Source organism: Alteromonas lipotrueae (genome assembly GCF_019249255.1).
GTDB classification, from domain to species: Bacteria; Pseudomonadota; Gammaproteobacteria; order Enterobacterales; family Alteromonadaceae; genus Alteromonas; species Alteromonas lipotrueae.
This window is the reverse complement of the sequence record NZ_JAESDJ010000004.1, coordinates 288357-346027: the sequence shown is the minus strand read 5'-3', so window position 1 is coordinate 346027 and position 57671 is coordinate 288357. Positions and strand designations below refer to the sequence as shown.

The 57671-nt window shown below is 44.0% G+C and carries 48 protein-coding genes (2 of these 48 cut by a window edge); 34 read left to right on the top strand and 14 right to left on the bottom strand.

The genetic code is table 11. The annotated features are described in order from the left end of the window. The 4 genes in view from KYS23_RS08415 to atpD are tightly spaced (at most 14 nt apart) and all read right to left on the bottom strand, a layout consistent with a single transcriptional unit that may run on beyond the window. A protein-coding gene (locus KYS23_RS08415; RefSeq protein WP_159530051.1) for an ATP synthase subunit I crosses the window boundary here: on the bottom strand, nt 1–267 show its 5' portion. Its footprint begins 60 nt before the window's first position; only the first 267 of its 327 coding nucleotides appear in the window; the start codon lies at nt 265–267; its stop codon lies off the left edge, out of view. Nucleotides 268–281: 14 nt separating this feature from the next. Beyond that, nucleotides 282–704 (bottom strand): AtpZ/AtpI family protein, encoded by a 423-nt coding sequence (locus KYS23_RS08410; RefSeq protein WP_218418376.1) that lies wholly within the window; start codon nt 702–704, stop codon nt 282–284. 4 nt (nt 705–708) lie between these two features. After that, nucleotides 709–1098 carry a F0F1 ATP synthase subunit epsilon gene (locus tag KYS23_RS08405; RefSeq protein ID WP_159530055.1) on the bottom strand — a complete coding sequence of 130 codons (390 nt, stop codon included), beginning with the start codon at nt 1096–1098 and terminating at the stop codon, nt 709–711. Then, nucleotides 1088–2497, bottom strand: a complete 1410-nt coding sequence (gene atpD / locus KYS23_RS08400; RefSeq protein WP_159534469.1) for a F0F1 ATP synthase subunit beta — start codon at nt 2495–2497, stop codon at nt 1088–1090. Before atpD ends, KYS23_RS08405 begins: the two co-directional genes overlap by 11 nt. Nucleotides 2498–2893: 396 nt before the next feature. Here atpD and KYS23_RS08395 point away from each other — a divergent pair, with 396 nt between their 5' ends. From KYS23_RS08395 to KYS23_RS08380, 4 genes are all read left to right on the top strand, one after another. Next, nucleotides 2894–3220, top strand: coding sequence for a YceK/YidQ family lipoprotein (locus KYS23_RS08395; RefSeq protein ID WP_218418375.1), 327 nt, complete (start codon nt 2894–2896; stop codon nt 3218–3220). A 135-nt stretch (nt 3221–3355) separates the two neighbouring features. Then, complete coding sequence (locus KYS23_RS08390; RefSeq protein WP_218396418.1) at nt 3356–3565, top strand: hypothetical protein; 210 nt, start codon at nt 3356–3358, stop codon at nt 3563–3565. Nucleotides 3566–3837: 272 nt separating this feature from the next. After that, nucleotides 3838–4140 (top strand): hypothetical protein, encoded by a 303-nt coding sequence (locus tag KYS23_RS08385; protein WP_013783896.1) that lies wholly within the window; start codon nt 3838–3840, stop codon nt 4138–4140. A 117-nt stretch (nt 4141–4257) separates the two neighbouring features. Continuing rightward, nucleotides 4258–4542: a hypothetical protein gene (locus KYS23_RS08380; protein ID WP_013783897.1), complete on the top strand. Its 285-nt coding sequence runs from the start codon at nt 4258–4260 to the stop codon at nt 4540–4542. A 128-nt stretch (nt 4543–4670) separates the two neighbouring features. Here the strand turns inward: KYS23_RS08380 and KYS23_RS08375 are convergent, their stop codons facing one another. Next, nucleotides 4671–5864 carry an MFS transporter gene (locus KYS23_RS08375; RefSeq protein ID WP_159530061.1) on the bottom strand — a complete coding sequence of 398 codons (1194 nt, stop codon included), beginning with the start codon at nt 5862–5864 and terminating at the stop codon, nt 4671–4673. 215 nt (nt 5865–6079) lie between these two features. Further along, on the bottom strand, nt 6080–7183 hold the full coding sequence (locus KYS23_RS08370) for an NADH:flavin oxidoreductase (protein ID WP_013783899.1): 1104 nt from the start codon (nt 7181–7183) through the stop codon (nt 6080–6082). A gap of 391 nt (nt 7184–7574) precedes the next feature. On the opposite strand from KYS23_RS08370, the gene KYS23_RS08365 reads away from it, so the two are divergent. From KYS23_RS08365 to KYS23_RS08355, 3 genes are read left to right on the top strand one after another with little or no spacing between them, the layout of a single operon-like run. Continuing rightward, nucleotides 7575–8225, top strand: a complete 651-nt coding sequence (locus KYS23_RS08365; protein ID WP_218396425.1) for an energy transducer TonB — start codon at nt 7575–7577, stop codon at nt 8223–8225. 52 nt (nt 8226–8277) lie between these two features. Next, entirely contained in the window at nt 8278–8844 is a 567-nt protein-coding gene (locus tag KYS23_RS08360; RefSeq protein WP_232370602.1) for a sigma-70 family RNA polymerase sigma factor, read from the top strand. Beyond that, nucleotides 8841–9455 carry a hypothetical protein gene (locus KYS23_RS08355; protein WP_218418374.1) on the top strand — a complete coding sequence of 205 codons (615 nt, stop codon included), beginning with the start codon at nt 8841–8843 and terminating at the stop codon, nt 9453–9455. Before KYS23_RS08360 ends, KYS23_RS08355 begins: the two co-directional genes overlap by 4 nt. Nucleotides 9456–9632: 177 nt before the next feature. Here the strand turns inward: KYS23_RS08355 and cdd are convergent, their stop codons facing one another. Further along, entirely contained in the window at nt 9633–10040 is a 408-nt protein-coding gene (gene cdd / locus KYS23_RS08350) for a cytidine deaminase (RefSeq protein ID WP_159530069.1), read from the bottom strand. A gap of 129 nt (nt 10041–10169) precedes the next feature. On the opposite strand from cdd, the gene nlpI reads away from it, so the two are divergent. After that, nucleotides 10170–11063: a lipoprotein NlpI gene (nlpI, locus tag KYS23_RS08345; protein WP_159530071.1), complete on the top strand. Its 894-nt coding sequence runs from the start codon at nt 10170–10172 to the stop codon at nt 11061–11063. A 13-nt stretch (nt 11064–11076) separates the two neighbouring features. After that, entirely contained in the window at nt 11077–12837 is a 1761-nt protein-coding gene (locus KYS23_RS08340; RefSeq protein ID WP_246604331.1) for a tetratricopeptide repeat protein, read from the top strand. A gap of 4 nt (nt 12838–12841) precedes the next feature. Here KYS23_RS08340 and cysZ read toward each other — a convergent pair whose 3' ends face one another. Beyond that, nucleotides 12842–13591, bottom strand: a complete 750-nt coding sequence (gene cysZ / locus KYS23_RS08335) for a sulfate transporter CysZ (protein WP_126872387.1) — start codon at nt 13589–13591, stop codon at nt 12842–12844. A 269-nt stretch (nt 13592–13860) separates the two neighbouring features. Here cysZ and smc point away from each other — a divergent pair, with 269 nt between their 5' ends. From smc to ligA, 3 genes are all read left to right on the top strand, one after another. Then, nucleotides 13861–17328 carry a chromosome segregation protein SMC gene (gene smc, locus KYS23_RS08330; protein ID WP_218418373.1) on the top strand — a complete coding sequence of 1156 codons (3468 nt, stop codon included), beginning with the start codon at nt 13861–13863 and terminating at the stop codon, nt 17326–17328. A gap of 19 nt (nt 17329–17347) precedes the next feature. Further along, nucleotides 17348–18925 carry a cell division protein ZipA gene (zipA, locus tag KYS23_RS08325; protein WP_218418372.1) on the top strand — a complete coding sequence of 526 codons (1578 nt, stop codon included), beginning with the start codon at nt 17348–17350 and terminating at the stop codon, nt 18923–18925. Nucleotides 18926–19118: 193 nt separating this feature from the next. Further along, entirely contained in the window at nt 19119–21152 is a 2034-nt protein-coding gene (ligA, locus tag KYS23_RS08320) for an NAD-dependent DNA ligase LigA (protein ID WP_159530077.1), read from the top strand. Between the two features lie 136 nt (nt 21153–21288). On the opposite strand, the gene KYS23_RS08315 is transcribed toward ligA, so the two are convergent. After that, nucleotides 21289–21825 (bottom strand): DUF2062 domain-containing protein, encoded by a 537-nt coding sequence (locus KYS23_RS08315; protein ID WP_159530079.1) that lies wholly within the window; start codon nt 21823–21825, stop codon nt 21289–21291. 69 nt (nt 21826–21894) lie between these two features. Between KYS23_RS08315 and KYS23_RS08310 the strand changes: the two genes are divergently transcribed. The 6 genes from KYS23_RS08310 to KYS23_RS08285 all read left to right on the top strand — a co-directional run bounded on the left by KYS23_RS08310 (nt 21895) and on the right by KYS23_RS08285 (nt 29184). Further along, a complete protein-coding gene (locus KYS23_RS08310; RefSeq protein ID WP_218418371.1) occupies nt 21895–24477 on the top strand; it encodes a DNA internalization-related competence protein ComEC/Rec2 in 2583 nt (860 codons plus the stop codon). Between the two features lie 92 nt (nt 24478–24569). Next, entirely contained in the window at nt 24570–26315 is a 1746-nt protein-coding gene (gene msbA / locus KYS23_RS08305; protein WP_218418370.1) for a lipid A export permease/ATP-binding protein MsbA, read from the top strand. 9 nt (nt 26316–26324) lie between these two features. Continuing rightward, on the top strand, nt 26325–27326 hold the full coding sequence (gene lpxK, locus KYS23_RS08300; protein WP_218418392.1) for a tetraacyldisaccharide 4'-kinase: 1002 nt from the start codon (nt 26325–26327) through the stop codon (nt 27324–27326). A 16-nt stretch (nt 27327–27342) separates the two neighbouring features. After that, nucleotides 27343–27537, top strand: a complete 195-nt coding sequence (locus tag KYS23_RS08295) for a Trm112 family protein (RefSeq protein ID WP_013783967.1) — start codon at nt 27343–27345, stop codon at nt 27535–27537. Nucleotides 27538–27544: 7 nt separating this feature from the next. After that, a complete protein-coding gene (gene kdsB, locus KYS23_RS08290) occupies nt 27545–28294 on the top strand; it encodes a 3-deoxy-manno-octulosonate cytidylyltransferase (protein ID WP_218418369.1) in 750 nt (249 codons plus the stop codon). Nucleotides 28295–28524: 230 nt separating this feature from the next. After that, on the top strand, nt 28525–29184 hold the full coding sequence (locus KYS23_RS08285; protein WP_159530089.1) for an SDR family oxidoreductase: 660 nt from the start codon (nt 28525–28527) through the stop codon (nt 29182–29184). A gap of 148 nt (nt 29185–29332) precedes the next feature. On the opposite strand, the gene rimO is transcribed toward KYS23_RS08285, so the two are convergent. Next, nucleotides 29333–30775, bottom strand: coding sequence for a 30S ribosomal protein S12 methylthiotransferase RimO (gene rimO, locus KYS23_RS08280; RefSeq protein WP_126872340.1), 1443 nt, complete (start codon nt 30773–30775; stop codon nt 29333–29335). Nucleotides 30776–30968: 193 nt separating this feature from the next. On the opposite strand from rimO, the gene KYS23_RS08275 reads away from it, so the two are divergent. Both KYS23_RS08275 and KYS23_RS08270 read left to right on the top strand, forming a co-directional pair. Further along, the gene (locus tag KYS23_RS08275; RefSeq protein WP_218418368.1) at nt 30969–32603 is read left to right on the top strand and encodes an esterase/lipase family protein; all 1635 of its coding nucleotides are present in this window, start codon (nt 30969–30971) and stop codon (nt 32601–32603) included. 107 nt (nt 32604–32710) lie between these two features. After that, a complete protein-coding gene (locus KYS23_RS08270; protein WP_218418367.1) occupies nt 32711–33184 on the top strand; it encodes a DUF2919 family protein in 474 nt (157 codons plus the stop codon). A 151-nt stretch (nt 33185–33335) separates the two neighbouring features. On the opposite strand, the gene KYS23_RS08265 is transcribed toward KYS23_RS08270, so the two are convergent. Both KYS23_RS08265 and tcdA read right to left on the bottom strand, forming a co-directional pair. Continuing rightward, the gene (locus KYS23_RS08265; protein WP_218418366.1) at nt 33336–33743 is read right to left on the bottom strand and encodes a hypothetical protein; all 408 of its coding nucleotides are present in this window, start codon (nt 33741–33743) and stop codon (nt 33336–33338) included. Nucleotides 33744–33844: 101 nt separating this feature from the next. Then, complete coding sequence (gene tcdA, locus KYS23_RS08260; RefSeq protein ID WP_420838751.1) at nt 33845–34627, bottom strand: tRNA cyclic N6-threonylcarbamoyladenosine(37) synthase TcdA; 783 nt, start codon at nt 34625–34627, stop codon at nt 33845–33847. A gap of 192 nt (nt 34628–34819) precedes the next feature. Between tcdA and lhgO the strand changes: the two genes are divergently transcribed. The 3 genes from lhgO (at nt 34820) to KYS23_RS08245 (ending at nt 38710) form a co-directional block, all read left to right on the top strand. After that, nucleotides 34820–36028 (top strand): L-2-hydroxyglutarate oxidase, encoded by a 1209-nt coding sequence (gene lhgO / locus KYS23_RS08255; protein WP_218418365.1) that lies wholly within the window; start codon nt 34820–34822, stop codon nt 36026–36028. A gap of 117 nt (nt 36029–36145) precedes the next feature. Next, nucleotides 36146–37108 (top strand): glutathione S-transferase family protein, encoded by a 963-nt coding sequence (locus tag KYS23_RS08250; protein ID WP_218418364.1) that lies wholly within the window; start codon nt 36146–36148, stop codon nt 37106–37108. Nucleotides 37109–37249: 141 nt separating this feature from the next. Next, the gene (locus KYS23_RS08245) at nt 37250–38710 is read left to right on the top strand and encodes a phosphohexomutase domain-containing protein (RefSeq protein WP_218396457.1); all 1461 of its coding nucleotides are present in this window, start codon (nt 37250–37252) and stop codon (nt 38708–38710) included. Nucleotides 38711–38902: 192 nt separating this feature from the next. Here KYS23_RS08245 and KYS23_RS08240 read toward each other — a convergent pair whose 3' ends face one another. Next, complete coding sequence (locus tag KYS23_RS08240) at nt 38903–39325, bottom strand: DUF3429 domain-containing protein (RefSeq protein ID WP_159530103.1); 423 nt, start codon at nt 39323–39325, stop codon at nt 38903–38905. Between the two features lie 125 nt (nt 39326–39450). Then, nucleotides 39451–40728, bottom strand: coding sequence for a citrate synthase (locus KYS23_RS08235; RefSeq protein WP_057791619.1), 1278 nt, complete (start codon nt 40726–40728; stop codon nt 39451–39453). Between the two features lie 701 nt (nt 40729–41429). Between KYS23_RS08235 and sdhC the strand changes: the two genes are divergently transcribed. The 11 genes from sdhC to KYS23_RS08180 all read left to right on the top strand — a co-directional run. Continuing rightward, complete coding sequence (gene sdhC / locus KYS23_RS08230; protein WP_013783979.1) at nt 41430–41804, top strand: succinate dehydrogenase, cytochrome b556 subunit; 375 nt, start codon at nt 41430–41432, stop codon at nt 41802–41804. Continuing rightward, a complete protein-coding gene (sdhD, locus tag KYS23_RS08225; protein ID WP_126872334.1) occupies nt 41798–42145 on the top strand; it encodes a succinate dehydrogenase, hydrophobic membrane anchor protein in 348 nt (115 codons plus the stop codon). The genes sdhC and sdhD overlap by 7 nt, the downstream gene beginning before the upstream one ends. A 1-nt stretch (nt 42146) precedes the next feature. Further along, on the top strand, nt 42147–43919 hold the full coding sequence (sdhA, locus tag KYS23_RS08220; protein WP_159530105.1) for a succinate dehydrogenase flavoprotein subunit: 1773 nt from the start codon (nt 42147–42149) through the stop codon (nt 43917–43919). A gap of 14 nt (nt 43920–43933) precedes the next feature. Further along, entirely contained in the window at nt 43934–44644 is a 711-nt protein-coding gene (locus KYS23_RS08215) for a succinate dehydrogenase iron-sulfur subunit (RefSeq protein ID WP_057791623.1), read from the top strand. A 174-nt stretch (nt 44645–44818) separates the two neighbouring features. Next, entirely contained in the window at nt 44819–47638 is a 2820-nt protein-coding gene (sucA, locus tag KYS23_RS08210) for a 2-oxoglutarate dehydrogenase E1 component (protein ID WP_159530107.1), read from the top strand. Nucleotides 47639–47647: 9 nt separating this feature from the next. Next, nucleotides 47648–49144 carry a 2-oxoglutarate dehydrogenase complex dihydrolipoyllysine-residue succinyltransferase gene (gene odhB / locus KYS23_RS08205; RefSeq protein WP_159530109.1) on the top strand — a complete coding sequence of 499 codons (1497 nt, stop codon included), beginning with the start codon at nt 47648–47650 and terminating at the stop codon, nt 49142–49144. A 152-nt stretch (nt 49145–49296) separates the two neighbouring features. Next, complete coding sequence (sucC, locus tag KYS23_RS08200; protein ID WP_159530111.1) at nt 49297–50463, top strand: ADP-forming succinate--CoA ligase subunit beta; 1167 nt, start codon at nt 49297–49299, stop codon at nt 50461–50463. Continuing rightward, nucleotides 50463–51335, top strand: coding sequence for a succinate--CoA ligase subunit alpha (gene sucD, locus KYS23_RS08195; protein WP_013783986.1), 873 nt, complete (start codon nt 50463–50465; stop codon nt 51333–51335). The genes sucC and sucD overlap by 1 nt, the downstream gene beginning before the upstream one ends. Before the next feature lie 411 nt (nt 51336–51746). Next, nucleotides 51747–54551 carry a TonB-dependent receptor gene (locus KYS23_RS08190; protein WP_218418363.1) on the top strand — a complete coding sequence of 935 codons (2805 nt, stop codon included), beginning with the start codon at nt 51747–51749 and terminating at the stop codon, nt 54549–54551. Nucleotides 54552–54707: 156 nt separating this feature from the next. Continuing rightward, nucleotides 54708–56294: a tryptophan halogenase family protein gene (locus KYS23_RS08185; RefSeq protein ID WP_218418362.1), complete on the top strand. Its 1587-nt coding sequence runs from the start codon at nt 54708–54710 to the stop codon at nt 56292–56294. A 342-nt stretch (nt 56295–56636) separates the two neighbouring features. Next, a protein-coding gene (locus KYS23_RS08180; protein WP_218396461.1) for a TonB-dependent receptor crosses the window boundary here: on the top strand, nt 56637–57671 show its start. 2082 nt of this gene lie beyond the right edge of the window; the window shows 1035 of its 3117 coding nt (coding positions 1–1035); the start codon lies at nt 56637–56639; the stop codon falls past the right edge of the window.

Here is a 57671-nt window from a genome sequence, read left to right as displayed (position 1 = left end):
TTTAGTCATTAATATTCTGCCTATCACAAAACCTGCCAAGCAGGCTGATAGACGCCAAATATCATTATTACCCACCCAGTAAAAAACACTGATTGCCGTCCCCATGCGTAGCAATAAGCTACTTAAGAACCATAGCGCTGGCTGCGTGGCATTCATGCCTTTTTTCACGGTAAACCACAGGGCATAGAAAAAACAGCAACCTAGCATTGTGCCTATTAGAAAAGGCAAAATAAGTGAGGTTAAACTTAAATTTTCGATGGGTATCATTGCTAAGTAGCTCCTTATTCGTTTTCTTTACTTGTTTTCGTTTTGGGCACAGTGTTTGCCTTAGTGGGAGCCTTAGTGGGAGCCTTAGTGTTGGCCTTCATCGTGACGGTAGGGCTATGCATTGCTGCATACTCTTTGCTAACCCAATTCCACGCAATAAAACAGCCCAACGTTAACCCTGCCAGCAAAAATATAAGCGTATAAGCGCGAGAATCACTAATACTGGCCTCAAGCCAAATGCCTAATGCAATACCCAAAAGTGTGGGAAGTGCTACAGACCAACCCACAATACCCATTAACCCTAATCCAAACCACACGCCTGGGTGTTTATGGCGCTTAGCATATAACTTTAATGCCACTTTCTTTTCTACTTGATGAGACATGTTCTGTGAGCGTGGCGTTTTATTGTTTTTAGCTTTAATGGGTGGTTTATCCATAAAGCTACTGCTGAGACAGTGATGAAAATTGTTTGAGAAACCCGGTTTCCAACTTAGCTAACACAGCCCGCAGGGCTTGTTGCTCTTCATCCAGATGAATAAATTCTTGGGTAACTGCTTGTTGCAAGGTTTCAAGGGATTTCCCACTTATTGCTCTTCTAACGGAAATAGAGACTTGCTTTCCCGTTTTCACTAACACCCCTTGGTCAATAGCAATAAACTGCGGGGATTGGTTATTACATTGATAAGTTAAAATTCCTGGTACCAAGGGGGTGATACAATCTAAACGGTGAGGCAGAATGCCAAAACTTCCTGAAGGGGTTTCAACAATCAGATTGCTGATGCCTGAAAGCTGGGCAAATATTTGATTGGGTAAAAGAATATTAACCTGCATGATGTGCCTCATCTGATGCTGTTTTAGGTGCTTTATGACCGCTAATCGCGTCATTAATATCGCCAATCATGTACAACGCGCTTTCGGGATGCTCGTCAAATTCACCGCTTAAAATGCGTTCGCAACCTTCTAATGCTTGTTCGATAGTCACGAACTTTCCTTTCATGCCAGTAAATTGCTCGGTAGTGAAAAATGGTTGAGTAAAAAAGCGCTCTAATCGACGGGCTCTTGCCACAACATTTCGATCTCTTTTAGATAACTGTTCTAACCCCAACATGGCAATGATGTCTTTTAATTCATTGTATTGGGCAAGAATATGACGAACCTGTTGTGCTATTTGATAATGTCTATCACCAACCACATTAGGCGTAGCTAGTTTTGAACTTGACTGCAACGGATCGACGGCAGGATAAAAGCCTTCACTAGCGCGTTTGCGTGATAGTACTAAGGTTGCTGATAGGTGAGAAAAAGTATGCACCGCTGCTGGATCGGTAAAGTCATCAGCAGGTACATAGACTGCTTGAATAGACGTAATGGCACCGTTTTGTGTATTGGCGATACGTTCTTCTAAACTTGATAATTCAGTGCCGAGGGTGGGTTGGTAACCCATTCGTGATGGCATTTGGCCCATTAGGCCAGACACTTCAGAACCCGCTTGAATAAATCGAAATATGTTGTCGATGAGTAATAGCACATCTTTCTTTTCGTCATCACGAAAGTACTCAGCCATGGTTAGCGCGCTGTGACCTATTCTAAAGCGGCTTCCAGGAGGTTCGTTCATTTGCCCGAATAGCATAACCATGTTGTCTAACACTCCAGCCTGTTTCATCTCGCGATAAAGCTCTTCACCTTCTCTGCAGCGTTCGCCTATACCGCAAAATATACTTACGCCTTGTTGGTGGCTTACCATGTTGTGGATCATTTCGGTGAGCAAAACGGTTTTGCCCACGCCAGCGCCACCAAATAGGCCCGCTTTTCCGCCTCGCTCAAGCGGACACAGAACATCAACGATTTTTATGCCGGTTTCAAATATCTGTAGCTGGCTGGAAATACTAACAAGGGGAGGAGGGGATTGATGAACGCTGCGCCGCTCTGTGTTATTAATAAAGGGTTTGCCATCAATAGCTTCACCAAACACATTGAACATTCTGGTGAGTATTGAAGGACCAACGGGCACTTTTAGCGGGCCTTGTGAACTTTTTACTAACATACCGCGAGCTAAGCCCTGGGTAGGCGTTAGCGCAATAGTGCGTACCTTTTCTGCCGAGAGTTGAGAAACCACTTCTAACGTTATTTTACCGTCATTAGCGTAAATGATGGTGTGGATGTCTGGCAGTTGATTAGTAAAACGGATATCAACAATACTCCCTCTTACCGCCACAATAACGCCAACATGCATCGCATCTATTTGTTCTTTGGTTGAATGTGTCACTTGATGCTCGCTCAATAAAAGATGCTATCACACCAATAGAATACGCCGTTTATTTATTGAACAATTTGACCTTTATCAAACATTTTGAATGTTTGATTTAAATACATAACAGTTTAATGATTAAACTGCATCGGATTTGAATATGAACTCCAGGCAGTGATAACATTAAAAAATGAATATGACTCATGCCTTTGTCGTGAATTTTAGTCGGGTATCTTAATCGGGTATTGGGCCGGGCAATGATACCCCTCATTGCCGTTCGCTAAGGTGACCGGTGATTAATGGTGCCGGTGATTAATGGAACGTTTGATGAAATCAGCATTAGTTTGATAATGCTTACTTAATAAATGGAATTAGTACTATATGAAAGTTTTACCTCTCGCCATCTTATCTTTAGCATGTTGCTCTTGTGCCACTGTGAAAACAATTTCTCCTGACAACAACCATGTTCAAATTGAACATCAAGGTAAGAAAAGTTACTGCGAAGAAATACCTCGTGTATATAGCGGTTTTTCATACAATGTATGTTTGTTAAACGGTGAACCAAGCCGACGTGAAAATATCGGTTCTACGTTTGGGAATGTCCCTTTCTTTGTTATTGATGCCGCGTTTTCTATTGTGGCTGACACTATTGTTATTCCATACACCGCAGTACAACAGATAGACAAAGGCAGCATTAACGTTAACTAAACTACACTTTCACTCGCTTCTTTATCATTTAGCTCCTCGTGTAAAAATACTCAACTTTACGTAAAGGCGATGGTAAGACGACCATCGCCTCCGCTAAGGTTGATTTTACTAAGATGATAAAATGGAACGCTTGTTATGAATATTAATGTGACATTGTTAGGGCAAGTTATTGTTGCCTTTGCTTTACTCATGGCTGCGCTTGGCTATTACTTAGGAAAACGAAAAACCCAATCGCCTATTCTTACCGCTGTCGTAGCTTTCTTTGCTGCACTCGTGCCGCCGTTAGCAATTATATTGCTAATCGTACTGGTACTAAAAAACGATGTGCAAACGTCAAAAACATAACCTTGGATTAACGAAGCATGCCCGCTAAAGCTTTCGTTTAGCGCATTTTTGTAGCATCAACTTATACGTTCATTTCTGAGCTTCTAGGTTACGCCTAGAAAGACTACACCTAGAAAGACACGCAACATATCTCGTTACACCTCACTCTTTGTCAGCAAAGCAGTTATTGCTTATGCTGCTCTTAAGCTAAATGCAGCGGGCGTGTCGCTTTCAATTCACCTAGAAGCATCTATAAGCGGCTCAAACTGCGTCACATACACGTGGGAATGATGATGGAAGAAGTTATTGTAGGGGAAGTAGCCAAAGGTCTCTTCAGGGCAGCTGGTTACCTAATTATTGAATTGTTTTTTTGGACAGTTTGCTATTGGGTAGGTTGGCCTATTTGCAAAGCGGTCACGTTTGGCGGATACCCAAAACAAAATAATCTACGGCGCTCAGAAAGTGAGAACGGACGGGAAAGTGAAGGCCGAAATTTTGGTGGCCGTAGTAGTAATCAGCACAGTAATGCATGGTGTGCATTGGTGGGTCTTGCCGTCGTTGTATCAGCTTTCTTGTTCATAATAACCCACTTTTAATAGCCAACAGTTATGCCAGTTACCGTGAATTAGGTATTTATTAGTAAATAACCTGCGACATTGAACAGGTTACATGTAATGCTTTGAACATTAGAACAATGACCTACCAGAGCTATTATGAATTTAGATAAATCGACAAAACGCATTGCTAAAAGGGTAAAGAAAGGATTTCAAGGCTACCCACAAATTACTTTAACGTATTATGGCGAAACGCCTGATTGTGCAAACGAAGTAGTGATGGGATTTATTGCCGAAGAAGGCGTTGCGCCACAAGAGCAGAAGTTTGCCAGCAAGACTGACGCAAGAACCGATGAAACTATTCAAACTACATTACTTAAAGTTATTGAACGGGCCGACGCAAAAACGGTAACAGAAGCCGAAGAGATTGTGGTCAGAAAATAGCGCATGTTTAGCAGCGCTGTTGTTTATCAAGAGCCTTACATAGACGTTAGTAAAACGATTTAAGTAGAAAGTTACCAATAGAAGTGACCAGTAGAAAGTAGTGAGCCCAGTTAATGCCATAGCCTGTTTTAATGGCGTGTTTTAAATTTTAGCGTGAAGAAAAACACCAACAAATAACAGCTGAACGAAAACCAGTAGGGCAGCGAGGCATCTATAGCGTAAAGATATGAGCCTAAAAGCGGGCCTACTGCGAACCCCAAAGGTGGGCAGGCGCCAGCGATGCCTGCTACAGCACCTTGTTCATCTGATGATACCGCTACCGATACCCCAGCCATAAAACCCGGCCCCGCTATGCCTAACCCCAAACCCAATACGCACATGGCTGACATAAATTGAAGTTTAGTTTCACCAGAAGCTAAGATAGCAAACGCTATCATCATGATGGGCATTGAGAGCCGTAATAAGGTGAAAGGGCGAAGCTTTAATCGAGGAATAACCAGCATTTGAACCAACAACGCAGATGCGGCAGAAATCATTAAACTGAAGCCTACAATTTTGGCGGTATGGGTGCTGTTTAGTCCGAAGGTGTCTTGAAACCGAAAGGCTATAGTTTGCTGAACGATGGCAAAGCCCATAAACAACAATACGCCTGCTACTATTAATGGAAATATTCTAGGATCAGTGTATTTAAGCTTCTTGGGTGCTGAAGTATGTGTAGGCTTAGGCAATACGGGCAAAGAGAACATGGCTAATACCGCGACGGCAACGGTTACACCCACAGAAAAGTAAAGCGGCGTAAGTAAACTTATACTGGCCAACAACCCACCAATGGCAGGCCCCAAAATTGAGCCAATATTGGTTGCAGCACCTAGCGCGCCCATCCCCTTTACTCGCTCTTCTACCGTAGTGATATCTGCCATGTAGGCACTTGCTGAAGGCGATACAGCAGCCATTACCGTGGCATTGCCCACTCGCGTAATGATAAGTAAGACAAGCGCTGCTAAAGGAGCTAGAAGGCCTAATAGTGCAGCTTGGAATACACCCGCGAAAACCAAAGTACCCGCAGAATAACCAAACAATCCTATTAAGAGTACTTTCCGTCTACCCCAGCGATCGCTAGCACGCCCCCACAAAGGGCTGATTAAAAATAATGTGAGAGATGAGCAAGAAATAATGGCGCCAATTTGCACTTCTATTAGGCCAATTTCTCTACCCAGCGGTGCTAAAATTGCGAACAGAACGGTTTGCGCAAAACCAATGGCAGCTGCGGCTAATAGCAGTGTATTTTTAGCTAACTTATTAGACGGCATGGGTTGTGTCATAGTGAAGATTACTGCTTGGTTAAACGGTCAATGATGAGTGTAGTGTTGTCAGCCATTCTGGATGTTGCCACTTAAACAATCCTATGTACGTGCACGTATGTTAGCGAGCAAGTCAGCCAGAACATTAGCGAATTTATTGAGTGAACGTGCAAAGGTTCCACAAACATTAATATAAATGCTTATGGAACTGCCTATGCACGAGCTTGTATAACTGCTTATGTAAGCGACGCGAGGGCTTTCCCTGAGAATTCCTCTAGTTCATCAAGCTGGTTGTTTTTGATTTTATTTGCCCAATTGGCATCTTGGAGTAGGGCGCGGCCTACGGCTACCAAATCAAACTCGCCTTTTTCTAAACGTTCAATCAAATCATCGATAGCACGCGTGTTAGAACCTTTACCCGTAAACGCACCAAAGAAATCATCGTTAAGACCTACTGAACCTACGGTAATCGTTGGCTTACCGGTAAGCTTTTTGGTCCATCCTGCTAGGTTTAAATCACTACCTTCGAATTCATTTTCCCAGTAACGGCGCTGTGAACAATGGAAAATGTCTACACCTGCATCGCTAAGCGGCGCTAAAAATTCTTCAAGTAATTGTGGTGTTTCCGCTAGGCGCGCTGTGTAATCTTGTTGTTTCCATTGTGAATAACGCAGCACAATGGGGAAGTCAGGTGAGGTTGCGGCGCGGATCGCTTTAATAATTTCTACCGCAAAGCGACCACGGTTCGCCATGCTGCCACCCCAATCATCGGTGCGCTCGTTAGTGCCGCTCCAGAAAAACTGGTCAATCAAATAGCCGTGTGCGCCGTGAATTTCAATACCATCAAAACCAATGCGTTTAGCATCTGCCGCAGCGGTTGCGAAAGCACCGATTACAGACTCAATATGTTGTTGAGTCATTGGCTCTGCGCCTTGCTTACCAGGCTTAAATAAGCCTGAAGGCCCTGCACTAGGCAGTTCCGGGAAAGGGGCTTTTTCAGCAACACGAGCCATTCCTACGTGCCAAAGCTGAGGCATAATTTTACCACCAACACTGTGCACGGCCTTTACCGTTTCTTCCCAACCGGCAAGTGCCTTGTCACCATGAAAGACCGGAATCCGATGGCTCATATTAGCTACTGGATCGTTTACCGTAGTGCCTTCTGTGATAATTAATCCTGTTCCACCTTCAGCGCGGCGGCGATAGTAATCAGCAACCTCTGTGGTAGGAATCCCTTCAGGAGAAAATTCACGAGTCATCGGTGCCATTACAATTCTGTTGTCTACCGAAAGCCCTTTATGTTCGAAAGGGGTAAATAAGGCTTGAGTTTTAGTGGTCATGGGTAGTTATATTCCATATATAGTACGCAAAATGTGCTTAAAAACGCGTTAGTCTTTTAAACGAACATTCAACGCAACAAAATTCATTTGGGGAAACGTTAGTAGGCCGCTTTATCGTTTTCGTATTTTTTTAGCTGAGCTTGTCGATACTGGCTCATCGATACAGCCTCATTAATACGTGCTTATTAAAACGAACTCTATGATAAGCGTACGCTGCTTAGGTTTCACCGGTCTACGAGACTGAATATAGTATTAGCAGATGACGAAGAGTCAATTTATCAATCTGAATGGTCATACCAGTGGTTGCCCGCATGCAGTTTTACTCTAGCCGTAAAAATAAATCACCCCTATTGCCATTTTGTTTCGTTATGTAAGAAAACAGGAGAGCAATATGAACGCATTTACAGAACATGATGTACTTCGCCCCTTCAGCGTTAAGCCACTTATTTACATAGCAATGAGTGTAGTTATCACCTTTGCTTTGTTTGCCGTTATGGCTAAATTGATAGAGAACGAACAGGTTGGGGGTAAAGTTACGGAATATCAGACTGTTGGGCCGATTGTACTGACGTTGGACGATCCTAAAGTGATTGTACGTACGCCTATAAAACCCATGGAGAAGCCTGTAGCTCAGCCGCCTATGGAAATACCTAAAGCAGATCCTACGCCCAATGATACTGATACAACGTTTAAGTTTACCCCTCAATTTACCAACAATACGGTGAATATAAATCCTAATTTTCAAAGTGGACAAAAGGATATGCAAGCTTCACCGCAATTTCGAGTAGATCCCTCTTTTCCCCAAGAGGCGTTGCGAGATGGTATAGAAGGATGGGTGAAATTAGGTTTTACGGTAGCGTCAAATGGTACGGTACAAGATATTCATATTATTAGCGCCGAGCCCAAGCGTGTGTTCGACCGTGCAGCCCGCAGAGCCTTGTCAAAATGGAAATATAAACCAAAAATAGAAAATGGTGTGCCAGTGGCTCAACATGATATGTTTGTTGTATTAGATTTTCGTTTTGAATCCGCTCGTCAATAGCATGTTTTGATTGGTTTTTACTTAGTTCTTCAAGGTGAATAAGGGAGCGCGTATGAGTTATGCCAGAGCAGGGCTGCTGATATCGGTAAAAGATTGGTTCAGTGCACCCTTAAGCGATGAAAGCTTAATGGAACGATATGCGCGTACGGGGGAACCTAAAGCGTTATCTCGTTTATACGATCAACATAGCAATGCATTGTATTACTATTTGCTGGTGTTGAGTAACGCAGATATGGCGGCAGATATAACTCAAAAAACGTGGCTAAAGGTAATAGAAAAAAAGCACTTGTATCGCCAGGAAGGAAAATTTCTGGGCTGGCTTTTCACCCTTGGCCGCAACACCCTGCTAGATGAACGTAGAAAGCAATATCAACAAAGTAACCATTGTAATCAGGTTGAAAGCTTGGTGTCTGATAGTAATCCGTTAGATGAGGTACCTGACTTTCACCAACTGTTAAAGCGGTTACCCTTCGAGCAGAAAGAAGCATTTTCCTTACAGCAAGAAGGGTTTAGCGTACACGAGATAAGTACAATTTGTTGTGTCCCTCATGAGACAGTGAAAACACGTCTTCGTTATGCAAGGGAAAAGCTTAAAAAAGCATTGGAGTCACAATCATGAACGACGAAAATGAACACTTCCGTCAGGCATATCAGCACAGTAAAAACCAACGCAAAGTGCCAGGTCGCATTAAACGTAAGGTAATAAATAATGCAAAACACCATGAATACTCACGTTTTGGGCAAGGTTCACGCTTTTGGCAACTTGTAGGAAGTGGGCATAAGGACTGGTTTGCATTTGGTGCGGCTGCTTTTGTATTGGTTATATTGGTAGGTATTTATGATTTTAAAAGCCAGGTAAGCAATACTGTAGATATTGCCACTATAGATGTTGAACTTGAAGTACACGGTTTTAGCGATGAAATAGCCGATGTAGATAGTAACGATTACAGCAAACAATATAAGGCTTATAGTAGAGCTTACGAACAACAGCTAGCCACATTGAATGCAGTAAGAACAAGTGTAGCGACACTGACGAACATCAATAATCAATGGACGTTAGTAGATTGCTCGTCAAAGCAAATAACCCTATCTGATAATCTTGTCGCGAGTATGAGAGCGCATCAGCGTATTGCCACAGGCATTGAAATTGGTGACCAAGTAGCATTAGCATTCAATCAAAATGGATTGATCTTAAATATTACTCGTTCTGCTGCGCCGAAAATGTGCTGACAAGATCTAGTCATTAAAAAAGCACTTGGGTTGAGCGTGAATTAAGCAATGCATAAAAATAAAAAGGGGGAAAGAAACATAGAATATCGCGGGTGAAAAGCGTAAGCCTTACGCGGCTTTATAAAATTTAAAATAACCGCGTAAGACCTTATACCTAAATATCAAGCCTAAACCTAACTACTTGCCTAAATCGTGCGCTCTAAACGCATTAGGCAGTAGTTCACCAATGGTGGTTTCGTGGGTTTTACCCGATTTAGTGACCATCACCACAGGGGTATCGTCTGGGGCAAATTCTGCAATTTTTTGTCGACAGCCTCCACAAGGAAAGCAAAATTCATCGTTCTGACTTGCCACAACAATAGATTGAATGCGTTTGTGGCCGTGGCTAACCATATTTCCAATGGCGCTAGCCTCAGCACATTGCCCAAGAGGGTAAGCGGCACTTTCTACGTTGCAGCCTGCAAAAATATCACCCGACTCAGTAAGTACAGCTGCACCCACTTTGAAATTAGAATAGGGGGAGTGCGAGTGTTGTTGTACTTCTTGTGCTTGTTCTATTAGTTTTTTTATCTTTTTATTATCCATAACTACCTACATTCTCCCGACTTATAACTTTACTTTTTACACTAAATGCGAGAAGGTTGGCGGCATATAAAGCCGCTTACGCATCTGTAACGCGGGATGTTTTTTCTTACTTAAGAATGCTTTTTTACCATGCGTCGAAACGTTAGTCTCATCTTTTTTTTCATACTTGTTGGTATTTTAGGCGGTTGTGCACAAACTCCAGAAGTTTCTCGCCAGCCACAAATGGGTAATTTACTGTTAGCAGAGCCAGCGCCAGTTAATCCTCGCTCTGAAATGGCTATTGCCCGTTACAATCAAATTTTGGGTAGCAGCGCCTTGTCTGATGAAGACAAAGCAGAACTTCACCTACAACGCGGAATGCTATACGACAGCGTTGGGTTAGGTGGGTTAGCACAGTTTGATTACAGTCAGGCTATCAACCTTAAGCCCGATTTTGCAGAAGCCTATAACTCTATGGGCATTCACTACATTCAGCAAAGTGACTTTATACAAGCCTACGATTCTTTCGATTCTACGCTAGAAATTAACCCTGAATATGATTTCGCTTTTTTGAACCGTGGCATTGCCTTGTATTACGGCGGTAGATCGGAATTGGCTATAGAAGACTTAGGCCGGTTTTTACAAAAGGATAATTCTGACCCGTTTCGTGCCTTGTGGGCGTATTTTGCCCATTACGATTTATCGCCAGAAGAAGGTCAGGCTTATTTAGCGGCTATTCGCCCAGAATTAAATAATGAACATTGGGCCACCACACTAACCGATTTATTTTTAGGCGTGGTTGATGAAAACGCAGTGCTTAATTCGCTACTCGACGGTGTAAAGAGTCAAAAAGCATTAACTGATAGGCTGTGTGAAGCGTACTTTTATTTAGGTAAGTACCATAGCCAAGATGGCAACAATGGTATCGCTTCTAACTATTTTAAGTTGGCGCTGAGCACCAACGTCTTTGATTATGTTGAACATCGTTACGCTCGAATGGAGCTTAACCGTCTTCGTCAACGTTCGTCAGACGCTGAAGAGTAACAGCGTCTAGACAATGCGTGGATTAACATTAGCGATAATAGCGCTGTTGCTGATAGCGGGTGACAGCGGCCGTTACACGCAGCAGTTAGTGCGTAATGCTACCTCGGCAATACACGCTTATGATAAGCAATTTCTCTTAGCCGAACCTATTACAACCGAGCCTAAGTTATCTGATGCATTGGCACCCGAACAAGCCGGTTCTGATCCACTTAGCTCTAATTCAGCCAGCGCTGATTCAACTGCTAGCGCTCCCGCGAGTAACTCACTTTCATCAAATAAAGCTCGGCCGTTAAAGCAAAGCGTTTACGCGCTGCTATGGCTTGCGGCGCAAAATCATGAACAATCTGGTACAAGTCAGGGCAACGACAATGCCAGCGAAGAAGCACAACACCTTCTTATCAATGTAGCAACTAAAAATAATGCCCAATATTGGCTTGAGCAGTTAGCCTCAATTAATAATGCTGACGCAGCATGGGCGTTATACCAATTACTAGGTGAGGAGGCCGCTTCAGATCGGCTGGTTCGTTTAGCTGCCCTTGGTAATGTCGCCGAAGCGCAACTCGCCTTTGCCATGGCGACTGAGAACCCAGAAAAACGAGAGAAATGGTTAATTAGAGCGGCTGAACAAGGCTATATGCCTGCTCAAGCTGCACTCGCTGATTGGTATCTGTTACACGCTCAACCAGAATTGGCAAAACCTTGGCTTCAAAAAACGGCCATGGATGATATGCAAAGTGCTTTTAAGTACGGCAGGTTATTGTGGGATGAAAATAATCGTGACGACGCAAAGGTATTTATTCAGCGCGCCGCTAAGGAAGGTCATAAATTAGCGCAGCAGATGGCGTCTGTCATCAAGCGCTATAGTCCAACAACACCTTCAAATGTACCTCAATATTTATGGCAAACGAATACGGCGTGTCACCAGCGAATACAACTTGTGGCCACTTCTTTGGCCACAATTGCTCGTGCTGATAAGTTATATAAAGACTATGTGAACGATGAACGGTTGAGTGAACTGCCACTATGTATCGCGCCGCCTTTATGGCTTGAAAATAATGTGCTTGATTGTAACGCTAATTTTCAAGGGCAAGGTAATCTTGCCTGCAACGTGAAGCCACTGGCGCCAATTGTTAAGGCTCGGGATGTTACCCATGCCATCGTGGTATCGGAGCAGGGCAAAGCCAATGTTCAAAATGGGGTGATGTACTTAGATATAAGCGATGCTTACTCGGTGATGGTACACGAACTGGCGCACTTCGCTGGTTTTATTGATGAATATGCGTTGTCACGCAACGCCGCAAGGCGTTACTGCACCAAAGAAGGGTTAAACACGTTTGCACCGCCTAATCTTACCATGGACGGCGCCATTGCTTATTATCCTCAAAACACGGTGAATCGCTGGGAAACAAAAGCCAAAGAAAAATTTTTACCTTTACGGGTAGGTACCGCTAAAACCTGTGGTGCAATTAATGTCACTAGTTACAAGCCTAGCCGTGTGATCACATTTATGGAGCACCATGATAGTGGTGTCATACCCGATTTGTATTTGTCGTTGTGGCAAGGGCAATTGGCAAACCCTGCGGCGCAGCGGCCTATTTCAATGAACTTATTTCAGGCTTTTCATAAAAGCGGACAACCCCAAGAGGCCGGGCAATGGCTTGCAGCCTACGAAAGCCACAAGGCGAGTGGTGAAATGAATGCGGGGGAGGCAGCAGCCGATGCTGCTACCACTACCAATGCGAATACAGACGCTAAAACCAATACCGAAGAATAGAGTGTTAAACCCGATTTCTTAATGCTTCATCACGTAGTTCACTGACCCACATTGATGTAGCACCGCAGATGGCGACTGGCATTACAATAAAGTTCACCACGGGAATAAGTGAAAAGATATTCACCATAATGCCAAAGGACATCGATTTGCCTTTATGCTGCGATAGATGATTTTGCATGCGCTTGAAATCAATTTTGTGGTTATCGTAAGGGTAATCGCAGTATTGAATTGCCATCATCCAGGCTGAAAATAAGAACCACAGAATTTGTCCGAACACAGGCACAAATATAAACAGTATTAAGAAGCCTATAGCACGAGGGATATACCAAAAGAGTTTTGTGAATTCTCGGCCCAAGGTGCGAGGAATGTCTTTTACAAGGTCGAGTAATCCATCGTCACCCATCGCTTGCCCAGTTAAGTGGCGCTCAACTTTTTCTGATAATACACCATTAAAAGGCGCAGCAATCCAGTTTGCAAGTGTGCCAAATATCAGGGCAAATATAAGCAGTACACTTAACACCGCTAACGGCCATAAAAAGAAATTCACTGCTGTTTTAATCCAGCCCAGCCATTCAGGCACTAGGTTGATCACATAGCTTATGCCGTATTCAATTTGACCAAATAGAAAATAGAATGCGGCGGAAAAAAGCAGAATGTTGATAGCCAAAGGAACAAAAACAAAGCGTTTTAAGCCTTTAGTTTTGATTAATGAAAACCCTTCAAAAAAATAATGTATACCACTTCGCGAACTCATCATTACTCCAGTGCTCGGTTTTACTAAGACGGTTTTACTAAAGCTTTTACTAAAACATAGTTATTTACACATTATACGTAACACCCTAACGCAAACGAAATGGTAATTGTTACAAGCTGTTAGATTTGGTAAAGTCCAAGCATAATAAAAACCATAAAAATGTGCTTCCTAATGCACTTAGCCAATACGCTAAATATTTCTTTTATAACATTTAACCCATATCAACGGGGCGCATCTTGTTACGTAGCTTTAGTGCGTAAGGTATTGTTGTGCGTTTAAAAAAGATCAAACTAGCGGGCTTTAAGTCCTTTGTAGACCCAACCACAATTCCTTTTCCTAGTGAAATGACCGCTGTTGTCGGCCCAAATGGGTGCGGAAAGTCGAATGTAATCGATGCCGTACGATGGGTGTTAGGGGAAAGTTCTGCTAAGAATTTACGTGGCGATGCCATGACCGACGTTATCTTCAACGGCTCTACCGCACGCAAACCTGTGGGGCAGTGCAGTGTTGAGTTATTTTTTGATAACAGTGCAGGGCGAATTGGCGGCGAATATGCGACCTACAGTGAATTGTCGGTAAAACGATTAGTTACCCGCGATGCCCAATCTACCTATTTTCTAAACGGCACTAAATGTCGTCGTCGTGATGTGACCGATTTGTTTTTGGGCACAGGGTTAGGGCCTCGCTCTTACGCCATTATTGAACAAGGTATGATTTCTCGGCTAATAGAATCTAAGCCGCAAGAGCTGCGAATTTTCATCGAAGAAGCGGCCGGTATTTCCAAGTACAAAGAAAGAAGGCGGGAAACTGAAAATCGTATTCGCCACACCCAAGATAATCTAGCGCGGTTAAATGATGTGCGTGATGAACTTGGTCAACAACTTGAAAAGCTTCAGCGCCAAGCCGCGACTGCAACCCGTTATAAAATGTTGCGTGAGAAAGTGCGTGAACTGAAGGGGCAATTAGCGGGTATTCGCTTTTTAAAAAATAGCGAACAAACTGAAAACTTAAAGCAGGCGCTGCAAGGTCACCAGCAAGCACTTGATGCATTAGTGTTACGGCAACATGGCGATGAAGCGGGCATGCTCACCTACAAAGAGCAACTGGCGCAAAACAAACAAGCTGCCGATGATGTACAGCAGCAGCTATTTACCACCAGTAACGCTATTACTCGCATTGAACAAACCGAATTGCATAGTCAGCAGCGCAAACAGCAAATTGAGGCCGAACTTGTCACGTTGAATGAGCAAACAAACTTGTTAGTCACTGGGTTAGATGAAGCTAACCAAGCATTGGCCACGTCTAAATCGGGTTTAGACAACTTGGTGCCCCAGCAAGAGTTAAATGATGAAGCCTTGGCGCAAGCCAAAGACATGTTTGAAAATGCCGAGCAAGAACGCCGTGATTTCAGTGCACAAAGTCGCGAGCACGAACAAATTTATCATCGTTTAAAGCAAGAAGTGCAAACCTGTCATAGTCAAATTCAGTCGACAATGAACATGCAGCTTCGTACTTCGCAGCGTATCAGTGAACTGAACGATGAGCTTAGCCAGCTTGATACCGATGATATTGCCGATCGCATTGCCATGTTGTCCGCGCAAATTGATGAAGCCGAAGTTCAGGTAAGCGAGGCGTTGGAACAATACAACGACACCAAAGAAGCCCTTAAAAGCAGTCAACAAGCCTTAGCACAAGCTGACACATTGCATAGACAGCGAGACGGCGAACGACAATCTGTACAATCTACAATTGCGGCACTGTCTGCACTACAAGACGATGCAGCTACCAGTAATTCAGACATTCATAGCGACTTACAATTGTTGTGGCAGCAGCTGAATGTGCCAGAACATTTGAATGACTGTGTGGAAACCGTATTGCGCTATTGGCATCAACCTTATATTGCCGGTTCTCTTGAAATAAACGACTTAGTTAATCATATACCGCTTTTGCCCATGGGGGGGCGGGTGTTTGCCCAATCAGCTTTCACCGATGTAAAACAACCCAACACCTTGGCTGCCGTTTTACCAAACGAACGGGTGCCAGAAGCGTTCAATCATATTCTATTGTGTGAAACCAACGCTGATGCAGTGAATATGGTCAGCACCCTTCAAAACACAATGTCCGTACTTTCAGAAGAAGGTCTGTGGTGTGCTAAAGATTGGGTAGTGCGGGGCGGTGAAGTTGAAAACAGCGTGTTACATAGAGCATCAAAGCTGGCTGAATTAAGTGAAAAGCTTAACCGTATTGAAAACGATAAATTATCAGCCCTGACAAAAGTAGAAGAGGCCACTGTGCTGGTTAGTCGTAATACTGAGCAAAGTGACCATGCCAAACTCACTTATGAGAACCTTAAAAATACCCTAGTTCAGCATACCAATGCCATGTCTGTCTTGGTGATGCAAAACGAGCAGTTAGCGGCGCAAAGCGTAAAACTTAAAGACGAATTAAGCAAGCAAAACGTCATGTTGAGTAAAGAAGATGCGCAGCTTATAACATTATCTGAACAGCTTGAAATTCATGAAGCGCAGTTATCGGAATACGAAGAGCGCGTTAGCGAAGCGCAAAATAACCGAGAACAATTTGATAATAAGGTGGCGCAACTTCGTAGTAAGGTAGAGTCGTTAACACATCAGGCTCATGAAATGGCATTAAAAGTACAGCAATTGGAAAGTCATCAGAACTTATACGCCCAACAGGTAACGCGTAACCAACAACAGCTAACCGACTATCAATCAAGACGAGATACGCTAAGCAAAGAGCTTACAGATTTGTCGGCGCCACAAGCGGTTCAAAAAGTCCAACTACAAGAACTGCTTACACAAAAAAGTGAACTTGAAAACAAGCGTTCCGAATACCAATCTAAGCATGATGAAATAGAACAAATGCTGCGTGAGTCAGAAAAAGGTCAACAGGCGTTAGCCAAAGACATTCAAGAGCGCACGAGTAGCATTGAAAAGCTCAATATTGAGATTGAGGGCTTTAAAGTGCGTGCTTCCGCTATTTTGGAACAGCTAGAAGACAGCAAGCAGTCGCTCAAATCTATACTTGAAACACTGCCTGACGCGGCAGATGAAACAAAGTGTCAGAAGGAACTTGAAAGCACGCAGGGCAGTTTGTCACGGTTAGGGGCGGTGAACCTAGCAGCAGTAGAAGAATTTGATACCCAATCGGAACGAAAGTTACACCTTGATACTCAATATCATGACTTAACCGATGCGTTAGACACATTGCAAAGCGCAATACGTAAAATAGATAAAGAAACCCGTACCCGTTTTTCTACTACGTTTGAGCAAGTGAACCAAGATTTGAAAACCCTGTTTCCTAAAGTGTTTGGAGGAGGCTCTGCTTATTTAGCGTTAACCGACGATGACTTGCTAGAAACTGGGGTGACTATCATGGCGCGCCCTCCTGGTAAGAAAAATAGTACAATTCACCTTTTAAGCGGTGGAGAAAAAGCGTTAACCGCTTTATCATTGGTATTTGCGATATTTAGGCTTAATCCAGCACCATTTTGTTTGCTGGATGAAGTTGATGCACCATTGGATGATGCTAACGTTGGGCGTTTTTGTAACTTGGTTTCAGAAATGTCGCAAACGGTACAGTTTATTTATATCACCCACAATAAAATTGCGATGGAAATGGCAAGTCATTTAACCGGTGTTACCATGGCAGAGCCTGGTGTGTCTAGGATGGTAGCGGTTGATGTTGAACAAGCAATGGCTTTCGCAGAAGCATAACAAAGGGCGACGAAGCTAAATGGAAGATGAATTACGTCTATCACTATTGTTTGCAGGTACCTGCTTTATAATTGCAGTGCTTGCGCACGGTATTTGGAAAATTCGCAAAAACGGTAAGCCGAGCAGTAAACCTCGGGTTGAACCTCGTCAGTGGGCAGATACTGGCGAGGAAGAGAGTTCGCAATCAAAAGGTTTTGACGAGTTAGGTATTGGCCAAGTTCGCGTGGTTAGCGCCGGCAGTGCTGAAGGAAATTCACAAGACAGCTTTCATACAAGCGATGAGCAAAACGTAGATGATGCATCTAGCCATGACAATCACACTGCGGCGAGTACCTCCAAAGCAAAAAGTTTTTATGGCACCGATGATAGCGATGCTAGTGTTGAGCGTGATGTTAATAACGTATCGGATAAAACATCGCCTTACAATGAAACGGGTGATCCTTTAGCTGATTCTACGCAGAAAGAAGCTAATTTCTCTAGTACTGGATCGAGCGCTGAAGATTCCGCTTCCGACACTAATACACCGAAAGAAAAGGTAGCCGATAAACCTAAGCTTTATGGTTCGGTGGTGTCTAATCCAAAGCCACACCTTCAAAGCACTTCCGCCCCTGCCAGTGAAGATGATGGATTTAGTTCAGATGCATTCCCAGAACCGCCAGGTTTTCTATTACGAGAAGGCGAAGATGAACCTGCTAGCGAAGTTGAAACTGCCGCTACCAACCAGCCTTCTGCGACTTATAGTGCTATAGACGGTACACCAGTGTCTCCTGATGCGGGCAATAGCCAACCAACGCCTGAACACAACTCACCAGAAATTGATGATTTCAGTTTGGACTCACCGGCAACACAATCTGTGTCGGGTAATACTGCGCAAACAGGCCACAAAGAGACCCAAAATCAGGCAAGCGAAGGTGCTGAAGTCGTTAGTGCCAGCGGCCTAGGTGAACAAGCTAAGCGCTTTATGAAAGGAAAGCGCAGCAAACCTATTTCCCGTAAGCGCCAAGAGCCTAAATTTGGCGATGATCAAATGCGTATCGATTTTGACGATAGTGCAGCCAATGCAGGAAGCGCAGAAAGTACCAGTAAAGACAGCCAAGATAACAGTATGCAAAGTGCTACTGCTTCTGGCAGCCGCACCCAAAACGGCGGCGCTTCTGAGCAAGTTGAGCAAGAAGTACTCGTACTCAACGTGAAAGCCCCCGAGGACGACCCAATAGCTGGCGCGGCCTTGTTGCCAATGCTATTAACGCTTGGCTTTAAGTTTGGTGACCAAGATATTTTCCATCGTCATGTCAATTCAAATGGTAAAGGGCCGGTATTATTTAGCTTGGCTAATATGTTTAAGCCTGGAATTTTCGATATTGATAGTCTCGAAACGTTTAACACGCAGGGTGTTTCTCTGTTTATGATCCTGCCCATTGAGGGCGACCCTCATCAAGTGTTCAATATGATGCACAACGCTGCACGTAAGTTGGCGGATGAGTTCGGTGCTCAAGTGCTTGATGGACGTCGTAGTGTGCTAACTAAACAAGGTTTACAGCAATACATGGAAAAAATACGTGAGTTTGAACGCAAACGTATGATTACCCGCCAGTAGTCAATTCCTACAAATTTGCATAAAGGGCCTGTCTTTTTAGCGGCCCTTTTTTGTTTTCTCATGCTACCATTAGGACAATTATTTGGCGTTAAGTACAGTCACTCAATTAGCATTGAGTGAGCGTGCTGCTTTTTGTTTTAGTTAGCAGAGTGAAACCGCCATTTCTTTTAAAAAATTACACGCAAGTATCATCATGTCAGACACGTTAGAACAAGCAAAAGCCCGCGCCGAATCACTTCGTGGGCAGATAAATGAATACAACTATCAATACTATGTGCTCGATGCCCCTACAGTGCCCGATGCGCAATATGATAGAGATATGCAGGAACTCATTAGCATCGAAAAGCAATTCCCTGAATTGCAGAGTGTAAGTTCGCCAAGTCAAAAAGTGGGGGGCTCTGCGCTTTCTGCTTTCGAGCAAGTTACCCATGAAGTGCCTATGTTATCACTTGATAACGCGTTTGATGATGTGTCGCTATTGGCGTTTGAAAAACGTATTTACGATCGCCTGAAAGACAATAAAGAACTCGGTTTTAGTTGCGAACCAAAGCTTGATGGATTGGCGGTTAGTATTCTTTATGAAAATGGCGAAATGGTACGTGCAGCGACTCGGGGTGATGGCCAAGTTGGCGAGAACATTACTACCAATGTTCGCACCATTGCTAACGTTCCTCTTAAATTACGCGGCGAAAACTACCCATCTCGATTGGAAGTTCGCGGCGAAGTATTTATGCCTAAAAAGGGCTTTGAAGCGCTTAATGATTATCAGCGTGCTAACGACGGTAAAGTTTTCGCTAATCCGCGTAATGCTGCCGCTGGAAGCCTTAGACAGCTTGATTCAAAAGTAACAGCGAAACGCCCGTTAATGTTTTACGCCTATTCTTTGGGTGTGGTTACGCCTGAGGATTTTGAGCTGCCACATCATCATAGTGCGCGATTAGCGCAATTAGGTGAGTGGGGCATACCCTTATGCCCTGATATCGACACCGCAGAGGGAGGCAAAGGCTGCTTAGCGTATTATCAGCGAATATTGACCCTTCGTGACGACTTACCTTACGATATTGATGGCGTAGTGTTTAAAGTTGATGATATTAGCGTACAACAAACATTAGGCTTTGTGGCACGCGCGCCGCGCTGGGCCATTGCACAGAAGTTCCCTGCCCAAGAAGAAATAACCAAACTGTTAGATGTTGAGTTTCAAGTAGGACGTACCGGTGCAATAACGCCAGTGGCAAGATTAGAGCCCGTGTTTGTTGGCGGTGTTACTGTGTCAAACGCCACACTACATAACCAAGATGAAATTGACCGACTAGGGGTGAAAGTAGGCGACTACGTTATTATTCGACGTGCAGGCGATGTTATTCCCCAAGTGGTTTCTGTTGTACAAGCTAAAAGGGATGACAGTGTGAGAGACATTGCCTTTCCTACATCCTGTCCAGTTTGTGGCTCAAATGTTGAAAAATTAGAAGATGAAGCGGTTGCTCGCTGTACCGGTGGTTTAATATGTGCGGCGCAGCGCAAGCAAGCGTTAAAGCACTTTGCCTCTCGAAAAGCTTTTGATATCGATGGTTTAGGCGATAAGTTGGTCGACCAACTCGTTGATGCCGATTTAGTACATAGCCCTGCAGATTTCTTTCAGCTTAAATTGGGCGATGTGGTAGGCCTTGAGCGAATGGCTGAGAAGTCTGCTGCGAAATTGTTGCTTTCTCTTGAGGCATCTAAAGCCACAACGCTTGCTAAGTTTTTATATGCGTTAGGCATTAGGGAAGTCGGTGAGGCTACTGCGGCTAATCTTGCTATGCACTTTGAAACCCTTGATGCAGTTCGTAATGCGAGCGAAGACGAACTCATTGAAGTGCAAGATGTAGGCGCTATTGTTGCGGCGCATTTGCATAACTTCTTCAACGAACCGCACAACACCGATGTTATCGACGCCTTACTAGAGGCGGGTATTAATTGGCCTGCAATTGAGAAAAAACCACAAAGTGCGTTACCCCTGGATGGAAAAACCTGCGTAGTAACAGGGACACTAAGCGAAATGGGCCGCTCTGATGTAAAAGCGAAACTGCAATTGTTGGGAGCCAAAGTGGCAGGCTCGGTATCGAAAAATACCTCATTTTTGGTCGCGGGTGAAAAAGCGGGCTCTAAGTTGACCAAAGCACAAGAGCTAGATGTTGACGTGTGGGATGAAGCTAGGTTACTCGCCTTTTTAGCAGAGCATGACTAGCCTTTATAATTAGTACAGCATGAGCAGCCAGCATTAATAGAACGTAAACCATTCAAATGTAAAAAAGGCGCTTAAAAGCGCCTTTTTCGTGTTTATTTACGTGTTTGTCTGCCTGGGTGTCGGCAGGGTGAGCACGCTACTGGGCTTGCAATTTCGCTTTTGCACGAGCCAATCTTCTGCGCTCCCATGCTTTCTTTACCTGAAAGCGCCAAATCCAATTAAGTGTGAAGTACCCCACAGCACTGGCGATAATGGAACAAATTGCGCAGCCAACCAAAAATGCGGGGCCAATGGTGCTGATACTTTCCACTACCCACTGCCAACTGAATTGGAATTCAAAGTGTTCAGGCTTGGTCCCAAGTACAGTAGAACCAATTTTATATGCAGCATAAAATATGGGCGGAATGGTGAAGGGGTTGGTTACCCACACTGTGGCTACCGATAGCGGCAAATTCGCACGAAAAGGAATGGCGACGCCCGCAGAAAGCCACATTTGAAAGGGCACAGGCCAAAAAGCAAAAAACAGCCCAATACAAAACCCGCCTGCCGCTGAACGTCTGTTTAAATGCCATAAATTAGGTTCGTGCAAAACGCTGCCAAATACGCGCAGAATTTTGTTGTTCTTTACAGCCTGCGGTTCGGGCAGGAAACGTCTAATAAATTTCTTTGGCATAACACTCGTTCGTTAACTATCAACTTGTGGGCTACATTCAGCCAACTATATTTATTGCTACGTAAAACAATGGTAAATCGTATCACAATTTGGTGTGGCAGTTTTTGTGTTAGCGCAACAACCGCAGCTTTATGGCCCGCGTTGCCATCGCTAAACGTAGTGATGACGCTGGCCATAGGTGGTGGTGTACTGCTGTTCCTTTCAATGCGTAATTTTCACATACAAACAATAAGTGGTAACGAGCAAACTCGTTGGATGAAATTTGGCCTTATTGTAGTTAGTGGCGCGTTAATAGGTGCTACATGGTTGGCGAGTTTAGGGTATTGGCACCTATCTTGGCAACTACCACAGAGCAAAATTCAACAAGATGTCACAATTAATGCGGTAGTTGACCATGGCGGCTGTCTCAGTGGTCAAAAAAGCGCCGTGGGTAGCCAAGAAAATAGAGTAAATACACAAACCTCGGAAAAAATCGAAAGTGTAGCAAACGTAGGAATATCTAAACCTTCCCAAAGCGCAGGGTATGAAAAAGATAAACAGCGATTTATGGCGTATGTCGTCAACGTCAAAGCCATAGACGATATAGCACTGAAATTCACTCGAAAAATGACATTGAGCCATCGCGTGACGGGCATATGCTTACACAACGGCGACAAATTTACTGCCATAGCGAAATTAAAACCTGCCTACGGAACCCTCAACCCAGTAGGCTTCAATCGGCAACAATACCTTGCCAGCCAAGAAATTGTTGCTACGGGTTATATCAAACAGTTACACAGTGAAACCGTGGTTCACAACCATAGCACTCGTCACAATATGTCGAGTTTTTTATCTACACTGCCCCTTATTCAAATGCGCTGGTTTCAGGCGTTATTGATTGGGGAACGTAGTCTGTTGACCAAAGAAGACTGGCAAACCATTGGGCAAACGGGTACCGCACATATATTCAGTATATCGGGAATGCACTTATCCATTATCGCCATGACGGCATTTTATGCCTGTAGTGCGGTGATTCTTTTCGCCAGCAGCATGGCGAATGGGAAGTATGCTTTTATAAACCTAAGGGGCTACGTATTAACAACCTTGATTATTAGTGCGGCCCTCTATGTCATGTTAAGCGGTATGGCGCTGCCTGTGGTAAGGGCCTTTGTTTTATTGTTAGTGGGTATAGGCTTTGCTGTATTCAATAGTGTGTTACGGCCATTTCATATGGGCGTTTTCATGCTGTTCACTTGTATTGTGTTGTTTCCTTTGTCGTTGCTGCAAGCCAGCTTTTACTTAAGTATTGGCGCGGTGATGAGTATTTGGCTGCTTAATTGGCGATTTCGGTTTCAAGCAATGCCTTGGTATAAGGCATTATGCTGCATGCAGTTAGGGGTTAGTATTGCGATGGCGCCTATCACCCTATTATGGTTTGGTACGGCTAGTACTATAGGGATTTTCGTTAACCTCTTTGTATTGCCTATCATTACACTTATTCTTCCTGTTGCATTGCTTGCCGTGATGGCGGGGTATTATATTCCTGCCAGTTTAGGTTTTGCTATTTGGGTGTTACTCAAAATAGATAGGGTATTAGGCTGGCTTTTAGCGTGTTTGAGCGAAGCGGCATCTTGGCCAATAAGCGCAATTCACTTTTATCCCACCACAGGCACAGTGATTTGCCTGCTTATCGCCATGTTATTAACAATATTACCCAGGTGGCGATACAAATGGGCCTGTGTGTTATTGCTAATACTCCCCGTTACCTTCTCCTTTATTCATTCTTCTCCAACTCGCTGGTTTGTAAATGTGTTTGATGCTGGGCAGGGAACGGCAATTGCGCTAACAAAGGGGCCCCAAGCCATCATTATTGATACAGGGCCTATGTATAACGGTGAAGCGCCATTAGCGAGTAAGGTTATACCTGCATTCCTCAAGCGAAATAACAGTGAACAAGTAGATATGGTTATTCATAGTCATGGCGATACTGATCACGCAGGGGGGGAAAAACCATTCAAAGCCTGGTTAGACAACAAAGGTATTCAACCAACATGGATAAGCCCGATAGAGGGATGTGAGCGCGGTAGGGTAATAAACTGGCAAGGGTTAACACTTACCTTTTTATGGCCTGTAAAAGGGAATCAAGAAGACAGTAATGCTATGTCTTGCGTGATTAAAATTGATGATGGACACCACAGTATTCTGCTTCCTGGTGATATTGAACGAGCAAGTGAGTATGCCATACTGCATGCAGAAAAAAGGCGAATGGCAGTGGGAGTTGATGCGAGAAAAAACGGCTTTCAAGATGATAAAAGTAACTACAAAAAAATGACAGTACGTGCTGATGTGTTAATTGCACCACATCATGGCAGTAAAACCTCATCCACCGATATATGGATCCAAAGTGTTTCCCCTGATGTGGTTATTTATACCCAAGGGTATGAAAATAGATGGAAATTTCCAAGCAAATCTGTTTTTTCTCGCTACCAGCATTATGGCGTTCGCCAGTTTACCACTAGCGAATTTGGTTTCATTCGACTTGAGTTCGCAGAAGGTGACTATATAGTTAGTTCAGAACGAAAGGACACCCAAAACCGATGGTATTTGCCAAGTTACACGCCTAGGCACCTTGTTTCTTCAGAATCTGAATTGAAAAATGAGGACAATTTCTAAGCAAAGCATGGGGTTGATTAGGGAAATTACTCAAGTACTAGTACAATAGCTAGGGTGAAAGTAATGAATAACGAACAGGTTAAAACACTTTGATGCAACAAACCGATCCGTCGGCCTTCCAGGTTAAACGCTTTTTACGCTATCTGCGTGAATTTAAACTCCCTTTCTTCGTTGCCGTTATTGGCATGGTGGGCTACTCCGCAGTAGATACTTTCGTATTTGCACAATTGCAGCCCATGATTGACGAGTCACTAGGGAAAAATGATCAGGCGTACTTACGATTAGCTGCGTATGCGATAGTTCCTTTGTTTTTGTTACGGGGTCTATTTAACTTTCTTGGTACCTATACATTAACGTGGATTGGTGCGCAGGTCGTCATGCGTATGCGACAACAGTTGTTCGATAAATATATCCATTTACCGGTGTCATTCCACGATACCCAAGCAGTGGGGGCGTTAATTAGTAAAGTGACCTACGACACCGAACAAGTTGCCAATGCTTCTGGTAAAGCCTTGTTAACCTTGGTTCGGGAAGGGGCGCTTGTTATTGGACTACTCGCGGTAATGTTTTATTACTCATGGCAGTTATCTATTATCTTCTTGTTAATTGGCCCTTTAGTTGCCGTTATTGTCTCATTCGTGAGTAAGCGGTTTAGAGTGGTGAGTCGAAACATTCAACAAGCGATGGGCAATTTAACCTCTGCGGTAGAGCAGGCGGTAAAAGGCCATAAAGTGGTCATTATGTTTGGTGGGCAAACCATCGAACAAAAACGCTTCGAGCAGAAAAATAATAATAACCGCCAACAAACCATGAAGCTTGCGGTTACCCAAATTTTAAGTGTGTCGTCTATTCAGGTTATTGCGTCTGTTGCGTTAGCTGTAGTGCTTTATATTGCCAGTACGCCGGGCATGGTTGAAAAGCTCTCTGCGGGTGTATTTATCAACGTGGTGTTTTGTATGGTGATGCTACTAAAACCTTTGAAGCAACTGACGACGATTAATAATGAGTTTCAAAAAGGCATGACTGCCTGCGTAAGCGTATTTGAAATATTAGATAGGGAAAACGAAGCCGATTCAGGCGACATAAAAGTAGAGCGTGCAGTTGGAAAAATTGAATTCGATGATGTGACCTTTACTTACCCAGGCAAGCATTCGCCTGCGTTAACGAACGTCTCGTTTACCGCAGAACCTGGCCACTCTGTTGCTTTGGTAGGGCGTTCTGGAAGCGGAAAGTCGACCATTTCGTCGCTACTTACCCGGTTCTATTCCCCGCAAAGTGGGCAAGTTAGGTTGGATGATAACCCTTTAGACAGTATCGATTTAAAATCACTACGGGCGCAGTTTGCGGTAGTGTCGCAAAACGTAACATTGTTTAACGATTCTATTGCCAATAACATTGCTTATGGTGCAAAAGAAACCGCGTCGCAGGCCAAAATTGAGCAAGCCTGCAAAATGGCTCACGTCGATGAGTTTTTGGGTAATTTACCTGAAGGTATCGATACCGTTATTGGTGAAAATGGTCTTATGTTATCTGGCGGCCAACGTCAACGTATCGCTATTGCCCGCGCTATTTTAGCCGATGCGCCTATTCTGATTTTAGACGAAGCGACCTCGGCGCTAGATACGGAATCGGAAAGGCTTATTCAAGATGCACTAGAAACATTGCAAAAACGTTGTACCAGTATTGTGGTAGCACACAGGTTATCGACGATTGAAAATGCCGACACTATCATGGTGGTTGAGCAAGGTCGCATTATTGAAAGTGGTAAGCATCAGGAGCTACTTGAAAAAGGTGGGCATTATGCGCAGCTTCACGCGCTACAGTTTGGTGATAACTAAGTGAACCGTATGGTGAAGCGCTGGTACGCTGGTCACCCGCTAGTGTGGCTGTTATCGCCACTCGCGATACTTTTCTGGCTGATATCAGCTTTTCGTAGATTTTTGTTCTCTACAGGCCTGAAAAAAGTGTATCGCGGCCGTGCTAAGGTTATTGTAGTAGGCAATATTTCGGTTGGCGGTAACGGTAAAACCCCCGTAGTACTTGCACTCGCGCAGTATTATCGCGAAAAAGGTATTCGAGTTGGTATTTTAAGTAGAGGGTATGGCGGTAAGTCTAGCTATTACCCTCGTCAAGTCACCGCGAATGATGATGCCAGTGAAGTAGGGGATGAACCTCGACTACTGGCCATTCGAAGTCAAGTACCCGTGGTGATTGACCCTATACGTAGCCGAGGCGCAGATTATCTTTCAAATGATCTTAATTGCGACCTCATTATCTGTGATGATGGTCTTCAACATTATGCGTTAGCAAGAGATGTTGAAGTGGTGGTAATGGACGAACGGTTAACCGGCAGTGGCTTTTTAATACCTATGGGGCCGCTTAGGGAAGGTCACTGGCGGCTGGCAACCGTAGATGCCATCGTGCATAACCGTGCTGACAATAAGATACCAAACCTTAAAGCAGGCCAAACACCTCAGTACCTTATGCACCTAGAGGCTTCAGAAGTGTGCTCTGTAACAAAGCCCACTGAGCAGACTGAGCTTACTAGTTTATCCGGTAAGACTATTACTGCCATGGCGGGTATTGGTGCGCCTGAACGCTTTTTCTCGCAGTTAAAGAGTATGGGGCTAACGCTGTCAAGCACGTTACCTTTCCCTGACCATCACCAATTTACAGCAGATGAAATCCCATCAGGTACTGTGCTAATGACCGAAAAAGATGCGGTGAAGGTAAGTGATATCGCCCACAACGATTGTTGGTATTTGCCCGTTTCAGCAAATATCGATCAGAAGTTTTTCACACAAATAGATAACAAGCTGGTTAATGCCGGCTTAACAATGACGCCTTAGCAAGCAAGGAAATACAATGGCATTTGATAACAAATTATTAGAAGTACTGGCATGCCCAGTGTGCAAAGGGAAGTTGGTGCTTAATGATGAAAAAGATAAGCTAATCTGCCGCTTTGACCGTTTGGCTTACGACATTAAAGACGGTATTCCGGTGCTTATCGAAAGCAAAGCAACGGTAATGACACTCGATGAAGTAGACGCAACGCGATAGGTGTGTGATGGCATTTACAGTAGTTATTCCCGCACGATATGGCTCTAGCCGTTTTCCAGGTAAACCTCTGGCTGATATTAACGGTAAACCCATGATTCAGCATGTGGTGGAGCGAGCCACTGAGGCGGGGGCTGAGCGAATAATAGTCGCCACTGACGATATGCGTATTGCCGATGCCGCTAACCAATTTGCTCATGTTTGTATGACGGCCGATACACACCAGTCAGGCACCGAACGCATAGCAGAAGTGATAGAGAAAGAAAACATTGCCGCTGATAGCATAGTGGTTAATGTGCAAGGCGATGAACCTTTCATACCCGCGGCAAATATTAAGCAAGTAGCAAATAATTTGTCGAATGCACCTCAATGTGTGATGGCGACCTTGTCTACGCCCATTTTAGAAAGCGACGATGTATTCAATCCTAATATGGTTAAAGTACTGGTAAATGCACATCAAGAGGCGATGTATTTCTCTCGTTCGGCCATTCCATTTGAACGTGATCGTATGATGGAAAACCGTCAAAGTGCTGATCCTAAGTTGTATTTTAGACATATAGGCATTTATGCGTACCGTGCACAATACGTGCAGCAGTACGTAAGTTACCAGCCTAGTGCCCTTGAGCAAATTGAGTCTCTCGAGCAGCTTCGGGCATTGTGGTATGGCGACAAAATCCATTGCGACGTAGCCGATGCTAAACCACCCGTAGGTATCGACACGCTTGAGGATCTTGCGCGTTTGCTGGCATCGTTAGAGTAGGCCGCGCTTTTTATTTGCTTTTTTAGCGGCTCAAAAAACGAGTAACCAACAAAAAAAACCAAAAGACATTACGGTATTCAAATGCAAAAATGATTAGGCTGCTGAAAGGCTAATCAAAGCGTTGCCAATAACTGGTTAACACTGGCATTCATTGTGAATACATGTCATCGACTTTTTTCTTTATAGCATTGGTATTTGTAGCGTGCAGCATATAAATAGGGAGCGTTAAAATGAACGTAGTCATTACAGGGGGCAACCGCGGTATTGGTCTAGCCCTAGTTAAGCAATTCAAATCGAAAGGCGCGACAGTGTACGCCACCTGTCGCAATAGTTGTGATGAGCTGAATTCAGCTGGCGTTAAAGTGATAACCGGTGTTGATGTATCGCAGCCAGATACGCTGGCAGATAGTTTAGCGGAATTAACAGACGTTAAGATTGATTTGCTCATTAATAACGCGGGTGTGTTAGGCAGAGAAACCTTAGAAGACTGGGAACCCCATACCATAGATTATCAGTTTAGAGTGAATGCCATGGGGCCTCTGCTTGTCACACAAACCCTTCTTCCATCAATGGCCGACAACAGTAAGATAGCCATGATCACCAGCAGAATGGGTTCTATGACTGATAACACTTCTGGCGGTTACTACGGGTATAGAATGTCGAAAGCGGCGCTAAATGCAGCCGGTGTGTCACTAGCAAACGATCTCAAGCCACAAGGAATAGCGGTTGGTTTGTTTCACCCCGGGTTTGTGCAAACTGAAATGGTGAATGGTAGCGGCGATATTGATGCCGATACCTCGGCTGAGAGATTGGTCGCTCGTATCGAAGAAATGACCCTTGATAACGCAGGGCGATTCATTCATTCAAATGGCGACGAACTGCCTTGGTAAGTGCGTGGCAACTAGTGTCTGATTGTGTTTTTGACATACGATAACAAGATTAAAAAACCGGTAACTCTTTAGGAACTACCGGTTTTTTGTTTCTTATATTGTCACTATTACGATCAGCATGTTGAAAGCCTAATGGCCTCTTCTACGATTAATCTTGGCTTTCGTCTTCGTCTTGATCTTCAGACAGTACCGCCCACACATCGTGTTCGTTAGCATGAATGACTTCAGCCCACACCCGTTGACCAGGTTTCACGTCATATACGCCATTAAGGTGAACTAGCCCATCAACTTCAGGCGCATCGGCATAAGTTCGGCCTACAGCGCCTTCGCTGTCTACGCTGTCGATAACCACTTGGTATTCATTACCAATGCGCGCTTGTAAACGCTGTGCACTAATTTCACCCTGAACTTCCATGAAGCGTGCTAAACGTTCTTGTTTAACGTCTTCAGGCACAGGATCAGGTAAGTCGTTGGCGCGAGCACCTTCAACCGGTGAGTAAGCAAATGCACCTACACGATCTAACTGTGCTTCACGAATAAAGTCGAGTAACTCTTCAAACTCTTCTTCGGTTTCACCCGGAAAACCTACGATAAAGGTTGAACGGATAACCAATGAAGGGCAGGCTTCACGCCATTTCTTAACGCGCTCTAGGGTGCGATCTGCACTACCAGGGCGTTTCATTAAACGTAAGATACGCTTATTGGCATGCTGAAACGGGATATCAAGGTAAGGTAGAATTTTACCTTCATTCATGAGTGGAATAAGGTCGTCGACATGTGGGTAGGGATAAACATAGTGAAGACGCACCCAAATGCCCATTTCACCCAGTTTTTCACACAACTGTTGCATGTGAGTTTTAACGGGCATGCCATCCCAGAAGCCTGTTCTGTGCTTCACATCAACACCGTATGCACTGGTGTCTTGTGAAATAACCAATAGCTCTTTAACACCAGCGGCTTTGAGACGCTTTGCTTCGTCTAAAACACTGCCCACAGGGCGGCTTACAAGGTCGCCACGCATCGATGGAATGATGCAGAAAGTACACCTGTGGTTACAACCTTCTGAGATTTTTAAATACGCGTAATGACGAGGCGTAAGTTTAACACCGTGATCGGGCACTAAATGTTCAAACGGATTATGTTGAGGCTTAGGTAAATGTTCGTGAACTTGCTCAACTACCGACTCATAAGCGTGAGGGCCGGTAATAGCCAGTACATTAGGGTGTACTTCACGGATTTCATCTTCTTTAATGCCCAAACAGCCAGTTACAATGACTTTGCCGTTTTCTTTAAGCGCTTCACCAATGGTATCAAGTGACTCTTCTACCGCCGCATCAATAAAGCCGCAGGTATTAACAATAACCAAATCAGCATCGTTGTATGTAGGCACAACATCGTAGCCCTCGGTACGCAATTGCGTAAGAATGCGCTCGGAGTCTACCAAGTTTTTTGGGCAGCCTAAGCTGACAAACCCAATGCGGGCGCCGTTGCTTGCACCTGTACTACGATTTTCAGTCAGTGTTTTGACTGGTGTTTCTAAAGTAGTGGTTTTGTTTGCTGCTTTACTTGGATTAAAGGTTTCTACAGTCATCTAAAATATCACCCGGTAAACGACGCTACTTGTGCCTAAAATGGCCGCGGATTATACAGTAAGTATGGCGGGTTCGCAGCTCTTTGAGGTAAAACTTTTTCAACTAAGAACAATACTGCCTATTAGTGGAATACTGAACAAAAATTCATCATACTCTTTTGCTCTTCTCATTTAGGATTTACGGCAGGGCTTCATGGGCTGTTATAAGTGCACCAATGCGTTACCCATCTTATTTAGCTTGGTTATGCTTGGTTTAGCATCATGTTCTTCCGACTATTATAAACCTGAGCGACCATCACTTACCTTGCGCTTGTCTGATGCGCCAGAATACACCCTTGATTTTCTTGAGCACACCACCCGTGAACTTTATTGGGGTTGCGTGACCATATTGCCTCATTCGTCAGAAGACTTAATTAATAGCTTGTTGTGCACACAAGCCTTACTTGGCCGTGACGACGTCAGTGCTGACGAGCGCCAATTTGCGCTAAAACGCCACCGAGAAGCGCTAATGAGTTTGCTCACATTGCGGATGTCGGGAAAAGAAGATGAAGCCCATTTTCACACCCATTTAAATTTAGATCATCCCATAATTTTCGCTTCTAGAATGCTTCCTTCAGAAGATGCGCTGCAACCCAACATTCTAGGAGAATACGGCGTTGCCGTGGTAGTAAGAGAACAAGCAGCCACAGAAACTGAACAGACCTATTACCCTCAAGAAGGTACGTACAGCAGTTACACATTGATGTTTCAGGACATTAAGCTAGACGGTAACGAGGTGCACATAACGTTAGATGCTCAGAAAATTCATGGCCGAACCACGGTTCGTGTGGGTAATAACGCCTACATGGCTCGGTACTCTCCAAGTGCCAGTTATTTAGCCTTATTCAATGATGCGATAGTCGGAGGGCTTCGCTGGAAAGGCTTTGTGGGTACTAAGCAAGCAAAAGCCCTTAGGGGAATTTATGTTATTGGGGAAATGTCAGACACCAAAATTCCCCTTATTATGATCCATGGTCTTAATTCCGACCCATTAATTTGGCGTTATTTGACTATGGCAGTAATGAATGACGAATGGTTGAACGAACGGTATCAAATTTGGCATGTGCTTTACCCTTCAGGCCAACCACCACTGTATAGCGCTATGAAAATTCGAAGAGAGCTTGATGCGCTACTGGCCACTATTGATAACCCACTTATCACTCGCGAAGCGGTATTTATTGGGCACAGTTTAGGAGGGCTTATAACCAAATTACTTACGGTATCGCCTGGCGACGCCTTTTGGAATACCACCTTTGCTGTACCTCCTGAGCAGCTTGAAAAAGCGATATCCGAAGATATTCGAGATACTTTTTTCTTTGCACCCAGGTTCAACACTAATACGGTTTTTTATTTAGATACGCCCCATAAAGGTTCAGCGCTGGCGGCATCCGCGATAGGTTATATTGGTTCATCGTTGGTACAAATACCCTATGAACTTAAAAACATGTTTGTTGGTTTGCTCGATGAAAATGGGGTAGACATTGTTCAGTCAGACATGCAGAGCTATTTAACCGACACTAAATTTAAGAGCCTTGATTCATTAAAGCCGGGTCACCCATTAATGAACACCCTGTATCCTATGCCTATTCAAGGAAAAGCCTATTCCATTATTGGGTCGAAAAAAGAAACCGAATGTGAAAGAAGGGAAGTGTGTTTATTACTCACTGATGGCGTGGTGACCTACGAAAGTGCCGATATACCAGAGGCCTTAGAAAGACTCATTGTTGTGTCTAAGCACAATTCGTTTAAATCACCTGAAGCCGTGTCGTTTATATTAAAACATTTATAAATATGCCAAATTGCCTGATATTTTCTTTTAGCGCTTTAAGTTTGCATTATTAGCCCAATAATAACTGGGTTATTAATTATTCTCTGAAGCAAGGCTATTTGTTTTTCATGCTTAAACTGCCATTAAAATATTACGATGAATCTGGCCGAATTTTACCGCCAAAATGGCTGTACGTCATACTGGCGCTATTTAGTTTGGACTGGATTGCGTTTATTTTTTCGCTGGCCTCGCGCTCGCAAACTGAAGCTTTACTTAAGCTGTTTTATCCTCAAAGTGAAAGTTTAGGCTTGGCATTACTAAGCAGTGTACCGATAGTGTTAGGACTTGTGTTTATATCGCAACGTGAAAGGCTATGGAAAAAGGGGATCACAGGGTGGTCTCGTGCATTGTTGCCACTTATTTTAGTGGGCGTGATAGCGTCGTTGGGTGTGCAGTTTTATCATATTGTGTCGGTACATTGGGGGTTTGAGATGATAACTGCCATTAAGGTGGTGGTGTCTATTATCAGCTTATATTGTATTAGCCGAAGTCGGCATTTGCGCTGGATGATACAAGATTGGAAAAAGCCTCATTACGAGTAAAACCCGAATAAATCAGAAAAAAGCATTTGTTTGAGGTGTTATTTTTCTGGGAATTAAGAATTAATTTTTAGGTGAAGAGACCCAAAAAAGCGACTGGCGTGTGAGGCAAAAAGGTATAAGCCTCACACGAAAAAAGTGCAAAAAAGACCGGTTACTGGCGGTGATTACTTACAGATTGATCAAAATAAGCCTTTACGCTGACTTGGCTGTCATTCACTAGTCGCTCGTAGCAAATACCGGCAAAGGCATAGGAGTTTTCACCCACTACTAATAATACGTATGGCGCATCAGGGTTCGATTGGTCATAAAGCCAAGTTCCACCCACAAAACGCTGGAACGTTTCTCCTAAATAGGCCCCAAAGATATTACAAATCGTGAAAACCGCTTCATCTTCTAACGCGCTGTCATGATATTTGTCTAAAAAACTAAGTAAAATATCATCGACAAGCGAAACACTTTCAGCAGAGTAATCTAAGGTTAAATTGAACTCTTCTTGCGCTGCAGCAACCGCATCTTCAGCGCAGTCCTTCATTAATTGTTCGAGCTCTATAGGTGACATTTTATTATCCTTCTCTTTTAACCTTTACGCGATACTATGATGTTAGCTATCGTCATTTTTAAACCTGCTAATAACATTGTGCGGTAGTTATTCCCGTTTGTCTATTTATGACCCGTTAAGCGATTGATTACACTGGCTGATGCGAACATACCAAAGGTGGCTGTTACCGTTACAACCGCGCCAAAACCGCCTGCACAATCAAGTCGCGTTCCGCCTTCCATTGCCGATTTGTTATAACACACGCTGCCATCAGGTTGGGGATAACGCAACTGCTCGGTTGAATAGATGCATTCAACCCCGAAGCGGCGTTTAGGATTTTTACTGAAATTGTAATTGCGTCGCAGTTCACTGCGCAATTTGGCCGCAAGAGGATCTTGGGTGGTTTTCGATAAATCGCCCCGAGTTACTTGGGTAGGGTCAATTTGCCCACCGGCACCACCCACAGTCACAATGGGTATTTTAGCGCGCTTGCAGTGGGCTACCATGGCAGCTTTCGCCCTTATGCTGTCAGTTGCGTCGATAACGGCATGCATAGCTTGGGTTAACAGTTCTGCCGTGTTTTCTGGTGTGACGAAGTCTTCAATGCATACCACTTCGCAATTTGGGTTTATGCGTTTAATACGCTCAGCAATAGCATCGACCTTTGCTTCGCCTATAGTATCGGCCATAGCGTGAATTTGCCGGTTAGTGTTGGTTACACATATGTCATCTAAATCAATCAGGGTGATTTTACCGATACCAGAACGCGCAAGTGCTTCTGCACTCCAGCTACCAACGCCTCCAATCCCCACAACGCACACATGGCTCATTGAAAGTTTTTCTGCGGCTTCTTCGCCGTATAGGCGAACGATGCCGCCAAACCTTTGATTTTCCAATATACTCACTATGTATTCCAGTTCTTGCTAAGCCAATAGTCGCTTTGTCTAAACCGCGCTGTCAAAACTGCTCCGCCAACACCTGACGGGGGCAAAATAACACAGCAGTTGAAACAAAAATTAAAAGCTTTTACTTAAGGGGCGCATGATCGCAAAAAAGCGTAATATTGCAAGGGTTCTTCTTTAAACAGTAAGTAAGACATGTCAAAACGGTACGATATTGTCATTATAGGGGCTGGGATAGTGGGTGCTGCGGCACTTTATGAGTATCAAAAGCGCAATCCACAGCACAAGGTTCAGTTAATTGAAAAAGAGCCTGTTGCTGCTTTTCATCAAACCGGAAGAAATTCGGGTGTGATCCACGCTGGCGTGTATTACTCGCCTGGTTCCTTAAAGTCTACGTATTGTAGGCAAGGGTTACAAGATACCATTGCGTGGTGTAGAGACCATCATTTACCTTTTGAGCAATGCGGTAAGCTCATAGTGGCGACCAACAATGATGAAGTGCAAAAGCTTGATAACCTTTTCAAAAACTGCGAAATAAACGATTTAAGCCCTGAACGTATTACTCAATCTAGACTACACTCGATGGAGCCTAATATTACGGGTAAAGAAGCGGTATTGGTTAATTCTACAGGCATTACCGACTTTACGGCTATCACAAAATCCCTAATGGCAGTCGCAATCGAAAATTCAAACGTGACAGCACACTTCAATACACGGGTTCATGCCATCGACGAACATGACAACTGCGTATCGCTGTTAACCGAAGTGAATGGTGTAAAACGACGCACAGAAGCTGATAGGGTTATTTGCTGCGCGGGTGTGTATGCAGACGACTTAATTAGAAAGCAAGGAATAACCCCGGATTTCAAAATAGTGCCATTTAAGGGGGAGTATTATCGCTTATCTTCTAAGTACGATAACGTTAGCAAAAGATTAATATATCCTGTACCCAACCCCGATATGCCATTTTTGGGCGTTCACTTAACGAAAATGATAGGCGGTTATACGACGGTGGGGCCAAATGCGGTGTTAGCGCCTGGTCGAGAAGCCTATCACTCGCTTCCTTCCTACAGCGAAATTTTCAGAACCTTATCATACAAAGGGCTATGGCGACTGCTCTGGCAGTTTAAATCCAGTGTAATATCAGAAATCAAAAGTAGCGTAAGCAAATCTTATTACGCAAGTTTAGTGCAAAAATATTGCCCCTCGATTAATGAAGAGGATTTACACTACTATCGGCCAGGGATCAGGGCGCAAGCGGTGTCTAAAACGGGTAAAATGATGGGGGACTTTGAATTCTTATCAACTGATAGGGTATTACACGTTGGTAATGCGCCTTCTCCTGCGGCTACTAGCGCCATGCCCATTGCCAGAGCCATCATCGATAAAATGGACACTACGTAGACTTGCTATACCCATTCGTTCTAAAAACTAGGAAGTTAAATCCAAAAATACCGACATTACGTTCAAAGCTATACATGTTTGAATAACACGTTTTAAAACGAATGCTTGGAGAAATAAATGGGATTGCTTGTAGATGGACTATGGCAAGACAAATGGTACGACACGCGTGAGAACGGCGGTAAGTTTGAGCGCCAAGAGTCGAAATTTAGAGGTGCGATAGGCAGTGAGGCAGGAGCCCAACACCCACCAGAGTCTGGTCGATACCATCTTTATGTCGCTTATGCCTGTCCGTGGGCCCATCGTGCGCTAATTTTAAGGCAGCTAAAGGGGCTCACTGAACATATTGATGTTTCAGTGGTAAACCCTGATATGCTAGGTGACGGGTGGCGTTTTACTGAATACCCAGGTAGCACCGGTGATAAGCTATATAATTATGATTATCTGCATCAGCTATACACCAAAGCAAAACATGATGTTACCACGCGGGTAACGGTTCCTGTTTTATGGGATAAACAAACCCAATCCATAGTGAATAATGAATCTGCAGATATTATTCGTATTTTCAACAGTGACTTCAATACGCTTACGGGTGATACACAAGATTTTTATCCCTCGCCACTACGCGAAGAAATAGACGATATTAATAAGTTGGTGTATCACGCTGTTAATAACGGCGTGTACAAGGCGGGTTTTGCTACCACGCAAAGTGCCTATGAAGACGCCGTTAATACTTTATTTGAAGCGTTAGATACGTTAGAAACACGATTGTCTACGCAGCGTTATTTAGTGGGCCATCAAATTACCGAAGCGGATTGGCGCTTGTTCACCACCTTAATTCGTTTTGATGCGGTGTATCATGGGCACTTCAAATGCAATATTCGTCAAATAGCGGATTACCCGAACTTGTATGCCTACATGAAAGAGTTGTATCAATATCCGGGTGTGGCGGATACGGTGAATTTTGATCATATCAAACGTCATTATTATTACAGTCACACCATGGTAAACCCTACTCAAGTTATTCCTGTAGGCCCAAAACAAGATTTGATGGCTCCCCACAACAGAGAAGAAATAAAGTGAGCTTAATTGCTTAGTAATTTCAAAAGCGCATTGCGCGAAGGTGAGGGGTTTTATACCATCTACTTTATAATGATATTCGTTACTTTTCTTGTAACATTAGTGACCAATGATAGCTTTAACAGGGAACAGAGACTCTAATACATGACTAAACCAATTACATGCTTTAAAGCATATGACATACGCGGTGAGCTTAACAGCCAACTTGATGAAGCAACGGCTTACCGCATTGGTTATGCCTTTGCTGAAGAGTTAAAAGCGAAAACGGTAGTGGTAGGCAGTGATGTTCGTTTAACATCTACCCCCTTAAAACTTGCCTTGAGCGCAGGGCTAATTGATGCTGGTGCAAACGTTACCGATATTGGTATGGCAGGAACGGAAGAGATATATTTCGCGACTAAACACTTAGGTGTTGATGGCGGAATAGAAGTGACCGCTAGTCACAACCCCATTAACTACAATGGCATGAAGTTGGTTAAAGCTGATTCTGTACCCATTAGTGGCGACACTGGCTTAAATGCAATTAAAGAGCGTGCTGAACAGCTGAGCGATGAAGCCGTTTCACAGCGCCTTGCCTACTATACCCAAGGCGAGGCGATTGACGCTGATGCTTTCTATAATGGTCATGCACACATTAAGGTTTCACATTTAACTGATACAGGAAGCTATGTAGAAGACAGCTGTATGTCAGCCTACGTAGACCACATGTTGTCTTACGTGAATCTTGATTCGTTCACACCACTTAAAATAGTTGTTAATGCAGGCAATGGAGCAGCAGGTTCAGCGCTAGATGCTATTGAAGCTGAGTTAGCGAGCAGACAAGTTCCAATTAGCTTCGTTAAAGTGCACCACGAAGCAGATGGCACGTTTCCTCATGGTATTCCCAATCCGTTGTTACCTGAGAACAGAGCTGATACCGCCGATGCTGTTATTAAACATAACGCGGACTTTGGTGTAGCGTGGGATGGCGACTTCGATCGTTGTTTCTTGTTCGATGCTGACGGCAACTTCATTGAAGGCTATTATATTGTTGGCTTGCTTGCAGCAGCGTTCATTGAGAAGAACCAAGACAGTAAAATTATTTATGACCCACGGGTATTTTGGAATACCGAAGATATAGTAGCGAATGCTGGCGGTACACCCATTAAGTCGAAAACAGGTCATGCGTTTATTAAAGAGCGTATGCGTAAAGAAGACGCGGTGTATGGAGGTGAAATGAGTGCGCACCATTATTTCAGAGATTTTGCTTACTGCGATTCTGGCATGATCCCTTGGTTGTTAATTGCCGAACTTGTGTGTGTTAAAAAACAATCGTTGTCGAGCATGGTTAAAGCCCGTATTGAAGCGTTTCCATCGTCAGGAGAGATTAACAGCAAGCTTAAAGACGCGGATGCCGCGCTTGAGCGCGCGACGTCTAAATATAAACCGCATGCATCGGTTATCGATACTACCGACGGCCTAGGGTTGGAATTCGACACATGGCGCTTTAATTTGCGTAAGTCGAACACCGAACCGGTGATTCGCTTAAATGTAGAAAGCCGAGGCGATATAGCGTTGATGGAAGAGAAAACTGCTGAGTTGCTTTCGGTTATACGTGACGAATAATATCTCTGTTTGCTTTTAAGTTGTTGAACACACCGAGCAAGCACTGAAATAAAAAAGCCCGGAACATAAAAAAGCGCAGTCATGTTAATAATGACTGCGCTTTTTTTTGTGTTACCGGCAAGTGCCGTTTTAGTAATTGGCGTCCACGAGTGATATTACCCAACAATAAGTGCTTTATATCTACTGTGAAAATTAGGTAATAAGGTAAATCATCCAAGCATGGCTGATCACCACAACAGAGGTGAGAGCTATACGCAAACTGATGTAGCTCACTATTTGGCCTTTAGGCAAACTTAAGGTGAATTTATCGTAAACTAATATTGCGACGTAGCTAAGCGAAAGTACCCCTAGGGTTTTCGGGTCGTGGCTAAATACCAAACAAAGCCAACCGATGATACTGGGTAACATCGCGGCATACATTTGATTACCATAACGCTGGTTGCTGATGGAATCCCACCAATGAATACCACCAAAAAATGACAGTAAAACCGCAGAATACTGCATAAAATAAACAGCGCTTTGGGTTAATGACAAAAGATTAAGAGAGTAGGCTATTGGCATAGCTAAAAAAGGGATGAGCCCAGCCACGCCAAGCAACACAATAGAGTAGGGCATATAACACAATCCTTCTGACGTCATTTCAATAAAATAAATGTACAAAGAGTTATTTTATTAAAACGAGGCTAAAAAAATAGCGCCGTAAGGCGCTATTTTATGAACAAAAACTTACTTGTTCATGCTTATTTTAATGGCGTGTATTTACGCTGGTTGTGACCAGTGTAAAGCTGACGAGGACGACCAATTTTTTGTTTTGGATCGCTCATCATTTCATGCCAGTGTGAAATCCAACCTACTGTACGAGACAGGGCGAAGATACATGTAAACATGTTGGTAGGAATACCAATAGCTTTAAGTACGATACCTGAGTAGAAATCTACGTTAGGGAACAACTTCTTCTCTGCGAAGTACGGGTCGCTTAATGCAATTTTTTCAAGTTCCATTGCTACTTCAAGTAGTGGATCTTTAACATTAAGTTCGCTAAGTACTTCGTGACAGCTTTCACGCATTACTGTTGCGCGAGGATCGTGGTTTTTGTAAACACGGTGACCAAAGCCCATAAGACGGAACGGGTCAGCCTTATCTTTAGCACGTGCAATAAACTCAGGAATGCGATCAACAGTTCCAATTTCCTCAAGCATATTTAGGCATGCTTCGTTCGCACCACCGTGGGCAGGGCCCCAAAGTGAAGCAACACCAGCCGCAATACATGCGTAAGGGTTGGCACCAGATGAACCAGCTAGACGAACCGTAGAGGTAGATGCGTTTTGCTCGTGGTCAGCATGAAGCGTAAAGATACGATCCATTGCACGTTCTACCGCAGGGCTAATCTCAAATTCTTCAGCAGGAACTGAGAACATCATGTTCAAGAAGTTAGCTGCATAGCTCAAATCGTTACGTGGATAAACGAACGGTTGACCAATGTTGTACTTGTAACACATGGCTACTAAGGTAGGCATTTTCGCGATTAAGCGATGTGCACTACGTTTACGCTCTTCATCGTTAGAAACGTCTAAGTCGCTGTGATAGAAAGATGACATACCACCAACAGTTCCGCATAACATTGCCATAGGGTGGGCATCGTTACGGAAGCCATGGAAGAACATGTTAATTTGCTCATGTACCATGGTGTGGCGTGTAATTGTCGATTTGAATTCTTCATATTCTTCTTTAGACGGCGCATCACCGTGTAGAAGCATATGACAAACTTCAAGGTAGTCTGCATCGCGCGCTAGTTCTTCAATGGGGAAACCACGGTGTAGTAACACACCAGCAGCACCGTCAATGTAAGTAATAGCTGACTCGCAAGATCCTGTCGCCATAAAACCAGGGTCGTAGGTGAAGTAACCGTGTTGACCAAGTGAACGAACGTCGATTACGTCTTGTCCTTCGGTGCCAGACAAGATAGGAAGCTCGATTTCCTTACCGCCGGCTTTAAGAATGGCTTTCTGATCTGCCATAAAATGCTCTCCTCAGAATGGTTCTGTTTGCAGCGAAAACGGGCGAAAATGCTCGTTTCGTTGGGGAAAAGTGGCGTATTTGTACTTTATTATGTACCAATAAGTCAATTTAATTGCATTTATGCACAATAAATATTCCGAATTACTGAGATTTATAATGCTCAGCCGGAATCTCTATCGTTAACATGTTGGTAATCGCACTAAACCCGTTTCGGGGTAATTATCAATGTCTTTTGGCAAAAGGTAAACCACCGTTTACCAAATTTATTAACAGCTTAGCCGAAAAATTAACCTTTTGTCGATTGAGAATTGGTCGTTTTCATTAAAAGACCTTAATTTTGCTAGTGAAAATAGTGTTATTCTAGTTTAGTGCTGATACACTTTAGTGCCTTGTTTATTAGCCATTCCATGCTTGTTGTTAGTATTTGTGACTACTTTTCTTTGTGTTTATCAGGAAGATTTGTCAAAAAAGACTAAAGTCTTACTACAGCACAAAAAATTGTAATTATATACTGTGCTGGATATACTCAGCGGTGCATTAAAACAGAATAATTATTCTGTTAAATGTATTAAAGAATAATTCACAAATTGTTAACAACTCATTGGATGAGGTAATTAACAGGTAATAAACGAATTAACTCGCACAGGACATAATAACGGTGAGTAATTCATTATCCCTACGGATTAAACAGGCATACATTGTGAAAAAGCAAAGACCAGTAAATTTAGAACTCAATACTATTAAATTTCCCCCTGCCGCTATTTCGTCAATTCTCCACCGTGTTACCGGTGTCGCAATGTTCTTCGCATTACTCTTTGTTATTTGGGCATGGGCAGTATCTGTTTCCTCGCCTGAAGGGTTTGCGAACGTACAAGCGATGATGGACGGTATCATTGGAAAAGTGATCGCAATAGGCACTTTATCAGCGCTGACTTACCACATTTTAGGCGGCCTAAGACATGTAGTTATGGATTTAGGTCACTGGGAAGAGTTGGAGTCAGGAAACCTCAGCGCCAAAATAGCTATCGCTCTTTGGATTGTGCTGACAGTAGTATTGGGAGTAGCACTATGCTAGGCAACCAAGCAAGCTTAAAGCGTAATGGTATTCAAGATTACGTTTCACTACGTACTACCGCTGCAATTATTTTTGCTTATACGGTATTCATGGCGTGGTTTTTTATATCCACTGATAATATTACTTTCATTGAGTGGCGCGGATTATTTTCTGGGCTAGCGATGAAAGTGTTCACATTGGCAGCACTTATCGCCATCATGATCCACGTTCGTATTGGCCTTTGGCAAGTACTTACCGATTATGTGAAGGCGTCTGGTTTGCGTGCAATCATTCAGTATGTTCTAAACATCATTGCTTTTGGTTACGTCGCTGTTGGTCTGTTTGTATTGTGGGGAGTGTAAGATGAGTTTACCCGTTCACGAGTTTGACGCAGTAGTTATTGGCGCTGGCGGCGCTGGTATGCGTGCAGCACTACAGATTTCAGAATCTGGAAAGTCATGTGCACTACTGTCTAAAGTATTTCCTACCCGTTCACATACGGTATCAGCGCAAGGTGGTATTACTGTTGCGCTAGGTAATTCCCATGAAGATAACTGGGAATGGCACATGTACGACACCGTAAAAGGGTCGGACTACATTGGTGACCAAGACGCTATTGAATACATGTGTAAAACCGGCCCAGAAGCCATCATTGAGATGGAGAACATGGGTTTGCCTTTCTCACGTTTTGAGAATGGTAAGGTTTACCAACGTCCTTTCGGTGGTCAATCAAGAAATTTTGGTGGCGAGCAAGCAGCTCGAACCGCAGCCGCCGCTGACCGTACTGGTCACGCTTTGCTGCATTTGCTTTATCAGCAAAACGTAAAGAATAAAACAAAGGTCTTTTCTGAGTGGTATGCACTCGACCTAGTTAAAAATCAAGACGGTGATGTTGTTGGTTGTACTGCTATTGATATCGAGACAGGCGAAGTAGTTTACTTCAAGTCTAAAGCAGTCGTATTAGCAACGGGTGGAGCAGGGCGTATTTTCGCTTCTACCACTAACGCACACATCAATACCGGTGACGGTGTTGGTATGGCAATTCGTGCTGGTGTCGCACTACAAGATATGGAAATGTGGCAGTTCCACCCTACGGGTATTGCCGGTGCTGGTACGCTAGTAACGGAAGGTTGCCGTGGTGAAGGTGGTTACCTGCTTAATAAAGACGGTGAACGCTTCATGGAACGTTATGCGCCTAACGCGAAAGACCTTGCTGGTCGTGACGTTGTTGCACGTTCAATGATGACTGAAATTCGTGAAGGTCGCGGATTTGACGGCCCTTGGGGTCCTCACTGTAAACTTAAACTTGATCACCTTGGTAAAGACGTACTTGAGTCACGTCTGCCAGGTATCCTTGAGCTTTCTCGTACGTTCGCTCATGTTGATCCAGTGAAAGAACCGATTCCTGTAATACCGACGTGTCATTATATGATGGGTGGTATTCCCACTACCGTAGACGGTCAATGTCTAACTGTTGATGCAGACGGTAACGATAAAGTAGTAAACGGTTTATTCGCTTGTGGTGAAATTGCATGTGTATCTGTACACGGTGCTAACCGCCTTGGCGGTAACTCACTACTTGACCTTGTAGTATTCGGTCGTGCGACTGGTCTACACTTAGGTAAAACCCTTTCTGATGTATCGCCATTCCGCGAAGCATCAGAGTCTGACCTTGAACTGGCTATGTCTCGCTTCAATCGCTGGGAAAACTCAGAGAAAGGTAAGGGCGAAGATCCGGTTCAAATCAAAAAAGATATGCAAGAATGCATGCAGCTTAACTTCTCAGTATTCCGTGAAGGTGAAGCCATGGCAGACGGCCTTAAGCAACTTGGTGAAATTCGTGAACGTCTTCAGAATGCTCGCCTTGATGATAAGAGTGCCGATTTCAATACTCAGCGTATTGAATGTCTTGAGCTTGATAACCTTATGGAAACCGCGTACAGCACAGCAGTAGCAGCGAACTTCAGAACGGAAAGCCGTGGCGCACATAGCCGCTTCGATTTCCCGGACCGTGACGATGAGAACTGGTTATGCCACAGCGTTTACGATCCGAATACTGAAAAAATGCTTAAACGTGATGTCAATATGGCGCCTAAGCTTCGGGAAGCTTTCCCGCCTAAAGTGCGTTCATATTAAGAGAGGCAACGATCATGCAATTACAATTTTCGATATATCGTTACAACCCTGATGTTGATAACAAGCCACGCATGCAAGACTACACTCTAGAAGTAGAGGAAGGTCGTGACATGATGGTGTTGGATGCACTTATTGCTCTTAAAGAGCAGGATCCAACGTTATCATTCCGCCGCTCGTGCCGTGAAGGTGTGTGTGGTTCAGACGGTGTGAATATGAATGGTAAGAATGGTCTTGCCTGTATTACGCCATTGTCTGCATTAGGTAAAGGTAAAGTTGTTGTTCGTCCACTTCCAGGTCTGCCAGTAGTACGCGACCTTGTGGTGGATATGACACAGTTTTACACCCAATATGAAAAGATTAAGCCATTCTTAATCAACGATGATAAACAGCCTCCTGCAAGAGAACACCTTCAGTCTCCTGAAGAACGTGCTAAGCTTGATGGACTGTATGAATGTATTCTATGTGCATGTTGTTCTACGTCGTGCCCATCGTTCTGGTGGAACCCTGATAAATTTATCGGGCCTGCTGGTTTGCTTCACGCTTATCGTTTCCTTATTGATAGCCGTGATACTGCAACCGATGAACGTTTGAACGACCTAGATGACGCATTTAGCGTATTCCGCTGTCACGGTATTATGAACTGTGTAAGTGTATGTCCGAAAGGATTAAACCCGACAAAGGCAATTGGACACATTAAGTCTATGCTTTTACAACGGGCTGTTTAAGTACTATATTCTGTCTACTTCTGAGTAACAGAAAGCAATGCTCTAAATAGCCATCCGGATGTGATGGCTATTTTTTTTTGTATTCATCGGTATAACGCTTGGTTATGTCACGAATAACCTTATAATACAAACCGATGGTTAATAGAATTTACAAAACGTAGCAAGGCAAATTAAATGCAAGAAAGCGTGATGAAAGCGTGGTGGGATTCCTCGCATATGGCAGGTGCCAACGCTGCCTATGTTGAAGAATTGTACGAATCGTATTTGGAAGACCCGCAGAGCGTTTCCGATACTTGGCGTCAAATCTTTGATAGCCTCCCCAAGGTCGAAGGCGTTGAACTTGAAACCAACCATACTAGTGTTAAAGATCAGTTTAGGAAGCTAGCTGCTCTAGGCCCGACAGCACGAATGTCGAGCGCACCAGTTGAAGGCACTCCGGTCTCGGATGACAGGCAAGTTAAAGTGTTACAGCTTATCAACGCCTTTCGCTTCCGAGGTCACCAGCATGCCAACCTCGATCCGCTAGGGTTATGGAAACAAGAGCGCGTTCGTGATTTAGAACTGTCTCACCATAATCTTTCTGATAAAGATTTTGACAGTGTGTTCAACGTAGGGTCTTTTGCCATTGGTAAAGATTCGCTGTCATTAGGTGAGTTATTTAAATCACTTAACCGAACATACTGTGGTTCTATCGGTGCTGAGTATATGCACATTACCGATACAGACCAAAAACGCTGGTTACAGCAAAAAATTGAGTCAGTGCAAGCAAAGCCAGAGTTTTCTAAAGATGAAAAACTAACCCTGCTAAAAGGGCTAACGGCTGCTGACGGCATGGAAAAGTACCTCGGGTCTAAATTCCCAGGTGCCAAGCGCTTCTCACTGGAAGGTGGCGATGCATTGGTTCCTATGCTTAAAAACCTAATCACTAATGCAGGTGCTGCAGGCACTAAAGAAGTGGTTATTGGTATGGCTCACCGTGGTCGTCTGAACGTACTAGTCAACGTGTTGGGTAAAAACCCATCAGTATTGTTTGATGAATTCGCCGGTAAGCATGATGATTCATTAGGCGCAGGTGATGTTAAATACCACGCTGGATTCTCATCAGATTTTGCTACGCCAGGTGGCAATGTTCACTTAGCGCTTGCATTTAACCCGTCTCACCTTGAAATTGTAAATCCGGTAGTAATGGGCTCGGTTCGTGCGCGTCTTGAACGTCGTAACGACGATACTAACACCGTACTTCCTATCACCATCCACGGTGACTCAGCGATTGCTGGGCAGGGCGTAGTTCAAGAAACCTTCAATATGTCACAAACTCGCGGTTTCGCCGTGGGTGGTACGGTGCGTATTGTGGTGAACAACCAAGTTGGTTTTACAACGTCAAAAACAGAAGATACCCGTTCTACGCAATACTGTACTGACATTGCGAAAATGGTTCAGGCTCCTATCTTCCACGTTAACTCTGATGACCCAGAAGCGGTTGCTTTTGTGACACAGCTCGCACTTGAATACCGCAATAAATTCAAGCGTGATGTGGTTATCGATTTAGTGTGTTATCGCCGTCATGGTCATAACGAGGCTGACGAGCCAAATGCAACTCAGCCGCTTATGTACCAGAAAGTGAAGAAGCATCCTGTACCTCGCGCTATTTATGCCGATCAGCTCATTGCTGAAGGTGTTATTGAGCAGCGTGATGCTGACCGCTATTTAGAAGAATATCGCGCTGCACTTGATCATGGTGCATGTGTCGTTGAAGAATGGCGTCCGATGACAGAGCACAGTGTAGACTGGTCTCCATACCTAGGTCATGATTGGGATACCCCATATGACGGCGCTATCAGTGTTGAAAAACTTCAGGAACTTGGCGAAGCGCTAACAAGTTTCCCTGAAGGTCATAAACTTCAATCTCGTGTAAACAAGCTATACCAAGACCGCAAGGCCATGGTGAACGGTGAGAAGAAACTTGATTGGGGAATGGCAGAGAATCTGGCTTATGCATCTTTAGTTGATTTAGGTGAAGATATTCGTATGACAGGTCAGGACTCTGGCCGTGGTACTTTCTTCCACCGTCATGCGGTATTGCATAATCAAGCTGATGGCTCGACCTACATGCCATTGCAAAACATTCGTGATGGCCAAGGGAAGATTGAGATTTACGACTCTGTGCTATCAGAAGAAGCGGTCATGGCGTTTGAATATGGTTATGCGACTGCAGAACCTGAGTGCTTAACTATATGGGAAGCTCAGTTTGGTGACTTCGCAAACGGCGCACAAGTTGTATTTGACCAATTCTTGAGTTCAGGTGAAGCAAAGTGGGGCCGTTTATGTGGTCTAACTATGCTGCTTCCACACGGTTACGAAGGTCAAGGTCCTGAGCATAGCTCGGCTCGTCTTGAGCGATTCTTGCAAATGTGTGCTGATCACAACTGGCAAGTATGTGTACCTTCAACACCTGCGCAAGTATTTAACATGCTTCGTCGTCAAGTGGTTCGGCCTATGCGTAAACCGCTTATCGTTATGTCGCCTAAATCCTTATTGCGTCACCCGCTTGCGACTTCTTCTCTTGAAGAGTTAGCAGAAGGCAAATTCCACAACGTAATTAGCGAAATTGACGATATTAATCCGAAAGACGTTAAGCGTGTGGTGATGTGTTCAGGCAAGGTTTACTACGATTTGCTTGACCAGCGCCGTAAAAATGAACAAACAGACGTTGCAATCGTAAGATTGGAGCAACTTTATCCATTCCCACAAGAAGAATGCGCTAAAGTTGTGGCACAATACAGCCACGTTACAGATTGGGTTTGGTGTCAGGAAGAACCGCAAAACCAAGGAGCTTGGTATTGCAGTCAACACCACTTCTGGCAAGCAATTCCAGATGGCGCCAAATTAACATATGCAGGTCGTGAAGCATCTTCCTCACCTGCAGTAGGTTATGTTTCCGTTCACAATCAGCAACAAAAAGCGCTGGTTGAAGACGCACTCACTATTAAATAAGGAACAATGATGACAATTGAGATAAAAGTTCCGGTCCTACCAGAGTCAGTTGCCGATGCCACCATTGCAACTTGGCACGTAAAGGCCGGCGACGCGGTAAAGCGTGACCAGAACCTGGTTGACATTGAAACTGATAAAGTTGTGCTGGAAGTTGTAGCACCAGCCGACGGAACTATCGGTGAGCTTCTTAATGAAGAGGGTGCAACGGTACTAGGCGAGCAAGTTATTGCTAAATTAGAAGAGGGTGGCGCTGCGCCAGCTAAATCTGAATCGAAAGCTGAATCTAAAAAAGAAGCAGCACCTGCAGCTAGCGGTAAAACGTCAGAAGTTAAAGTACCTGTATTACCAGAGTCGGTAGCTGATGCAACCATCGCCACATGGCATGTTGCAGTAGGCGAAGCGGTAAGCCGTGACCAAAACTTGGTTGATATCGAAACTGATAAAGTCGTTCTAGAAGTGGTAGCGCCAGCTGATGGCTCACTATCTGAAATTGTTGCCGAAGAAGGCGCAACAGTGACAGCTGAAGAAGTGATTGCTAAATTTGTTGAAGGCGCAACGTCAGGTGCAGCAGCATCTGAGTCGTCTGACGCTACATCTGATGATTCAGATGACAGCAGCGATGCACTGAGTCCTTCGGTTCGCCGCTTATTGGCAGAAAAAGGCGTAGATGCAGCGAAAGTTAAAGGTACGGGTAAAAATGGCCGTATCACTAAAGAAGACGTAGAAAAACACCTTAAGGGTGGCAGTGCACCAGCGGCTTCAGCGCCATCAGCTGCAGCTGAAACAGCTGAATTACCTACGGGTAATCGCACAGAAAAACGTGTACCTATGACACGTCTTCGTAAAACGATTGCAACCCGTTTACTTGAAGCTAAAAACTCTACTGCTATGCTAACTACGTTTAACGAAGTTAACATGAAGCCAATTATGGAACTTCGTAAGCAGTATCAAGAGAGCTTTGAGAAACGTCACGGTATTCGTTTAGGTTTCATGTCTTTCTACGTGAAAGCGGTAACTGAAGCACTTAAACGTTTCCCAGATGTGAATGCATCGATTGACGGTGATGACATTGTTTATCACAACTACTTCGATATCTCTATCGCGGTATCAACACCTCGCGGTCTAGTTACGCCTATCTTAAAAGATACGGATACACTAGGTATGGCTGGTGTTGAGAAAGGAATTAAAGAATTGGCAATTAAAGGCCGTGATGGCAAATTGTCGATGGCAGACCTTCAAGGCGGTAACTTTACTATCACTAACGGTGGTGTGTTTGGTTCATTGATGTCTACGCCTATCATTAACCCGCCACAGAGCGCTATTTTGGGTATGCATAAAATCCAAGATCGTCCAATGGCTGTTAACGGTAAGGTGGAAATTCTGCCAATGATGTACCTCGCCCTGTCTTATGACCATCGTATTGTTGATGGTAAAGAGTCAGTAGGCTTCTTGGTAACAATCAAAGAGATGCTTGAAGATCCAACACGCCTTCTATTAGACGTGTAAGGCTTTCCTCTCTTAGTCTTGTGTGCAGCTGCGTTTCTTATTAATGTAAGTCGCGTTGCTGCCACAACGCTGATATTCGCCCTATAATATCAGTCTAATTAATCAAGTCGCGAAAGCGGCTTTTGTCTTACTAAAAATCGGATAGAAACACCATGAATTTGCATGAATACCAAGGTAAGCAGCTATTCAAAGAATACGGTCTACCTGTTTCTGAAGGATACGCAGCAGACACTCCAGAAAGTGCTGTAGAGGCCGCTAACCGCATTGGCGGGAGTGAGTGGGTAGTTAAATGTCAGGTCCACGCAGGTGGTCGCGGTAAAGCAGGTGGCGTTAAGTTAGTTAAAGATACTGACGCAATTAAAGCTTTCGCAGAAAACTGGCTTGGCAAAAATTTGGTGACTTTCCAGACTGACGAAAATGGTCAGCCTGTGAGCAAAATCCTTGTTGAAACTTGCACAGATATCGCTAACGAATTGTACCTTGGTGCAGTAGTTGACCGCACAACCCGTCGTGTTGTGTTTATGGCTTCTACTGAAGGTGGCGTTGAGATTGAAACTGTTGCTGAAGAAACACCAGAGAAAATTCTTAAAGCTGAAATCGACCCAATTGTTGGCGCTCAGCCTTACCAAGCGCGCGAAATGGCGTTTAAACTTGGTCTTTCTGGCGTTCAAATCAAACAATTCACTAAGATTTTCCTTGGCCTAGCTAAGATGTTTGAAGATCTTGATGTTGCATTGATTGAAATTAATCCGCTTGTAATTAAAGAAGATGGTGACCTTCACTGTCTTGACGCTAAGCTAGCTATAGACGGCAACGCGTTATATCGCCAGCCTAAAGTTAAAGCTATGCAAGATCCTACTCAAGAAGATGCACGTGAAGCGCATGCTGCTGAGTTCGAACTTAACTATGTTGCGCTAGACGGTAACGTAGGTTGTATGGTTAACGGTGCCGGCCTAGCAATGGGTACAATGGACATCGTAAACCTACACGGTGGCAAGCCAGCTAACTTCCTAGATGTTGGTGGCGGCGCGACTAAAGAACGTGTTGCAGAAGCATTCAAAATCATCTTATCTGACGACAACGTTTCAGCTGTTTTAGTTAACATCTTTGGCGGTATCGTTCGTTGTGACATGATTGCTGAAGGTATCATTGGCGCGGTTAAAGAAGTTGGCGTTAGTGTTCCTGTTGTTGTACGTCTTGAAGGTACAAACGCAGAGCTTGGCCGTGAAGTTCTAGCGAACTCTGGTCTAGATATCATTGCTGCTGAGTCGCTAACTGATGCAGCACAGAAAGTTGTTGCTGCTGCGGAGGGCAAATAATGTCTGTATTAATTAACAAAGATACCAAAGTAATCTGTCAAGGTTTCACTGGTGGTCAAGGTACTTTTCACTCTGAGCAAGCCATTGCTTACGGTACGCAAATGGTTGGTGGTGTAACACCAGGCAAAGGCGGCACTGAGCACCTAGGTCTTCCAGTATTCAATACAGTACGTGAAGCGGTAGAAGCAACAGGCGCAACTGCGACTGTTATCTATGTACCTGCTGCATTCTGTAAAGATTCAATCGTTGAAGCTGCTGATGCTGGCATCGAGCTTATCGTTTGTATTACTGAAGGTATTCCAACGCTTGATATGCTTTACGTTAAAGAATACGTAAATGCTAAAGGCGTTCGCATGATTGGTCCTAACTGCCCAGGTGTTATTACTCCTGGAGAGTGTAAGATTGGTATCATGCCTGGTCATATCCATAAGCCTGGTAAAGTAGGTATTGTTTCTCGCTCTGGTACACTTACGTATGAAGCGGTTAAGCAAACTACTGACGAAGGTTTCGGCCAGTCTAGCTGTGTTGGTATCGGTGGAGACCCAATTCCGGGTTCTAACTTCATCGACATCCTACAGTTATTCCAAGATGATCCTCAAACAGAAGCTATCGTTATGATTGGTGAAATTGGTGGTACAGCAGAAGAAGAAGCTGCTGAATTCATCAAAGCTAACGTCACTAAGCCTGTTGTTTCTTACATTGCGGGTGTTACTGCACCTGAAGGTAAGCGCATGGGTCACGCTGGTGCAATCATTGCTGGCGGTAAAGGTACAGCTGATGAGAAATTTAAAGCACTAGAAGACGCGGGCGTTAAAACCGTTCGCTCTCTTGCTGAAATCGGCAAGGCACTTCGCGAAACTACGGGTTGGTAGTTAGCAAAGCGCACGCAAGTGTTTAAGTGAAGCCCGCTAATTAGCGGGCTTTTTTGTGCCTGATTATTGATGGTCAACAGAAAATTCCTTACTAGTAATATCCCTAATTTGGCATTCGTCATCTATATTTAAAACCTTGCATAACCCGTCTTAAAATGGCTAAGTGCCGTAACAAAATTACAACAAAAGGTCAGTTTAGCGGCGATGTTGCGTAATTTTGTTGTTAAATTTCAATAATTTCATGAGAGTTAATGTTAATGAGGTGTTGAATATTTTCTATGAATACGTATGCAAGCAATTGTGCAAAGCCCGTGTGCTCTATAGGATTATCAGCGACTGGATACATTGTCATTCGATTGTCATAAAAATAACAAAAAGACAACAAATATAACTGAATGGGACACCTGTTTTATGAATCAATTTAAACCAAATCTCATCAAGGTTGCGCTGATCACTGGTGGCGTAGCTTTTGGTTGTTCGCCTACATTTGCACAAGAAACAAATTCTGAAGCAGCTGATGAAGCTAATGTTGAAGTTATTCAAGTTAGCGGTATACGTGGCAGCTTGCAACGCGCTCAAGCGATTAAAATGGATAGCACCTCTATTGTTGAAGCGTTATCCGCAGAAGACATCGGTAAATTACCAGATACAAGTATTGCAGAATCTATTTCACGTTTGCCTGGCTTAGCCGGTGAGCGTAGAAACGGTCGTACAAGTGGTATTTCAGTACGTGGTTTCAACGAAAACTACGTAGGTACATCACTAAACGGTCGTGAATTATTAGGTATGGGCGACAACCGCGGCGTTGAATTCGACCTCTACCCAACTGAAATCATTTCTAGCATTGTTGTTTATAAAACAGCAGAAGCTGGCATGACCACCCAGAATATTGGTGGTTCAATTGACCTTCAAACCATTAGTCCGCTTGCAGCTAAAAGTACATTCGCTATCAACGGCACCTACGAAAAGAATGCTGAAGATGCACCAAACCCAGACTTCGACAATAATGGACATCGTATTTCAGTAAACTACGTTGACCAATTTGCTGACGATACTATTGGTCTTGCACTAACTGTTGCTAGCATGGAATCACCGCGTCAAGAACAACATTTCCGTGGTTGGGGTTATGCAGGTGCAAACGCGTATAATGCCGCTGACGGTGTTGACGTTACAGAAGGTACTACCATTTTAGGTGGGCATGACTCATTTGCACGTTCAGCAATGTTAGAGCGTGACTCTATCGCCGGTGTAGTTGAATGGGCGCCTACAGATAAACTAAATGTTCAAGTAGATGCGCTTTATATCGACTTCGTAGAAGATGACGTTCGTCGTGGTCTTGAAGAAGGCGGTGCTGAATGGGGTACTGGCGAATATACCATTACTGGTGTTGAAGATAGCTTAGTAACCTCAGGTTACTACGATGGCTTCTATTCAGTGATTCGTAACGATGCTCGTACTCAAGAAGCCGATTTAACGACGGTAGGCGTGAATGCAGAATACATCTTAAATGATAACTGGACCTTAGAGTTCGACTACTCTACCGGTAAAGTTGAAAAAGACATTATCGATGTGGAAAGTTATTCAGGTGTAGGCCGTGCAGGAATTGATGGACGTCCTATTACTGCTCGTAGCTGGGAAATGACGTCTACCGGCGCGGTATATTCTGATCACCCAAGCATTGCACCTGTCGACCTTACTGATGAAAGCTTAATTCGTCTTGCAGGTCCACAAGCCTGGGGCGCACCTATTATTGGTGCCGACGCACAAGACGGTTTCGTGAACCAACCGCATTATGAAGAAGACCTTGATACCTATCGTTTCGATGCTAAAGGGTACGTTGAATGGGGCGTAGTAACTGGCATGTCTGCGGGTGTTATTTACTCAGATCGTAGCAAAACCAAAGAAAATGATGGCGCATATCTAACCGCACCAAGCTATCCTGGTGATGCCGCTATTCCAGATGTACTGGGTGTAGTACCCCTGGACTTCATTGGTATAGACGGAATTCTCGCTTATGATTCTCTAGGTTTGTATCAAAGCGGTTATTACATTGCTACCGATGCTAAACTGGTGCAAAACGATCGTTTAGGTGATAGCTATACGGTTGATGAAGAGTTGCTGACTTTCTACACTAAATTTGATTTAGAAATGGAAGTAGGTGATATCTATATTCGCGGTAACGTGGGTGTACAAGTGGTTAATGCTGACCAGCAATCTACGGGTTTTTCAACCACGTCAGATGCTGATGGTATGACAGTAGCGGTACCGGTTTCGGGCGGCGCTGATTACACTGATGTACTACCAACGCTTAACCTTTCAGCAGAAGTTGCCGAAGGTCAATTTGTACGTTTCGCATTAGGTAAAGTCATTTCAAGACCACGTATGGACGATATGCGTCCAAATACGCAAGCGTCTTTCGCGTTTAATGATAACCAAATTACCAGTACCGCTCCTGAAAATGGCCCTTGGAGTGGTAGCTCAGGTAACCCTGAACTTAAGCCCCTTGAAGCTAACCAGTTAGATATCGCTTATGAAAACTACTTCTCGGATACGGGTTATGTAGCGGCATCATTCTTCTATAAAGATATTAAAAACTGGCATCGCGATACTAGCGTACTTACGGATTTCTCTGATGTTTACATTCCTGATTTACACCAAGGTTCAGAAGGGCAAACGCCTGCTACTTTCCTAGGTTCTGTAGGCAGTGTACTAGATGGTTTCGAAGGTTATGTGCGCGGTTATGAACTACAAGGTTCATTGCCAGGTGAATTGCTTCATGAGTCACTAGAAGGCTTTGGCTTGTTCGCAAGTGCAACCTTCATGGAAGGTGAAGTAGACGCAGCACCAACGCAAACAGAAACCCGTATTCCAGGCTTGTCTGAAGAGTCATACAGTATGACGTTCTTCTATGAAAGCAATGGTTTCGAGTTCCGTGTTGCAGCAACCAAGCGTGATGACTACTTAACGGAAGAACGTGGTACTAGCTTGGCATTGGTAGATGCTACTAAGCAAGGCGGTACCTTGGTTGATGCCCAAATCGGATACGACTTTAGTGAGTCTGGTATTGAGTCTCTGGAAGGCCTACGTGTTACTTTCCAAGCGCAAAACCTAACTGATGAAGATGATATTCAAGCGTCTCAGGCGGATTCTCGTCAAATTACGCAATATCAATCTTACGGTACTAACTACTTGTTGGGCTTTAACTATACCTTCTAATGGTTGAGCGAAAGCTAACATTAGAATAAATACAAGCCACCTTGTTGTTTCAGCGCTCGAATATGCATTTTGGCGGCGAAGCAAAAGGTGGTTTTTTATTGTAAAAGCACAAGTAAACCATCTACAGTGTGGTGAAGTAAGTAGTAAGGGCTGAGTATGGCAGTAGCAAATAAAACAGCAGCGAACCAACAGGCAACCGATCAACATTCAAGGGATCACCAAGAAGCTAAGCAAACGCCGGTAAAACGTGTTGTAGTTGCAGGCGGCGGCACAGCAGGGTGGCTAACAGCGGCATTGCTCAAAAAAGTCATTGGCGACGCAGTGAATATTACCCTGGTCGAATCTGAGGCTATTGGCACAGTAGGCGTAGGCGAGGCCACCATCCCGCCCATTAGACTAGTTAATCAAGTGCTGGGTATTGACGAGGCCACTTTTCTTCGCGATACCAAGGCCACCATTAAGCTGGCAATTCGCTTTGAAAACTGGAAGCAACAGGGGCAACAGTACTACCACACGTTTGGTGCGCCAGGCAAAAGCATGGCGTTCTGTCATTTCCATCACTTCTGGCTAAAAGCACGTCAGCAGGGTTTAAAACATGATTTGTGGGAATATGACCTTAACTATTTAGCGGCTGAGGCAGGTAAATTTGCACGTATTAACGCGAAAGACCCGGTTTTAGAGCTTCCTTTTGCTTATCATTTTGACGCTTCATTGTATGCTAAATACCTGCGTAAACTTAGCGAGGGGCTGGGCGTTAAACGTGTTGAAGGTAAAATCAGCTACGTATCAAGACACAAACACAGTGGGAATGTAAAAGCATTACATCTCGAAAATGGCCATGCCATTGAAGGGGACTTGTTTATTGACTGTACAGGTTTTCGAGGGCTGTTAATTAATGAAACGCTGGGGGCAGGCTATGATGACTGGTCTCATTTATTGCCTTGTGACTCCGCCATTGCTGTAACTTCTGAACGCCATGAAAATACCGCACCCTTCACCCGTTCTATCGCGCACAGTGCTGGTTGGCAGTGGCGAATTCCTTTACAACATCGTAATGGCAATGGTCACGTATATAGTTCACGCTATATGAGTGATAGCCAAGCCCACGACACCTTGATGGCTAACCTTGACACTAAACCACTGGGCGATCCTAAACTCATTAAATTTACTACTGGCCGTCGTAGACAACAATGGTATAAAAATGTGGTCGCGGTAGGGCTTTCTTCTGGCTTCTTAGAGCCTTTGGAGTCTACCAGTATTCACCTTATTCAATCAGCTATCGTGAGGTTAATTAAGCTTTTCCCGCACCAAGGTATCTCAGATAGTGCGGTTAAAGAATACAACGCACAATCAAAAGTAGAATTTGAACAAATACGAGATTTTCTAGTATTACATTATTGTTTAAATGAACGCGAAGACAGTGATTTTTGGCGCGATATGCGCCATTTAACCCTGCCAGATTCGTTAACTCACAAAATGGCGTTGTTCAAACAAAATGGCAATTTAGTGCGTGAACAAAATGACTTATTTTTAGAGAGCTCTTGGCTGCAAGTTATGTATGGGCAAGGGCTAGTCCCTGAAGACTATCATGGGTTAGCGAATAGCTTTTCAGATGAGAAAACGCAAGCCATGCTATCGTCGTTGTATAACATTAAGCGTGAACCAATAGCATCGCTACCCACTCATGACGCATACATTCAATCAATGATTGATAGTGCAAATAAAACGTCTGTAAGCTTTTAATTTAATTGGCCTGTGTGCTGTGATGCAAGTTACTGTGTCTTGCTGTAAATCACCATAAATCGCGCCTCGTTATTTAACATTCCGAAGCCGTCAACGACTCCATTTCCCCCTTAAGTTATTCTTGAGGGGGACCTTCCTCATTGCAATTCAATATCTTACTTATCCTAATTAAGTTAGCCGCTGCTAATATTTAATTTTGTGTAAATTTAATGTAAATGAATACGTATGCATAGTGTTGCTCTCTTTTTATACAACCCGATACTATTTATGGCAGAACCATAAGTGACGGGTTTGGGTGTGGTATTCCCAAACCGTTGATAAAAAATAAGGAACGGGGCACCAATGAGAACATTCAAACTTAAGCCCATCATGGTGGCGTTGGTCAGCAGCGGGTTGGCATTTACTTTGCCAGCATACGCTCAACAAACGCAAGAAGACACCATTGATGAAGTCAGCGAATCTGCGATAAATAGTAACAATCAATCGAGTAGCCAATTAACAGGTGAAGATATACCGGTCGACAATATATCCGAGGAAACGCTCGAACGCATAGAGGTGAGGGGGTTTAGTACTAGCCTCATACAATCACTCAACCAAAAGCGTTTTTCTGACACGGTGTCAGAACAAATTTCTGCTGATGATTTGGGCGGTTTGCCTGATGTATCTATGGCAGATGCGCTTACCCGATTGCCAGGTATATCTGCAGTTCGTACAGGGGGCCAAGCGGCCGAGATTAACATTCGTGGTTTAGCGGGTGACTTTGTGTTCTCTACATTAAATGGACGTGAGCAAGTGTCTACCAGTGGAAGCAGAGCCATTGAGTTCGACCAGTACCCCTCAGAGTTAATCACCGAAGCGAGTGTATATAAATCGCCTAAAGCATCACTGATTGAAGGGGGGATCGCTGGAACGGTAGAGCTGAAGACAGCAAGCCCGTTAGCCATGGAGGAGCAGCATAAGTTCAGTGCCAATATGCGTGGCATGTATAACGACCGAGCCAGTGAGATATCGGATGCGAGCGAATTTGGTCATCGATTGAGCTTTTCCTATCAAGGAAAGTTCATGGACGACACCGTCGGTTTATCCCTAGGTTATGCACGCTTATTCCAACCCAGTGTTTCTACTCAGTTTGTGGGTTTAGCGTATAACGGGGCTGTTGATGTAGATGGTATTGAAGGTGACAACGACAGAGCTGGCACCGACTGCCCAGAATGTGAGCTTATTTCTGAAGGCTTTGAGATTCAACACAAGGGTGGCGAGCAAACTCGCGACGGTTACGTTGCAGCCATAGAGTGGGCGCCATTAGAAAACTTCACCTTAAAAGCCGATGCGTTTATCTCTAAGTTCGATTCAGAAGAATTTGCCCGTGGGTATCGA

Excerpts from the sequence above, each read along its gene's own strand:
- sdhD (WP_126872334.1), top strand. The coding sequence starts at position 41,798 with ATGCTAGGCAACCAAGCAAGCTTAAAGCGTAATGGTATTCAAGATTAC.
- KYS23_RS08185 (WP_218418362.1), top strand. The coding sequence starts at position 54,708 with ATGGCAGTAGCAAATAAAACAGCAGCGAACCAACAGGCAACCGATCAA.
- KYS23_RS08250 (WP_218418364.1), top strand. The coding sequence starts at position 36,146 with ATGGGATTGCTTGTAGATGGACTATGGCAAGACAAATGGTACGACACG.
- KYS23_RS08385 (WP_013783896.1), top strand. The coding sequence starts at position 3,838 with ATGGAAGAAGTTATTGTAGGGGAAGTAGCCAAAGGTCTCTTCAGGGCA.
- KYS23_RS08275 (WP_218418368.1), top strand. The coding sequence starts at position 30,969 with ATGGGCTGTTATAAGTGCACCAATGCGTTACCCATCTTATTTAGCTTG.
- KYS23_RS08340 (WP_246604331.1), top strand. The coding sequence starts at position 11,077 with ATGCGTGGATTAACATTAGCGATAATAGCGCTGTTGCTGATAGCGGGT.
- KYS23_RS08240 (WP_159530103.1), bottom strand. The coding sequence starts at position 39,325 with ATGCCCTACTCTATTGTGTTGCTTGGCGTGGCTGGGCTCATCCCTTTT.
- KYS23_RS08190 (WP_218418363.1), top strand. The coding sequence starts at position 51,747 with ATGAATCAATTTAAACCAAATCTCATCAAGGTTGCGCTGATCACTGGT.
- KYS23_RS08395 (WP_218418375.1), top strand. The coding sequence starts at position 2,894 with ATGAAAGTTTTACCTCTCGCCATCTTATCTTTAGCATGTTGCTCTTGT.
- KYS23_RS08355 (WP_218418374.1), top strand. The coding sequence starts at position 8,841 with ATGAACGACGAAAATGAACACTTCCGTCAGGCATATCAGCACAGTAAA.
- KYS23_RS08390 (WP_218396418.1), top strand. The coding sequence starts at position 3,356 with ATGAATATTAATGTGACATTGTTAGGGCAAGTTATTGTTGCCTTTGCT.
- KYS23_RS08315 (WP_159530079.1), bottom strand. The coding sequence starts at position 21,825 with ATGCCAAAGAAATTTATTAGACGTTTCCTGCCCGAACCGCAGGCTGTA.
- nlpI (WP_159530071.1), top strand. The coding sequence starts at position 10,170 with ATGCGTCGAAACGTTAGTCTCATCTTTTTTTTCATACTTGTTGGTATT.
- KYS23_RS08405 (WP_159530055.1), bottom strand. The coding sequence starts at position 1,098 with ATGCAGGTTAATATTCTTTTACCCAATCAAATATTTGCCCAGCTTTCA.
- KYS23_RS08310 (WP_218418371.1), top strand. The coding sequence starts at position 21,895 with ATGGTAAATCGTATCACAATTTGGTGTGGCAGTTTTTGTGTTAGCGCA.
- KYS23_RS08370 (WP_013783899.1), bottom strand. The coding sequence starts at position 7,183 with ATGACCACTAAAACTCAAGCCTTATTTACCCCTTTCGAACATAAAGGG.
- cdd (WP_159530069.1), bottom strand. The coding sequence starts at position 10,040 with ATGGATAATAAAAAGATAAAAAAACTAATAGAACAAGCACAAGAAGTA.
- KYS23_RS08360 (WP_232370602.1), top strand. The coding sequence starts at position 8,278 with ATGAGTTATGCCAGAGCAGGGCTGCTGATATCGGTAAAAGATTGGTTC.
- rimO (WP_126872340.1), bottom strand. The coding sequence starts at position 30,775 with ATGACTGTAGAAACCTTTAATCCAAGTAAAGCAGCAAACAAAACCACT.
- KYS23_RS08375 (WP_159530061.1), bottom strand. The coding sequence starts at position 5,864 with ATGACACAACCCATGCCGTCTAATAAGTTAGCTAAAAATACACTGCTA.
- sucC (WP_159530111.1), top strand. The coding sequence starts at position 49,297 with ATGAATTTGCATGAATACCAAGGTAAGCAGCTATTCAAAGAATACGGT.
- lhgO (WP_218418365.1), top strand. The coding sequence starts at position 34,820 with ATGTCAAAACGGTACGATATTGTCATTATAGGGGCTGGGATAGTGGGT.
- KYS23_RS08270 (WP_218418367.1), top strand. The coding sequence starts at position 32,711 with ATGCTTAAACTGCCATTAAAATATTACGATGAATCTGGCCGAATTTTA.
- KYS23_RS08215 (WP_057791623.1), top strand. The coding sequence starts at position 43,934 with ATGCAATTACAATTTTCGATATATCGTTACAACCCTGATGTTGATAAC.
- KYS23_RS08380 (WP_013783897.1), top strand. The coding sequence starts at position 4,258 with ATGAATTTAGATAAATCGACAAAACGCATTGCTAAAAGGGTAAAGAAA.
- msbA (WP_218418370.1), top strand. The coding sequence starts at position 24,570 with ATGCAACAAACCGATCCGTCGGCCTTCCAGGTTAAACGCTTTTTACGC.
- lpxK (WP_218418392.1), top strand. The coding sequence starts at position 26,325 with ATGGTGAAGCGCTGGTACGCTGGTCACCCGCTAGTGTGGCTGTTATCG.
- sdhA (WP_159530105.1), top strand. The coding sequence starts at position 42,147 with ATGAGTTTACCCGTTCACGAGTTTGACGCAGTAGTTATTGGCGCTGGC.
- ligA (WP_159530077.1), top strand. The coding sequence starts at position 19,119 with ATGTCAGACACGTTAGAACAAGCAAAAGCCCGCGCCGAATCACTTCGT.
- zipA (WP_218418372.1), top strand. The coding sequence starts at position 17,348 with ATGGAAGATGAATTACGTCTATCACTATTGTTTGCAGGTACCTGCTTT.
- atpD (WP_159534469.1), bottom strand. The coding sequence starts at position 2,497 with ATGCATGTTGGCGTTATTGTGGCGGTAAGAGGGAGTATTGTTGATATC.
- KYS23_RS08265 (WP_218418366.1), bottom strand. The coding sequence starts at position 33,743 with ATGTCACCTATAGAGCTCGAACAATTAATGAAGGACTGCGCTGAAGAT.
- KYS23_RS08245 (WP_218396457.1), top strand. The coding sequence starts at position 37,250 with ATGACTAAACCAATTACATGCTTTAAAGCATATGACATACGCGGTGAG.
- KYS23_RS08235 (WP_057791619.1), bottom strand. The coding sequence starts at position 40,728 with ATGGCAGATCAGAAAGCCATTCTTAAAGCCGGCGGTAAGGAAATCGAG.
- KYS23_RS08365 (WP_218396425.1), top strand. The coding sequence starts at position 7,575 with ATGAACGCATTTACAGAACATGATGTACTTCGCCCCTTCAGCGTTAAG.
- kdsB (WP_218418369.1), top strand. The coding sequence starts at position 27,545 with ATGGCATTTACAGTAGTTATTCCCGCACGATATGGCTCTAGCCGTTTT.
- cysZ (WP_126872387.1), bottom strand. The coding sequence starts at position 13,591 with ATGAGTTCGCGAAGTGGTATACATTATTTTTTTGAAGGGTTTTCATTA.
- KYS23_RS08295 (WP_013783967.1), top strand. The coding sequence starts at position 27,343 with ATGGCATTTGATAACAAATTATTAGAAGTACTGGCATGCCCAGTGTGC.
- sucD (WP_013783986.1), top strand. The coding sequence starts at position 50,463 with ATGTCTGTATTAATTAACAAAGATACCAAAGTAATCTGTCAAGGTTTC.
- KYS23_RS08410 (WP_218418376.1), bottom strand. The coding sequence starts at position 704 with ATGGATAAACCACCCATTAAAGCTAAAAACAATAAAACGCCACGCTCA.
- KYS23_RS08285 (WP_159530089.1), top strand. The coding sequence starts at position 28,525 with ATGAACGTAGTCATTACAGGGGGCAACCGCGGTATTGGTCTAGCCCTA.
- odhB (WP_159530109.1), top strand. The coding sequence starts at position 47,648 with ATGACAATTGAGATAAAAGTTCCGGTCCTACCAGAGTCAGTTGCCGAT.
- sucA (WP_159530107.1), top strand. The coding sequence starts at position 44,819 with ATGCAAGAAAGCGTGATGAAAGCGTGGTGGGATTCCTCGCATATGGCA.